The following is a 57,671-nucleotide window of genomic DNA, read 5'->3' as shown; positions in this document are numbered from 1 at the left end:
GCATCGGGGACATTAAAAGAGTATTGGCAAAAAACAACAACGATACCGGTGGTCGTATTGTCATTAAAAATGGCTACGAGTGGATGGTGCAGGCAAAGGCTTATATCACAAACCTTGATGATATCAGAGGACTCGTAGTCACAACAAAAGCAGGTACACCTGTAAAACTTGGAGATATTGCAAGAGTAGAACTCACCCCTGCACCGCGTCGTGGTCTGGCAGACTTAAACGGTGAAGGCGAAGTAGTTGGCGGTATTGTTATGGCACGTTATGGTGAAGATGTTTATAGCATGATTAAACGTGTGCAAAAGAAGATGAAAGAACTTAAAGTTGATGATGTGGATGTTGTCACTGTCTATGACCGTTCAGGTCTCATCGACAAAGCCGTAGATACTTTAAAAGATACGCTTATTGAAGAGAGTGTTATCGTGGTTATCATCATCGGGCTTTTTCTGATGCACTTTCGCTCTTCACTCATTGTTATCATTGTACTACCGCTCACAGTTGGCTTTACCTTTTTACTGATGAAACTCTTTGGTATCGGCTCAAACATCATGAGTCTTGGTGGTATTGCTATTGCTATCGGTGCGATGGTTGATGCCTCTATCGTTATGATAGAAAATGCCCATAAAATGCTACATAAATTTGAGCATAAAGAAGCAAGAGTGCCTACAGACAAAGAACGCATTGCCATCATACTCAAGTCATCCCAACTTGTAGGACGTCCAATCTTTTTTGCACTCGCACTCATTGTCGTCTCGTTTTTACCTATCTTTGCACTCAGTGGACAGGAGGGTCTTCTTTTTACGCCCCTTGCATTTACAAAAACATTTGCAATGGCTGCAGGGGCACTTTTAAGTATTACACTCGTACCTACTCTTATGGTATTTTTTGTTAAAGGAAGGATTCTACCTGAAAATAAAAATCCTCTCAACAGGTTTTTTATCTGGCTTTATCGTCCCATTATTGTATACGGACTCAAACTTAAATATCTGGTTATTGTACTTGTTTTACTCTCGCTTGGTTACATGTATCCGCTGTATAAAAGCCTCAAATGGGAATTTATGCCTATGCTTAATGAGCAGACATTTATGTATATGCCGGTAACTCCTTACGGTATAAGTATAGACCAGACAAAACAGCTTTTGCAAAAAACAGACAAAATCATCAAATCATTTCCAGAAGTTGAAAATGTTTTCGGAAAAGCAGGACGAGCAGGCAGTGCAACTGACCCTGCTCCTCTTGGTATGCTTGAGACTATCATCACACTCAAACCAAAATCAGAGTGGCCGAAGGGCATGACCTATGACAAACTGCGTGAAGAGATGGAAGCTGCTCTGCAGGTTCCGGGTCTGACAAATTCCTGGACCTATCCTATCCGTGGTCGTATCGACATGCTTTTAAGCGGTATACGAACACCTATTGGAATAAAACTCTACGGAATGGATGCGGCAGGTTTGCAAAAATTCGGAAAACTCATAGAAGAAAAACTGCGCCAATACGACAAAACACTCTCCGTTTTTGCCGACCAGGCAAGTGCAGGATACTACATCGACATTATTCCTGATGAAGAAAAGCTTGCACGATATAACATGACAAAAGATACTCTCTTAGAGTACACCTCTTTTGCCATAGGTGGTATGAAAGTCTCTACCATGTATAAAGGACTAGAGCGATACCCTATCTCACTGCGTTTAGAAGGAGATGAAAGAAGAGGTCTGGAGTCTATTAGAGATATACAAGTCAAAACAAAACTCGGGTTTGTCCCTCTTGGCTCACTAGCAAAAGTAGCCTACAGACAAAGTGCTTCTGTGATAAAAAGCGAAATGGCAGCTCCTGTTACTTTTATCTATATTACCCCAAAAGAGGGAATGAGCGCGACAGAGTACAAACTCGGCGCTCAGAAATTTATCGATGAGATTACATTTGATTCGGGTTATTATATAGAGTGGGCTGGACAGTCTGAGTATCTTGATTCTGCTATGAAACGTATCATCTGGATAGTTCCGGCTGTACTTGTTGCGATATTTTTACTCATCTTTATGGCACTGAAAAAACCAGCACCAACACTTATCGTCTTTTTCACCCTACCCTTTGCTCTTTTAGGCGGTCTTATCTACATAGATATGCTTAACTTTGCGATGAGTATTGCTGTCATTGTCGGATTTTTGGCACTGCTTGGCGTTGCTGCTGAGACTGCTATAGTTATGATAATCTACTTACAAGAGAGTGTGGATGAACTCAAACAAACAAGAGGAGATGCTTTTAATCTACAAGATCTTAATGCTGCTATATATGAGGGAGCTGTACAAAGGGTTCGTCCAAAACTCATGACCGTATTTGCCATCCTTGCAGGTCTAGCACCTATTATGTACACGCATGGAGTAGGAAGTGAAGTGATGCAACGTATTGCGGCACCTATGCTTGGTGGTGTAGTGAGTTCCGCTGTTTTATCTTTAGTAATCATTCCTATACTCTATGAAATTTATATGAAATGGGATATAGGAAAGAAGTAAAAGGAAGTAAAAAGAGAAGAGTTTTATCTCTCCTCAATTTTTATATCAGTAGCAACAATATACAAAGGAGCATTATGAACATGCAACATTGTATCGCCTTTGCCTAATGCAAAACCATATAAGTTTTTTTCTTTGATGAGTGTTATACCGCTAGACATATCTAAGTAAGAGAGTACACCATCTTCTAAAATTCTTGAAGCACTTATACCTGTAAATGTCAGGTCAATACTATTTACATCTTCTCCCTCATCATCTTGTACAACGATTGTAACAGTTTTTGAGTTTGGAAGTTGTTTGACTGAACGGAGTTGTTCATATTTAAAGTGATTATATTTTTCTAATAAATCATTTATCTCTTTCATTATTGTCCTTTTTGTTATTATTTTGATATAGTAGCGACAAAAGACTTTCTCAAGGCTTCGTTTCTTGAGTTAAGATTTAGAAATAATTTTCGAGTACAATAAGCCTACTAAAACAGGAGAAATACCATGCCAAAAAAAAACTTTCAAGTTCAAAATGTAAAATGTGGAGGTTGCGCCAATACGCTAACAAGCAAACTCCAAGATAAATTTGGAGACATTCAAGTAAATCTTGAAGTGATGCCACGTGAGATAACTTTAGATATTCAAGACCAAGATATTACTGAGCTTCGTCAAGCACTAAAAACCTTAGGCTATCCTATGGCTGATGAAAACCTTGGTTTTATGCAAAATACCACCGCACAAGCAAAAAGCTTTGTATCCTGCGCAGTAGGTAAATTTGAACTTGCAAAAGACGAAAAAGAGTAAGAAGTATTTCTAAAAGAGTAAACTAAATTTCGTTCCTTTGCCCAACTCAGATGTGACTGTAATATCTATAGCATATTCATCACATATCTGTTTAACGATGCTCAGACCTACACCAAACCCACCTGCTATATCTGACTCACGTTTATACATCTTAAAAATTTCATCAAGTTTTTTCTCTTCTATACCTACACCTTCATCTCCTATGATAAAAACGTGTTTATCTAGTTTTATCCTTATTGTTGTTTGTGGCATAGAGTATTTTATGGCATTTGAGAGTAGATTTGAAAAGAGAAGTTCAGCTCGTGATGGAACAATGTAAAAAGAAACATCTTCAAGCTCTGTTTGTATTTTTATATCTTTTGCTTGTGTAAGCTCACTGTAATAACTGACACTCCTTTCCAAAATATCTTTAAGATTCACATCCTCTGCTTCTTGCTGTTTTTGCTTAAAGTTCAAAAATGTCAGCGATTTATAAATGCTCTCAAGTTGTTTTGTACTTATAGAAATATTTGTAAGAATTTTTTTGTCATAAACTTCTTTCTTTATTGCTCGGCTTGCACTCATTTTTAAAGCCGTTATAGGCGTATTAAGTTCATGTGAGACATCCTGAATAAAGCTCTCAATCTGCTCCATCCTTTGATGTACTGGTTTCATGAAAAGTTTAGCGAGTATAAAAGAGATAATGCCAATAAAAACAAAACTTATACCCATAACCAAAAGTACTTCTTGTTGAAGTTCATCAAGCTTTTGAAAATATTCCTTTGTTTTAACCACAACATATTTTATATTTAGATGTTCTTGTGCTGCATCTGAGACAAGTACTTTATAGCCATCTTGTTCATAATATCCTTTTTCAATATTTACTGCTTCATTGACAGGAACCAAGCTATACTCAAAGCCTTCTTCATCCGGAAGATTTAGTGTTGTGCCTTTCATTTGCGCATTAATAATGAGTCCTGAGAGTTTATCGGCTATGTGGTTTAACTTGTAGTATGTTGTACTCTCCAAAGAGTTTTTTTGCGCATTGTAATACCAATATCCTGATAATAAAACAAACAAAAAAGAAGAAACAAGATAAAGCGCTACAAAAGAGTAAAAAGACTTTTTTTCCAACTCATTCAAACTTATACCCTTCCCCGCGAATATTGACAATACATTCCTTACCAATATGCTTTCGCAAATTTTTCACAATAGTACGAATAGCATCATCACTCGGCATATCTTCATACTCCCAAAAGTTTTGTAAAAGTTCATCAGAGCTTACCACACGATGACGGTTCTTATAAAAATAGTGCAGACAGTCACTCTCTTTATGTGTCAGTTTAATAGTTTTTTCTGCTGTTTTTAGCGTATGTGTTTTAGTATCAAATACCATTGCATCAGCTAATTTCACCAAACTCTCCAGCCCAAAATGCCTTTTAATATTTTCTATACGCTGCGCTAACTCTTCTAAGTCAAAAGGCTTTCTTATAAAATCATTTGCACCTGATTCAAAGGCAGATTTGAGGTACTTTGTATCATGAAACGCAGTGATGAAAATAGCCGGTGTCTCATCATGAAAATCTCGTAATTCTTTCAATAAAGAGATACCGTCCCCATCAGGTACATTAATGTCAAAAATATACAAATCAAACTTCTCTTCTTCTGCAAGTTGCAAGGCTTTTTTCATACTGTAAGTCTGCACAACCTCATAGTCATCTTCCAAAAAATCAACTAAAATGTTTGCCAGTGCCGTATCATCTTCAAGTAATAATATTTTCATTTTTCCCTTCACTTTGAATAAAAAATTCTTGTTCTAGCCCTTTTTGATATTTATGTATCATCTTTATCAGGTTTTCAACTTCTGGTAGTTTGCTTGTAAGATTTTTAAATTGATTGAATTGTTGCATATAGAGCTTGCTTGAGCCATATTTTTCTAAGAGAGTTTCAATACCTTGAGGAATAAACAGTTTTGTTTCTTTATTTCGTTTTCGTATCTCATTCTCATATATACTTATACCCGCCAAATCAAAATCTCCAAAATAAAGAACAGAGTTTGTTGTACTCTCGAGAAAGTCCAACATTTTTTTATTTCTATAGACAAAGAGTAACTCCTTGTCATCCTCAAAAAAATAACGTTGCTCTCTCCAGTAAACTAAATTATCAAAATTCTCTACACCAATAATAAGTGTATTTTCTTCTACTGTTGGAATGTTTTTTAAAAATAGTGTACTTTCATAAAATTCCGGTAAAGGCCTATTGTTTATATACGCATTACCTGCAATATAAAGACCATTCTGAGGAGCTATGCGTTTTCTTTTCGTATCACTTTTTGCATGAACTAACTCTGTACGTGTTTGTGCCTGCTCTATATTGTCTATTTTTTTGAAGTATGCTTTAAAAGCATCCTTGGCCACAATTTTTCTTCTACTCGCAGAGAGGAATCTAATGTTTATTAATCCTTCATCTTCTAGCTCTTTGCGTAGTTGTGAGGCAAGCTGTGAATAATTCACCTCCCCGTCTTCGTATAATTTTTTGAGTATTGAATAGTGCCTCATTTGGAAATAATCTCCCGTACGACGGCTTTTGCATTTTTATTTGAGATAAGAAAAACTCTTTTATATGTACCAATGAGTTTTTCATCAGGTGCACCATTTATAAAGTAAATATTATAACGATTGGCAAATTCTATCAGTTCTTTTAAATAACGCTGAGAAAGTATACCTATCTCATCAAGTATTACATGTATTGCCAACTCTTTTTTTGTTGTTTTTGTTTTAAAAATATAGAGCATTGCAATATAAATCATAGTTTTGACCAAAACATCAGTACCGTTTGAGCCAATATTATCAAGAGATGTTTGAAACTTACTGTCATTTCCATTTTCTATAACACGAAATTCCAACACAAAACTGTCTTCAAGTGTTAGTGTTTGAATATTTTCATACTCTATAGTATCACGCAGATTTTTTAAAAGTCGAAGCATCTCTTTAGAGTTGTCTGTATCATTAAATAATGAGACACCATAACCATGAGGGTTGTCATCATTCACAGCTTTTATCTGTTTCAATTTTTCTATGACACGATTGTTGCTTTGTAAATAACGCAAAGAGAGTTCATCAACAACACCGATTTGAATTTCACCAAAGAGTTTGCTTATCTTTTTTACTAGCGATTCTATTTTTTGAGAGTTATTCATCAGTGTATTATACTCATCAACAACACTTTTAACAATAAGCCCTAACTCACGTGTTTGCCACTCTTTAACAGACTTTATCTTCTCTTTAGTGTGATACTCTTCTAAAGCGTAAGCACTTTGCAGAGCATCCTCATAACGCTTGATCTGTAATGAAGTACCAAACAGATCTTGGAGTTTATTAAGTAGTTTTGCTATTCCTTTCTCTATTTCTCTATAATTAGCCAAAAGATTATAAATGGCGTCCAAAAGCGTATCAAGTATCTCATAATGATTATTTGGCTCATAACTCAACCCTATATTCTTGCACTCTTGCATCGCACTACTTGCTTCAAATTCTGCTACTCTTGCAAGGCTTGTTTCATATGCTTTTATCTTCTCTGCGTTTGCATCTATCTCTCTTTTGTATTTGTCAAGTTCCTCTGTTTTGAGATTTTTGTCAATTGTGTACTGCACTTGTAATTTTTTTTGTTCTTCTTGTAAAGATTTGAGTTTTTTTTCATTACTTTTTTGCTTATCAATATACTCTTCTTTATCCCCTTTATATCTGGCAATTATCTCAGCATAAGAATGCACTTTTCTCAGTTTCTCTTCTAAAGCATTTTTTTGCTTTTTAAGCTTCTCAAGAGCTGTAACATCTATATTTTTCTCTTGCAGGCGTTTTTTATAAAGTTCTTCCTGTTCAATTATTTGCTGTTGTTTTTGTTGTTCTAATTGTCTTAATTGCTCTTGTAGCTTTTGTTGTTCACTATCAAAATCTCTTTGAATATTATTATATTTTTTAGTATAAAAACTCTTTGTTACTGCATATTGTTTCTTTTTTTCTAGCTCAAATTGTTGCAAAAGTGTTTGATGCTCTTTTTTTTCTGATTTTTTTTGCAAAAGAGCCTCTTGTAACTGCGTAATGTTTTGTTTTTTCTCCTTTTCAAAAACATCATAAGCATGTTCTTTCTCTTCTAACAAACGACTCTGCTGTGTTGTTAATATCAATAAAGATTTATCCAGTGTTTTAATATCCTCTACGCTACTGCGTTTATCTCTATAGATCTGCTTTTGTATCTTTTTGAAATCTTGTTGCAGTTTCTCAATTTCTAAATCAAAAAACTTTTCACTCTTCTTTTTCTCCTTTTGCAACTCTGTCAATTGTACATTTAAAGAGTTCGCCGGTATTGTAAAATTTTCAAGATTTAATTCAAAAAATTGCATAGATTCATTTTGTATAAAATCAGCATCCATTTCACTTTGTAAAAAGTCTTCATTCACACAATAAAGATATTTGTCCAAATCAAGGTTCTTTTCCTGTAAAGCGTATAATAATGAACTTTTTTGTGGTGCTAAGAGTTGTTTAATTCGCTCTATTTTTTCATTAAACAGCTCTTTTTGTTGGTGCTTCTTTTCCAAAATGCGTGTTTCATTATATCCTGCAAGACTCTCTTCTTTTTCAAGTTTCGCATCCAATATTTCTAAATTATGCTTAGACTCACGCAATTTACTTTGTGTTGTTTCTATCTCTTTTTCAAGAGTATGTATATCTTTCTCTTTTGAAAAAATAAAATGATGTTTTTTTTCATTTTCAAGTTTATTCTGTAGCCCTTGTATATCTAACTCGAGCTTTTGTATATGCTCTTTTGTTTCGCTGCTTTTTTGTAAAAAATCTTTTTCTAACATTAGAAGAGTATCATTCTCCTCGTTTCTTAAATCTGTCTCTTTTTGATTCTTTTTTGTTAGAAGATCCGTTTCTTTTCTCTCTATGGTATTGACCTGCATACTGTAACTATTTTCTAATGATTTGAGTCTATTTTCATGTCCTACTTTGAGTTCAGAAGCAATTTTTGTGATAAATTCTTCTTGTGAGATAATCTCTTGCAATTCGTTATCTAAAACTGCTAAAGTATCATAAGCTGCTATTTTTTCTTCAATTTTTTCTTCTTGATAGTAAGCAAGTTTTTCTTTTGTTCTTTTTAATAATCCTTTATACTCACCAATAGCCTCATTTACTCGCGCAAGACGCTTGTTGTAAAGTCGTGTAAGTTCTTGTATCTCATCTTCTGTCACACTTTTTTTGTTTGAGAGTGTTTTATTTGTTTTTTGAAGTGTCTCCAACTCTTGCAAAGTTTTTATTTTTGAGAATGCCAATGTACCAAGGTTCTCTTCAAGCTGATAACGTACTTTCTCAAACCCTTTAACATTTTTTATCAGCTCTTCAATGAGTGGTATATTTTTTTCATAAGCAATAATATCTTCATAAGTCTGATTAAATGTTGCCAGTTGTTTTTGAATACGCTCTATATCGATCTCTTTTGCAGCATTTAAAGATGAGACTATTACTCTTTTTATCGCCTCAGAATCAACTTTATTATTAATAAAAATATTTGCTAATGTTTTCGTAAACCCTTCATACTCTTTTGCTTCAAACAAGGAGTAATAGCGTACTTTCCCCTGTTTTACATAAAGTGCTTGCCGATATTCACTCGCACTCATTGCATTACTTAAACTTCCACCCATTTCACGCAATCCATTCCAGAGTGCATGACGTTCTTTTGGATGATTACCTTGAATAAAAAGTTTTTTAATGTCTGGTTGCGTATCTAACAAACAAAAGCGAAACTGAATTTTTGTATTTTTATAAAGCGTAACCAATACGTACTTTTTCTCTTTTTTGTATACATAAACGATGTAAGAGTCTTCATAAGGAAAATAGTAATCTAAAAAAGAGATTTTTTTTGCACTGCTAATGCCCAATCCTTTTGCATTCGCCGTATAAAAGTAGAGTATTGCACGCAAGAGTGTCGTTTTACCTGCACCATTTGCACCGATAAAAAGATTATTTTTATCCACATCAACCTCAGCATAATCGTACTTTGCTGACTTAATTAATACTGTCTTTATAAAAGCGTCCACTTCTTACTCCTTTATCTCTATAGCATCATAAAAAGCCGTCAAATAAGTAAAACTGTTCAGCACTACATAGCTTTGCAGATATTCATCTTCACAGCCAATAAAGCCTCGTTTTTCGAGCTTTGATACTAAAGAGCGAAGCTTGGCATGTAGGGTATCTCCACTAATTGTTTTTATCTTTTTAAGACGTAAATCAAGTGTCAAATTCTCTTTTAATTTCTCCTCAATATCTGAAAGTAGAAAGTGAAAACCTACATCAAACATAGGACTATAATTATAGAAAAAATTCAAATAATCTATTAGTTCGTAGATTTGTTCAAGCCGTTTTTCTTTATTTTCTGAAGATGCAAAATAAGCATATCCATTGCCCAATACCAATTCTATATCTATATAACTAAAATACTCATGCAGTGTTTCAAAATGATGTTCCAAATAGGCAAAGAGAGCTTTTTCGCTTTTACTTGGGCTATTTTGTGAAAGAAATTTTCCCTCTTTAAGATACAAAAATAGTTTTGTTACTTTGGCTTTATCTAAATCTATTGTCATAATATACCTTTGCAAATTTTTGGGTTTTATAGATAAAAAAATCACTACTTATTCGATATTCATCTTCATAAAGCAGTATCATTTTACAGTAAATCTCTCCAAGTTCATCAATCTCTTTATTTTTAAGTTGATTATAATGCAGTAAAAATTCAATCAATGAACTTTGTGACGAACTAAAAGCAAAATGGATTTGGGCAACATTTAAGAATATCCCTTCTTTTGTAGCTGGAGTAAATTCTATAGCATCCGCCTGATGAGATTTTATACTTGCCTTATTAGAAATTTTATGAAGCAAGGTTGCAAAGGCGTTTGTGTGAATCACTTCCGGATCTAATCTACTACCAACCCGTAAAGGAGATAACATTATCTGAAACATTTCGCTTTTTTCCTCTATATCTGTTTTATTTTTAAGTTCAAAGTTGTCTTTTAACTCTTTAAGTTTTAAAATTTTTTCTACAAAAACATTTTGTTTTTGCACCTGATTTATATACTCGATTACATCTTGTGTAAGAGGGATAAGGCTTCTATGCAGTGCAATTTTGTTTTCTTGTATAAAAGTGATTAAAAGATTTAGTTCATGATTATAAAAGCTTTTCATCAAAGTACTATTTTTTTTCAAAAAACTCTCAAAAGCATACAGTATTTTTTCATACTCATCTAAGCGAGTTTTGGAAAAATGCAGTTCTTTTAATTTTAACTCAAAAGTATCAATACTTTTATAAACTCTATCAATACGGATACGAAGTTTGTCCAAATTTTGGAACAATATAGCATTGATTTTTTTCAACTCTCGACGAATTTTTGGTAATTCAATGGCTTGCTTCTCACGATACTCACTTGCTATCTCCAAAGAATGTTCTATCCTTTTTATAATTTCCCCAATAACAGAAATTTCAATTGTATCATTGTTCCCTATATACTCTCTCAAAAACTGCGTAACACGAGTATCTAAAGTTATTGTATCATCACTGAGTTCTATAATTTCAAAATTTTCTAAAACATCCAAACTTGTATCACTGCAATAATCTTCTATCTCATTCACATAAACAACTCTATCACTATGTTCAAAAAGATAAAAAATCAATTCCTGATGACGATTGAGTATGTGGAATAATTTTTCTATATTCATTACTTTACCTTAGTATAAAAATCCAAACAACCAAAGAGGAATTTTATTGCCGGATCCTATCTCGATATCATCCGCTACAACAAAACTCTCACCTATATCTTTAATTTGTCTGAAACTTTTTGTTTTCCCACCAACTTCAAAAGTATATCTCTCATCAACATTAAAGTCTCCTTTTTTCGGTATCGTTATATGATGTCCAACCTGCAACATACTTGCAAAGAATACTTCTCGGACTGTTCCTGTGTTATGACTCTCACAATAGGCATAATGTAAATTTGTGTTGTTGAGATATATTTTATCCGGTTTTGTAAATATATTATCTCCTTTTGTTTTTGCGCGTATGACATGAAGAACTTTTGCACGATTGAGGTATTCTAAAAATCTGTACAAGCCTTTGTAATTATCTTGCATGTTCATTTTTGTCATCAACTCTTTAAGATTTGGGGTATAAGGATGCGACAAACAGATAAGACGTACCAGTTTTTTTAAAGTATTGATACTGTCGTATTCTATTGGAAATATCGAAGGGATATCAACTTCTATTACAGTATTTATTGTCTCATTAAGTCTGATTAGATAATCATCTTTATCTTCAAAATAAAAAGGATAATATCCATATTTCACATACTCTTTAAACAACAATGTTACATTGAATTTTTCTAAAAGTTCATACGCTATATCTTGATGGTTTTGTAAAATCTGCTCTAATGAAAACGATGGCAAAGAGATACCTTTACTCAGTTCAACAAACTCTCTAAAACTCAATCCCTCTACTTCATAGATAATTGCTCTTCTACTGAGATCTGCTTTTGCATTGTCAAGTTTGAGTGCACAACTACCGCTAAAAATCACACATAAATCCAGAAGGTCATAGATTTTTTTTAACTCTTTCTCAAAATCTTTGTATTTATGAATCTCATCTATCACTAAAATTTCACCCTCTTCTTTAGAAAAAGCTTCGGCAACCTCATACAAGGAGGGAATGCTAATAATATCTGCACTGATATAGAGTTTTTTACTAAATGGCAAATCCAATGCTTTTAAATACTGAATCAAAAATGTAGTCTTACCTACACCGCGGGCACCAATAATACCTACAAGTTTTTTATCCAGATTAAGATGAAAGAAATATCGTTTATAACTAAAATCTACTTTTTTAAATAACTTTCTTTGATAGTCTCGTAGTTCTTCCAGCATTAGTGACCTCTATTTTTTACAGATTGTATCAAAATTAGACTTGTAAACCTATTTTTTACTATTATTATTAGATTTAAGAGTCTGTTTTACCTTTTAATATGCCCTCCATTTTTACATCACAAACCCACCACACAAAGAGTATATACTTCTCTCAGCAAAACACAAAAAGGACTTCATTATGAAAACTTTAACAAAAATCTTTTTCGCACTTCTCTTAGGTGCAACACTAGTACATGCCGCTGCGTTTAGCAAAGATGCAAAATTCAGAACAACTACTGTGCATATCACTGCAGACAAACCACTTACAACTGGATCAAATACAGTTGTAGTTACTATCAAAAAAAATGGTAAACTTATAGACGATGCAAACATAGCACTCAAAGCATTTATGCCTGCAATGCCTGGAATGCCTGCCATGAGTTCTAAAGCAAATGCAAAAAACCTTGGAAATGGAAAGTATAAAGCGACTCTTAACCTTGCAATGAGTGGAACTTGGCAGTTACATATATTTATAACACCAAAAGAGGGAAAAAGGTCTCGTGTAAAAACAACACTTAATTTTTAACTTATAAAAGGTAGCAATTATGAAAAATATATCAAGAAGAACTTTTGTCAAATGTCTTGTCGCCTCAAGCGCAATGCTTTATGGCATAAACCTCAATGCTTCGACTGATACAACTAAAAAACGCCAAAAAACAGAAGAACTCTCAGGCACTGTTTTTCATTTTGAAAACGCTTTTTTAGATACTTTAAAGCCTGGTAGTTTTGCAGCTCTGTCTTCTATTCATGAGTATCTTTTTGGTACTATTTACCCTTTTGCTGGAAAAATTAGAGATGCTAATATCTCTAAAGGTGACTTTCGTTTTGCACCTGTGAGTTACTTGAAAGTGTCCATAGAAAATATCCAAAAGATGCCACAAAATACCTATGATACAATAATAGAAAAGTATGTAGAGATGAATGTTGCTCACCCTTTTCGCGAGGGTAATGGACGAAGCATGTGAATATGGTTAGATCATATACTTAAACATGAGTTAAAAGTTGTCGTTGATTGGACAAAAGTAGACAAAGAAGACTATCTGCTTGCTATGCAAAGAAGTCCAATTAAAGATATAGAGATAAAGTATTTACTTCAAAATGCTCTGAGTGACGAGATAGATGACTTTACTCTTTATATGCGAGGTATTGACACAAGTTATTATTATGAGGGTTATATGCTCTACAAGATAGAAGAGATAGAAGATACCCAAAATATTTAACTCACAAAAGCACCAAGATGCTTTTTAATCACATCAGCCACACGAAAAGAGTTTGCATAGATCGTCCATGTATAAGGCACACTTCCGCCTGTCGGCATAAAAGAGGCATCTGTTACATATAAGTTTTCTAAGTCATGCGCCTTACAGTTTTTGTCTAGTACTGATGTTTTTGGATCATTGCCAAATCTGCAACCACCAGCTACAAGGTTTGGTGGCGGTGCTGAAGATATAGAGTAGTCTATCTCTTCACAGCCAAGTTTTTGCAAAACTTTTACTGCTTTTTTTGCTAAATGCTCACCTACTTCCAAATCTTTTAGATGTCCATAAAGATTGATAACGCCAACAGGTACACCATACTTATCTTTTACTTTCTCATCCACAGCAACAAAACATTTATCTGTTGGTAACCAGTCATTAAAGACTTCAAAAGTCAAAACCCGTGAAGTCGTCAGCATTTTTTGGACTTTTTTTGCCAAAGCCTCACCCCAAAGAAGATGTCCCTCTTCGTCATATACTTCTTTCATCACACGGGGAATAATGTTTTGATGTTCAAAAAGAAAGTCTATAGTTCCACCTTTTTGAGCTTTATCTTTCTCTGTATATTCGTACCAATCCTGCAAAGAACGGTTAAAAAAAACTCCAACTTCCATTAGCTCTGTTTGCTGCGTTTGAGTGAGCTTTTCAAAGACAAATCTTCCACTACCACTTCCTCCGCCTGAAAAGATAAGATTTTTTCCTACCTGTCCACTAGAGTTTGCCATACCCTTTGAAAAGTATTTGTTTTTAGAGTTCAGTAGCAGTCTTGAACTCTCTATCGCCTGTGCTGCTAAAACAAAGATTTTCGCTCTCACAGAGTGTCTAACACCATGTTTTGTGTAGTAGTAGACACGTGTTATCTTTTTCTCATCACTCTCAAGTTTATACACAAAAGCATCAGTAATGATTTTTGCAGAACATTTTTGTAAAAGCGCGGCTCTTGCACTTCCTTTTGCCCCACTTGCACAACCATAACTTCCACAAAAGTTTGAGTAGTAACAAGCATTTCTACTCAGGGCATTTTGAGAAAGCACCGCACGAGGGGTAGGAATGGATTTAAAATGCAGCTCTTTACATGCAGCGTCAAACCATTTTGTTACTGCGTTTGTTGCTAGCTCAGGATAAGGAAAGTCGGCACTTGAACGTGGTTCGAGGTGTTTGTGTTTTACTATTTTTCCACTCACACCTACAACTTTTTCTACCTTATCATAGTAGGGTTCTAGCTCTTCATAGCTTATCGCCCAGTCTATGACGTTGGCTCCCTCTATCGCACCGTAAACACTTTTGAGTTTAAAATCATTTGGTTTGAGACGATGAAAATAGCCACTCATAAGATTTGATGAACCACCGACCATGGAACCGTTCCAAAAGTTCCAGCCCGATTCTGCACCATCATAACGAGTAAATGTTCCATCATCATTATGTTCATTTATGATGTGTTTTTGCTCATCAAGCGGAGGGGTAAACATATCACGACGAGAAACTGCCAACTCATCTTTGTTGAAATCTTTTTCTGTGTAGTTTTTACCTTTTTCAAGAACAACAACCTCAAAACCGGCATTGGCAAGCTCGTATGCTATGGGTGAGCCACCTGCGCCACTTCCTATGATACATACATCAACCATTATAAAAAAGCCTTTTTAGGACGGGGTTCTCCCCCTGTAAAAGCAAGCCATTTCCAACCTGCTTCTTTATTGTTACCGCCATAGATAGGGTCACCAAGCATCGCTTCAAACATATAGCTCATTATATTATATATAAAGCTTTCTCCCCACTCAGTTTTTGCTACTGCGTTTAGCACTTCTTGACGCTCTTTGTGGGCGAGTTTGACATAACTTTTATGGTGTAATGCTATTGCCTCTTCGTTAAGCCATTTGACACCATTTTTTATAAATGTTTTATCTGCTTTGCTGATGCGAGAGTGATGAAGTATTATCTCCATATAAGGTGCTGTTTTTATATGAAGTTTATTTGCTTGTGGGAACAAGTCATTTTCTAAAATACGGATAGTTTCTATGGGTGTTGTTACGCCAAAAAGATTACACCCATCCATCAAAAAAACAGCGCTAGATAAAAAGCCTGCTTTGAGGAAATTTCTACGAGAAAAGGTCATCAAAAAATGAGCCTTTTTTCTTTGGTGTGTATGCTTTTACTCTTTCATCTACAAAATCAGGATCACCTTTTTCAAACTCTCTTTTAGAAACTCTTTGTATATGTTTTTTCGGTTTGTCATCTTTAACAAATCCATTATCTTGTGAGCGAGCCGCTCCATGAGGGACACACATAACATCCTCCTTTTTCTTTCTTAGTATCATTATACTCAACTTATGTGTATAGTTTGTGTACTCAGGCTCTTAGTACGGTAAATCAAAACTAAGATAACTTCAAAACTAAAGTCAAGCTGAGAATGACTTTTGTTTTGATTTGCCGTAGGCTCTTAGTCTACGATAGACTCTTCAAAATAATGTTCTACATTCATATAGGTCTTGCCTGTATGATCTTTAAAGATAAGGTTGTTTTTATTCATTTTAGAGATATGATCCACTGCCATAATTGCTAAAAGATTTTTTACACCGCCAAGGAGTTGTTTATGATACGAAGCAATGTTTCTAGCTTTTTTCTCTATCAAAAAAGAAGCACGTTTGGCTTTGTCTTGTGTCGCAAGTCCGACTGGGCAAGAACGTCCATGCGCACCAGAACATTCTCTTGCACGGATACATCCCGCACTCATCATAAAGGCTCTAGCAATGGCAACATAGTCAGCACCCAAACCAAAAAGAACGATGGCATCATCAGGAGTAAGCACTTTTTCACTCGCTATTAGTTTCACTTTTTCTCGTACCCCTACTTTTCTTAAATGACTATCTGCGATAAAAAGTGCTTTTGATATCGTCATCCCGACACTCATCATCATCTCTAGTGGAGCAGCGCCACTACCTCCATCGCCACCATCTACAGTGATAAAATCAGGATACGCAGTTGAACCCTCTTGAAGTCTTTGTTTTATAAGCTGGGCATACTCCTCAAACGCAGCTTCAGAGGAGATAACGATCTTCACACCCACTGGCTTTTGCGAAAGTTCTTTTAGTCTGCCCATAAAATCAAAAAGCTCTTCAAGGTTATGTGCAAATGGAAACTGGTTTGGAGAAAAGAGATCTTTATGGGGTTCAACACCACGGTAATACGCAATAGCTTCACTAACTTTAGAAGCTAAAAGTTTTCCACCGGTTTGTTTTGCACCTTGTGCCATTTTTATCTCTGTCATTTTTGCAAAACGCATTGTTTTTTGATAGCGCGTTTCACAAAACTTCCCTTCTTCATCACGTACACCATAGAGCCCGCTTCCCATTTGAAAGATAATATCAGGAATATCTGAGGGGACTTTATTTGGAAATGACTCCAAGGGTGCCTGCCAATTTACACGGTAGCACACAAGGGCATCTTTATCAAAAAGATAGGTTTCATCGTCGTTGGCGTGAATGACCATGTGTCGGTAAACTTTTTCAGCTACAGCAGGATTGATGATAAATTTTACAAGTTTATACACAGTTTTGGCAAACGCAGTTCCCCTTTTTACTTCTAAGTAACAGTTGTGTTTGGGATTGTATTTGTGTGTATATAAAAAGTTTGAGGTAAGACTTCCCTCCCCTGTATTTATGGGAAATTCTCCAAGATAAGCACCTTTTGAAAAGGCTCGTGTTCCCTCTGGAGAAATTGCTCCATCACTCATGGCGCTTCTACCAAAAACCGAACGTGTAGTAAAGGGCTGAGCAGAACTCTCCCCAAATGTCACACTAAAATCATCACTAACATCGCTAGTATTTAAAACACAATTAGCATTTTTGATTGATAAACTTGCACTTTTTTGAGGTTGTCCAGGTGAAAATGAGGCATACGCAGATTTTCTCTCTGCTGAGTCATAAACCCATTTAACTTTATCAAAAGATTCATAAAATTTTTCATCACCAAAGTATTGTCTCATCGGGTCACGCAGTGCATAAAAAACATAGCGCATACGCCCGATAAGTGGGTAATTGATAAGGAGTTGATTATCTCGTTGGATATACTTGTCATAGATAAATAAAACTATAGAAATCACAACAAATAAAAAGAATAATGCCTTAAGCATAAACATCAAAATAGGAAAATGCATCTCTCCTATTTCATGCGTAAAATTTAAGAGAGCTTCCATAGCTTAGTTTTTTTCACCAAAGATAAATCTATCAAGTGAAAACTTTCCTGCACCATGAGAAAAGAAAACTAACAAAAATGACATATAATAGAGTGGAATTTCAAAGCCGTTGTCCCCTGCTGAGAAGCCATTTCCAAGATGCACTGTCACAATCGCAACGATTATAATGACAATCAGAGGAAGAGAAATAAGTCTCGTAAAAAGCCCAAGAGTCAGCAAAACTACACCCGCGACTTCAGTACTTGCTGCCATATAAGCGTTAAGCGTTGGAAAAGGTATGCCCATAGAACCAAACCACTCAGCCACCGAATGAATGTCATTCCACTTCATCATCGCCGGCTCATAAAAACCATAGGCAACCAACAATCTTGCAAAAAGTAGACTCAGAGATTTTAGATACTCCCCCAAATGAGAAAATTCCAAATACATTTCTTTCAGTTTCATAATAAACTCCTTTTTTGTATAAGTACATTGTATCTCTTCTTTGTGTAGGGAGTGTGTAGAAGCTATTGTAATATTTAAATTTTTATCTTATTTAGGAGTTTTATTAAGTTATTTGAAAGTATATTTTAGAGAAGAGTAATGGTATTGGCAGCAATAAAGAGCTGCCAGACGAGAGTTTAAAATATTCCAGAAATTGAACGAGATAAAGCTTTTTCGAGCGCAGGTTTTGCTTCTGAAAAATCAAGATTCATTTTTTCAGCAGTTGAAATTATACGTGTACGATACGTTTTCCATTGTACCTTACCACCATGTGCATATTGTTCTGTGTTTGTTGCCAAGCCTTGTTTTAAATGAGCTTGTTGCGTTTGTGTCACTATTTCACCTTCAAGTGGTCTCTCACGAATTTGTAAATCTGTAACCATTACATATATAGTATCTTCAACTAAAGCATCACCAACAAAACCAAGTCCTGCCCCTAACAATGCATAACCAGCTGTTTGTCCACTATTTGCACCCATAGACTTTGCAGCAGCGCCAGTAGCCAATCCTCCAACTATTGCAGATCCATAGGCAGATTTTTTTAACGCTTCAGCTTCTCTCGCATTTGTTTTTGTAGCTTTTAAAACATTCCCTTGTAGCATATACGTAGCTTTCTTTGGATTATTTGTAATTACAAAGCCTTTTTTCTCAAAAATATTTCTAATATTCTGAGCAACGTTAAGTTCACGATCTGAAGTATTTCTCATATCAAAATATATAATTTTATCTTCTGGCGCTACAGGTTCTAAAAAGACTGTATCAGACATTTTTGTTTGAACATCTAAATTTCTCTTTGCAACTGCTGTTTTCATTGCACTACAGCCACTTAAACCTACTAACCCTACAATAGCTATTGAAGCTAATACTATTTTTGTAACTTGTTTCATTCTTTGGAAACTCCTCTTTTTTTGTTAAAGTTATTAGATTCTAACAAAAAAATACTGTCTCAATTATTAATCATATACCTGATTTCACAAGAACCTCTATAATATAAGTTTATGCTATACTTTTGTTATAATAGTTTTTTAGAAATTCGCGATAGGCTCAAAGATTAAATGAAAACTTTACTCATTTTTTTATTACTTACAACTATTGTATTTGCTTCAAAAATAGAACTTGAAGTTCTAGGCTCAGGTGGACCAGAAATTGACGGCAGAGCAAGCACTTCTTATCTACTTTGGATAGATAACAAAGCTAGACTCATTGTCGATATGGGAAGTGGTTCGATGCTGCGTTTCGAGCAAAGCAAAGCACGACTTGAAGACCTTGAAGCTGTTGTACTCACACACTTACACATTGATCATAGTGTGGATTTACCTGCATTTATTAAAGCTGGATACTTTTCTAAACGCAGTAGCTCACTCGATATCATCGCGCCTGATGAAAATGAGTATTTTCCTTCTACTACTGAATTTTTAGATGATTTATTTGGGAAAAAAGGTGCGTATCGGTACATGAGTGATGTGCTAAGCCCACAAAGTGACTCTTTTGAGATTATTCCCATAGATATTAAACGCAGTGAAAAAAGGGTTTATAAAGATTTTACTCTGCAGTTTATACGAGTGCATCACGGTATCGTTCCTGCTCTTGCTCTTCTTATTCAAGTCCAAGGCAAGCATATTTTCATAAGTGGCGACACCAACAATGCAGGTCTCAACTTAGAGCGACTCTCCTCCCATGTTGACTTGTTTGTAGCACATCATGCTATTGCTCAAGATGCAAAAGGATATGCAACATACTTGCATATGACACCGGCTATCATCGCCAAAGCTACAAACGCTCTCAATGCCAAAAAGCTTTTACTCACACATAGAATGAAGCGTACAATTGGGAATGAAAAACAGAGTACAGAGATAATCAAAAAAAGTTTTAAAGGAGAAGTTATCTTCGCTGAAGATAGAATGAAGGTGGAACTATAACAGAGCGATACGCTCTATTATAAAAAGAGGAATACTATTTACTTCCACATTTTCCTGCACCACATTTCATCGCTTTTTTTGCAGCTTTTTTCGCATCGCCGCATTTTCCTGCGCCACATTTTTTCGCTGCTTTTTTCGCATCGCCACATTTCATTGCTTTGTTAGCATTACCACATTTTTTCGCTGGTTTTTCCATTTTAGAACCACATTTACCTGCGCCACATTTCATGTCACTTGCGCTTGCTGAAACTGCACCTAAACCTGTAAAGAGAGCTGCTCCTAAAAGTAGAGCTGAAAGATTGAACTTATTCATTTTGAATCCTTTGTTGTTTTTAATTAGGGTTATTATACCAAACCTTTGTGTAATGTTTGTGTAGTTCTCGCATCAAAAAGAAAAAGGGTGTATCTTTATTGTATAATTTCATTTATTACACCATAAGGTTTCAAGCATGATTTCAGAAAATACAACATTCAAAGAACAATTTAAAATATTTTATAAAGAGCATAAATTTAAAAATATGGAAGATGCCATAGAAAAATTTGCTATCTTTGGCGGTGTAGGCTGGGGTGAGATAGATACGGCTCACTCTTCTTATGAACTCATAGAAAAGCTGATCCTTAGAGATTATCATTATATTCGTAATGATGTCAGTGACATTACCGGTGGGGCACCACTTTATCATGCCCTACTTACTGCCATTGCTATGGGTGATGGAAAAACACACTCAAGTTACAAACGAGCAAAACTTGACAAAGAGGTTGGAGATAAGGCTGTTGTAGAACTAGTTGAGCGAGGAATTATCCGTGTTGAGAAACCAAAAAAGGAGTTTACTTCTTGGGAAGATAATGAAAAACTCGATAACAAGCTTTACTTCACCACACCTTTTTTACGATTTTGGTTTGCCTTTATCTCCCCACTTTTTAAAGGCATTCGTGATGGTGACTACTCTGAAGTAAAAAAACGTTGGGAAAATCGAGAAGCAGAGTTTACTAACCTCATCTTTACACAACTCTCCCATGAACTACTGCAAGAAAACTTTAAAAAGAGTGATGATCCTATTGTACAGATATCGAGCTACTGGGACAAAACAGCAGAGTTTGACATCTTCGCAAAAACAAAATCAGGCAAGACTATCCTAGGAAGTACAAAATACACAAATGCAAAAATCAAAAAAAGTGAACTCACTCGTTTACAAGAACTTGCCAACAAGGCAGGTATACACGCAGATATTTTTGTCATTGTTGCAAAACAAGGTTTCTCAAACGAACTCAAAAACCTCAAAGGCGAAAACCTTCGACTTATAACGCTGAAAAACTTCGCAAAGCTTACTGAGTAAAGTAAGATTATGAGTAAAAAAGTTTTACTTCTTCATGGTTGGGGAGGAAGTGATTTTCCCCATTGGCAAAGCTGGCTTGCGGGTGAACTAGCACAGGATTATGGCTGTGTAAACTTTTTAAAATTTTCAAATTTTGATGAACCAAAGCTTGATGTCTGGATGCAAGAGCTCACAAGCGCACTTAATGATTTTGCTCCTGATATCGTCATCTGTCACTCTCTTGCAAATACTTTATGGTTTCATCTGTGTCAAACGCAGCAGCTAAACGCAGTAAAGAAGCTTTATCTCGTTGCACCACCAAGTTTAGAGTGCAAGGTTAGCGAGCTTAGTGAGTTTTTTCCCATACAAGCACCCAAAGACCTAAACGCAGTAAAAGCCATGCTTATTGTCTCAACAAATGACCCATATATGAGCATAGAAGAGGCAGAAATTTTACAAAAAGAACTCAATATAGAGATGAAAATAGTTCAAAATGCAGGACATATCAATGCCGAGAGTGGTTATGGCAAATGGGAGTGGATACTTAAAGAGCTAAAAAAAGAAGAAGCTCTTTAAGCGTATAAATCTAGTGAAGTAGAAGTTGCAACATTCGGTTTTACTTCACTTGTGAGGGACTCTTGAACTACTTGTGCTTTTTGAGCAGTCTCATTTGTAGCTTGCATCAAGGAAGATGTATCACTTGATGATTTGCTATTGTCTTTTTGAGAGTTTGGGTCAAGATGCCCTACTTGCACCGGACTTGGATAAGGTGACTGAAATGTATATTGCACAACATTCATAATAAATCTCCTTTTATAAATCTAAATTTATCTTATGCACTTTCATAAACTATAGCACAAAAAATGTAAAAATCTAACCAATAACATAGCGATTTCTTCCCGTTTCTTTTGCTGTATACAGAGCATTATCCACCCTTTTAAAGAGACTATCTTCTGTATCACCTTCAATATAAACCGTCAAGCCAAAGGATGCAGTGAGCTGTGGAACTGGATAAAAAGATGTTTTTGCTATCTCTTGTTGGAGTTTTTTTGTAAGCTTTTCAAGCTCTTTATCTCCCGCATGATTGGCAATGATGATAAACTCCTCTCCACCCCATCTCGCGACAAAATCATCCTCACGTACATGCTCTTTTAAGATAGAAGCAAATTTCTTCAAAACTTCATCCCCTACACTATGTCCGTAGTTATCATTTACAAGTTTAAAGAAGTCTATATCCATCATGATAAAACCAAACTTATCGCCATAGCGCTGTGCACTTTTTATCTTTTTTTCTAAGATATTTCTATACTCACTTCTATTATATAAAGAAGTTAAAGCATCATGTGTCGATATGTTTTCTAACTCTTTAGTCGTGACTTTGACTAAGTTTGTTAGCGCTTTTTTAAGTGGATCAAACTCACTTGTCGAACTTTTTCTTAATTTTTTTTCTTTTACTTCCTTGGACTCTGAGAGCATCATAAAGGTTGTTGTTACATTTAAAAGTTCGGCAATCTTTCCAGAATGAAAAAATTCCCCAAACGTAAAAAAACCAACTGTAGGAGCCAAAGACTCAAGCAGATTTATCTCATCTTTTAGTTTTTCTTGCAATAGTGCTTTTCTTGCTACACAAGAATAGACATAAACAACTTCAGCTGGAATATTTTTCAGTTCATCAAAATAAACATCTAAATTATCAGTCAACTCTTCAATATTTGCAAAACTAAAACGTACCCTATCCCCTTCACTAAATTTACCTGCAAAGGTTAAAGCATTATCTTCTGTCACCCCAATGGGATCTCTTGCAACAAGAACACCATCTTTATTCAAAACAAGAGGAAAAGGCATACATGATGCAGGTAGATTTTTTGCTACATCATCTCCAAGATATTTTCTATAAACATCCATAACAGGAACCCCATCAAGCTCATAAAGAGTAGTTCCATCTGCTTTAGTAACAAGCATCTCTTTGCCAATAGAAGTCCATTTCAAGATATATTCACTATTGACCAGCAAATTACTTCCACTAATTGTCGCAATTACACACCCATCATCAGAGAACTCTTCATCTGAAAAAACATACGTCTGCTTAAACTCTTTGTCAGTTGCACGTCCACCCGCGATGATAATTTCAGGCTTAATTTTGTAAATATCTTTTAACAAACGCTCAGCATCACTTTTGAGTCCATCACTAAAGATAATCATCGCTTTGGTATCATCAAAAATCAAATCTTCTTTAATGTCTTGAAGATTAAATGCTGTATCAAAGTTATAAAATTTGGACACGACTCTTGAACTCTCAAAAATGCTAAAAGAAATAACCGCACTCTCCTCTAGCATCTCACCATCTGAAATCTCTCCGCTTGTTGTTGTCCCAATGATATTTGCTTGTGGGAGCTTCTCTTTGAGCATACGAGAGATATTCATAAAATAATCAGGGCTTGTAACACCACTAAAAATTTGGATAAAAATAGTCTCTGCACTTTTAAGCGAATGTCTCACTATAAAAGTATCTAAAGAGTCTTCATCCTTAAATATAATATTAAAACTTTTCATACGTTCATTATAACTCTACTCTAAATAAATAATGCTTAAAGTGATTTTGTGTACACTTGCGTTATGATTCAACTAACAAATATTTCAAAATCTTTTACATCACAAGAACTTTTTAAAAACCTTAACTTCAAGCTCAATGCAGGCAACCGCCTTGGGCTTGTTGGTCGCAATGGAAGTGGAAAATCTACTCTTTTTAAAATCATTCTCAATGAAGAACACCCAGACAGCGGTGATGTTGTTATCCCGAAAAATTACCGTATTGGTACACTGAAACAACATCTTACCTTTAGTGAAAAAACACTAAAAGAAGAAGCAGCCCTTGCACTCAGTGAAGAGATGCAGTACGATACCTACAGAGTAGAAAAGATACTTTTTGGACTTGGCTTTAATGCTAAGGACTTAGAAAAAGACCCGCTCTCATTTTCTGGTGGCTATCAGATACGCATCAACCTTGCAAAGCTTTTAGTCACCGAACCAAATCTCTTGCTTCTTGATGAACCTACCAATTATCTTGACATTGTCTCACTTCGCTGGCTCAAAACATTTTTAAGAAGTTTTGATGGAGAAGTCATTCTCATCACCCATGATAGAAATTTTATGGATGGTGTTTGTACGCACACAGCAGGCATTGTAAGAAAAAATATTCGAGTCGTTGAGGGTAACACCAAAAAGTTTTACGAGCAACTCAAAGCTGAAGATGAACTCCATCAAAAACAAAAAGTAGCACAAGATAAAAAGGTCAAAGAGCTTGAAGAGTTCATCGCAAAAAACAAAGCTAGAGCTTCCACCGCAGCACTAGCACAATCAAAAGTAAAACAACTCGAGAAGATGGATAGGCTTGAGGATTTGGGAAATGAGTCTTCTCTTGCTTTTCATTTTAACTATAAAGAGACCCCTGCAAAAATTTTACTTGATGTGAAAGAGTTAAGTTTTGGCTATACGCCTGAGAAGACTCTCTTTGAAAATATCTCTTTTACTCTTGCAAAGGGTGAAACACTCGGCATCATCGGGAAAAATGGAAAAGGAAAATCGACACTTTTAAATACTATCGCCGGTGAACTCAAACAAAACAGTGGCGAAGTCAATTTTAATACTGCTACTGCGTTTGCACACTTTGGACAAACAAACATTTCACACCTCAGCCCAGACAACAGCATCATGGATGAGATTTACAATGCAAATGCAAAACTCAGTGAAGCCAATGTTCGCAGTATCTGCGGAGGAATGATGTTTAGCGGTGATAGAGCTGAGAAAAAGATATCGCTCCTCTCCGGTGGAGAAAAAAGCCGTGTTATGCTTGGTCAAATTATCGCAAGAGAAGTCAATCTTTTACTCCTTGATGAACCAACAAATCACCTTGATATGCAAAGCATAGAAGCACTTACCAACGCCATCAACAGCTTTGAGGGCTCAAGCATCATCGTAACCCACTCTGAAGAGTTACTGCGCCGTGTATGTGACCGACTGATTATCTTTGCAAAAGAGGGTGCAGAGTATTTTGATGGTACATATGATGAGTTCTTGGAAAAAATTGGCTGGGATGATGAAGAGCTTGAGGAAAAAGTGAAAACGGCTCCAAAATCAAACAACAAAGAAAACAAAAAACTCCGTGCAGAGCTTGTACGAGAACGCAACAAACTCGCTTCGCCTTTAAAGAAAAAAGTTGATAAGCTTGAAGAGAAGATCATGAACCTTGAAAACACGCTTTCACTCAAACATGAAGAACTCATAGAAGCTTCAAATAAAGGAGATAGTGCTACACTTATGGAGCTTTCAAAAACAGTCTCAGATATGGAGAATCAAGTTGAAGAGTTCTTTGAAGAGTTAGAAGTTGAGCAAACGCAGCTTGATGACATTATGCAAAAGTATGAAGAAAAAATCGAGGAGTTAGGATGAGTTTAGAGCTTTATTTTTTAAGAAGTAGTGAACAAAAGATAGTGAGTGATATGCTTTATCATGCACAAGGGCTCAAAGAAAATGCCATCTACAGTGATTTTTTCGGACTCTCAAACAAAGACTTAGGACTCTATGCCATGCAAGACAATGTCTTAGCCGGAGCTATCTGGAGCAGAAAACTAAACGCAGCACACAAGTCAAATGGCTTTGTAGATGAAGATACTCCAGTTGTCAACCTCGCAGTAAAACCTGAATTTAGAAATCAAGGCATAGCTACTGCCATGATAGAGCAGTTTTTACTTGAAGCTGGCTCACTCTATGAGAGTTTAAGTATCAGTGTTTTGGATGATCTCAAAAGTATAAAATTTTTAGAGAAGTTTGGTTTTGAAGTTGTGCTTGATAGCCAACATACAAGTTATGCGGATAAAAAGCCCAGCATCATTATGAAAAAAGCACTACAAAAAAAAGAGATTGTTCGTCCGACTGATGGGTATGATGCTCAAAAGTGGATGGATTAAAGAATCCACACACTAAATTTTTTGTTTTTAATTTTGCCATTTTTTAGTTTCTTATGTGCTTCATCAACAAGTGAGTTTTCTATCGCTACATAACTTTGTCTGTCATAAATATCTATCTTCCCAATGCTCGCACCTTGGAGTCCCGCCTCGCCTGTCAAAGCGCCGAGTATATCCCCTGCACGAACCTTGTCTTTTTTACCACCCTCTATAACAAGCGTCACGTACTGTGGCTTCATCTCAAAGCCCTGCTCTTTTTTCAGCGTAGCAGCATCTAAGAAATTACGACTTGTATCTTCTTCATACTCTTCTATCTTGTGCGCTTCTCTATCGCTGTAAAGTGTGATGGCTATACCTTCAGCCCCTGCACGTCCTGTTCTTCCTATGCGGTGTGTATACGTCTCCATACCATGAGGCAGATCATAATTTACCACTAAGCTCAACTCTTTGATGTCAAGCCCACGAGCCGCTACATCTGTTGCCACTAAAATAGGACACGATTTGTTAGCAAACTGTACAAGCACATCATTACGCTCATACTGTTCTAAATCGCCATGAATTGCCAAAGCATCTATCTTGTTTTGTACCAAAGACTCAGCAAGTTCTTTTGCTTCTAGTTTTGTATTTGTAAACACGATGACATTTTCAGGCTTGTAGCTTGAGAAAATCTTTATAAGCGTATCGACTTTATCATTTGTTTCATAAAAGTCTTGGACTATTTTATTTTGCACTTCTTTTGTTGTTGTTTTTACACTTACTGCATCATTTTGAATTCTTTTACTGATATCCAAGATCTCGTCATCATAGGTAGCAGAAAAAAGTAGCGTTTGTCTCCCTTTTGGAACAAAACCAAGCACATTTTCTATCTCCTCTATAAAGCCCATATCTAACATTCTATCGGCTTCATCAAAGACTAAAGTTTTTAAGTTAGAAAGCTCTAAGCTCTCTTTGTTTAAGTGCTTTAAAACACGTCCTGGTGTTCCAACTATGATATGCGCTTGATGCTCAAGTGAGCCTAACTGCTTCCCAAATGATTCACCACCGGTCAGCATAAGGATTTTGATATTGTGTTGAAATCTTGCAATGCGACGAAGCTCTTTTGCTACTTGATCAGCTAGTTCGCGGGTTGGACAAAGTATCAAAGACTGTACACGGAATTTTTTTACATCAAGGTGTGAGAGTACCCCAATACCAAAGGCAGCGGTCTTTCCACTGCCTGTTTTTGCTTGGGCGATAACATCGCGACCTTCAAGTATAAAAGGCAGCGCCTCTTCTTGGATAGGTGTCATCTCTGTATAGCCTAGAGAGTGAAGTGTTTGGAGCATTTCTTTTGTAAGTGGGAGTTTTGAGAAGTTCATAGTGTCAATTCTTTTTTAAAATTATACCCTTATTTTATTCTTGTCAGGCACTTACTCTTGCGGATTATTAAATTCATTAACCTTTTCGATAGCTTCCATGACAGCTCTGTCTATACTTCCTGGTGCCAATTTATACTTTTGTTCAAATTTGAAAATATCATACACTTCAATGTTTTCAATATCTCTCACTGTTTTATAAATATCGCCCAACAGACCGGCATCCTCCAAGAGTGCGTCTTTTACAGGATCTGAGACATTAATGCTCTTGAGTATATTTTCCAATGGCATAGAAAAAATGGTATCTATAAGAGAGAGAACCCCTACCAAATACGCCTCTCCAAGTTTGCTATTACCTGCCTCAGGGTTTATGTCTTTTAAAATGAGTTCCATAAGCTGTGTTCTGTTTTGAACCATCAACATCAAGGGCTCATGGTGCTTGTTTTTTGAAAGCGATTTAGAGTAAATCATCAGCATAAGCCATTTCGCTAAAGTGATACGACCCATTAAGGTAATAACATGATGAATAGAAGAAATTTTATTTCTAAAATGAAAAGCGCCAGAGTTGATAAACTGTAAAAGTTGTACAGTAATCTCTGGAGTTTTTTCAAACTCTGCTGTAATATCCGCAATGTCTGTATCTTGTATTAACAAATTGTAAAGATTAAGAACATTCATTTGTGCAGGTTCGTATTTAGCATTTTCTACGATTTTTGGTTTGGCAAAAAAGTAGCCTTGAAAACAGTCAAAACCTATCTTTTGTGCTACTTCATAAGTATCACTATCTTCAATTTTTGTGGCGATAAGTTCAATCCCTAGTTTTTTCATAGGTTGCAAGAGTGGAGCGACTTCAGTTTCCATACTCACATCAAAATCAATCTTAAAAAAATTAATCTCTTTGAACACTTCTCGATATTTTTCTAGACTTTGGGGAATAAGTTTTGTATCATTTATAGCAAGAAGATAGCCTTTAGCGTGAAGTTGTTGGATACGTTCAATGACTCTTTCATCAAGAACAACACTCTCCAAAATGTCAAAAACAAAAAAATCCTTAGGAATGGAGAAGATGATGTCATTGAGTAAAAATTTCTCATCAACTTTGATAAATGCCCGTTTATCTTCTAAGAGTGCTTTTGTTCCAAACTTATTTAAGATATTGCTAATCACTGTTGCACTTGCATAACGGTCACTCTCAATGTGACTCGCTTTGTTTACATCTCGATAGAGAATCTCATACGCACATATATCAGAGTTTCTATCTAAAATCGGCTGTCTTGCTAAATATACACTTTCCATCTTATTATTTCCCGTATAATTCTATTGTTTGTTGATTATATCACAAAGTAATTGTATCTTTCATCATTTGCTTAATGTATACATCATTATCGAAGCAGCTACACCTACATTAAAGCTTTTAATCCCCTCTTGCATCTCAATAGTTACAATTTCATCACATTCATCTAAAATCTCTTCTGCGATACCTCTTCCTTCATGCCCCATAATTAGCACCCATTTATTTACTGCGTTTAGCTCTCCTAGTGGCGTAGAACCTTCCCTCACTTCAGCGGCATATACTCTGTAGCCTTTTGATTTTAATGCTTTTATAGTCTCAAGGATATCATCATAAATATATGTTTTAAGTCTGTGCGCATACCCCATAGATACTCGTAATGCACGTCTGTTAAAAGGGTGTGGAGATGATTTTGCTAAGAAGTAGGTGCCTACACCTAAAGCCGCAGCACTTCTAGCAATCGAGCCAACATTTTCACTTGAAGTAATATTGTCTAGCATAATGATGTTGTCATCTGCTTCATCTAAGGTTATATCTTTTGGGCGTATGCCATGCATCATACAATGATGATGAATTTTATGCCCTACAATTTTACCCATTTGCTCTTTTGTTGTCAGGTAGACTTTTGCTATGTTTTTCGAGGCGACTAAGTCAAAAAACTCATCATAATACTCTTGTGTTGCAAGTATGCTCTTTACTTCTACATCACTCTCTAGAAGTAAGTTTACCACCTTAGGAGAGTCAGCTATAAAGCTTCTATCACTTCTAAACGCAGCTTCACGTAACTCTTTGTAAATTTGTAACTCTGGTATCTCTATATCATCTATTTTTATAATCATATGTTATTTTAGGATAAAATAGCTTATGAAGATACTTTTAATGGAAGATGATGCTGTTTTATCAACAATCTATTACTTATCCACTCTAAACCATCCTGCTATGGAGCTGCGTTTAGCCTTACAGGCTAGGACTTCATGGGGAAAATCTTCACTCATAAATACTACCAAAGTATTTGCTTTTGGTAAAACTCTGCTTATCTCTTTGCCTTCTTTATCATAAATGATTAGCTCGCCCCCATCATTACTATCCCACACTTCATTGAGATAATAAACAGTCGTCACAACACGATTTTTGGCTGATGCAAAGGCATCGAGATGCTTTTCATAAAAGTCTCCCACCTCATACACTGCAAAATGGGCTTCATAGTAGCTTAGTCCAAGGTATAGATGACGATTGAGATATGACTGCAGGCCTTGTGCAAAGCTCAGATAGGCAGTTGTTGTCTCTGTATCAGCATCAAGCCACTTGATTTTATCTCGTCGTCTATTTTCATCGCGTAAAGAACTACTAGAAATTCCCGCTTTTTTAAAGTTGTTGATTTGGTTTGAAGTTTCAAAGAGTTGTTTACAAAGTTGTGGATCTAGTGCATTTTCTATGACGATATAACCATCATTTACTAAAGCATCAGTAATTTTTTCATATAAGTTATCATACATAAAAGTATTGTAACCAGAAAGAAATTCCCAGTCAAGCTGGGCATTTCTCATTTGCGTCTAAACTGGTAAAACGCGAATTTTATCTGAAAGTTTTTCTTTTAATGTTGATTCAATCGCGTACAAGGTACCTGTTGCAGATGATGCACAGCCATCACATGCACCAAGATAACGAATGTAGATATCAATATAGTCATCATTTTTCTTAATGTCAATGATCTCCATGTTTCCGCCATCCATGATAAGAAATTGACGTACATTTTCATCTATAACTGCATCAACAGCTTTGATTTGTTGTACAAGTGTCATCTCTTCAAATTTACCACCACCAGCTGCCATAGCATCTGCTGCTGCTTTCATCTTTTCTTCATCCATCTCTTTACGAGTCTGCTCTAAAATGTCAACAAGGTACCATTCTCTATCTTCATGACCACCTGGTTTGATACAAGATTTACAAAAACCACCTGCTTTTGTATAGTCTGTAATCTCTTCAACAGTTTTAAGATCATTGAGTTTGATAACCTCTTGAATTGTTCCAAGTGAAACACGTGCACATTCACAAACAATGATCTCTTCTTCAAAACTTCCTTCATCAACCCCAAGGTAAAGTGAAGCAGCTTTTTTGATAACATCATAAGCCATTACAGAACAGTGCATTTTTTGTGGTGGAACAGCTGGTGTTTCAGGGTCATCACGAAGCGCTAATTCAACGTCAATATTTGTAATTTTAACAGCTTCTTGTACTGTTTTGCCTATACAAAGTTCAGTCATAACATCACTTGATGCGATAGCTGTACCACATCCAAAAGATTTAAACTTAGAGTTTACAATCTTATCTGTTTTAGGATCAATTTCCCAGTATAGTCTTACTGCATCTCCACAAGATTCTGCTCCAAAATCTGCAACGATAAGCTTGTTACCATGAGACTCAGCCTCTTCTGGTGTTATTTCCCCTTGATGCTGAGGATTATTCATTAATGTTGTTACTTTATTTGAGTAGGCGTCCCATAGAGACTCGCCTAGTATATCTGCTTTTGCCATACTTTCTTTCCTTTAAATTTATTTTATAAATTTTAAGGGAACCTTTTCATTTCCCTTATCTATTTTTAGTGTGCCATATGATGAGGAATGTGACATTCCCCAGCTTCTCCACCTGGAGTTGGTGCAACTTTCGCAAATGAACTTGAGATCATACGTAAACGAGCAACAGCCTCTTTAAAGTGACTGATAGTGTAATCAATCTCTTCATCAGTTGTAAATCTTGAAAGACTTAGTCTGATACCAGTGTGTGCTAGTTCATTATCAGCACCGATTGCAAGCATAACAGTGTTCGCTTCCAAGTCAGCAGATGCACAAGCAGAACCAGTTGATGCTCCGATTTGACCATTGTTTAAGTCCCAAAGCATACCCTCACCCTCAACGCCTCTAATAGAAATCAAGATAGTATTTGGTGTACGATTTTCTCTATCACCAACGACAAATGTGTCACTGAGTTTTAATAATTCATCTTCGAGTCTATCACGTTTTTCTCGGATAGAAGCCATCGTTTTTTCAAGGTCAGTAGTCGCAAGCTCAACAGCTTTTCCCATACCAACAATAAACGGAACGTTAAGTGTTCCAGAGCGACGACCACCCATTTGTTCACCACCATGAAGAAGTGGAGTAAGTGGTTGAGAGTCCTTAATATAAAGAGCACCTACACCTTTTGGTCCATGAAATTTGTGCGCTGAAAATGAGATAAAATCCACATGCACATCTTGTAAATCAACAGGAATTTTTCCTACTGCTTGTACGGCATCAGAGTGAAAAAGAACACCTTTTTCTTTACAAATCTCACCAATCTCTTTAATTGGGTTAATCATTCCAGTCTCATTACTTGCCCACATAATACTAACAAGTGCAGTTTTATCTGTAATAAAAGACTTTACAGTATGTGCTTCAACAACACCTTGATCGTTGACAGGAAGATAAGTAACTTTTACACCTTGATCTTCTAACCAACGACAAGTAGAAAGTACTGAGGGATGCTCTACTTCAGTTGTCACGATATGGTTCATCTTACCGTGTTTAATATAATCATTATACACTGATTGTAGTACCCAGTTGTTTGATTCTGTTGCACATGATGTGAAAACTATATCATCTTTATCACTAGCGTTAATACCTTTATAAACTTGATCTATTGCTTTACTAAGCGCAGGATGACTCGCTGTTCCAAATTTATGAAGTGAGTTAGGATTTCCATAAAGCTCACTAAAAAATGGTTGCATTACTTCTACTACTTGTGGGTCACACATCGTAGTAGCGTTATTATCTAAATAAACTTGCATATATTTACCTCTTCATTTGGGTTATATTTCTAAATAAGACTATTTTTGTCTTCTTTTACTTTTGACATCATATTAGCTTTGTCATTATGATTTGCTTAAGACTAACTGAGGTCATATTTACTTTAAGAATAAAAAAAGTAATCTCTATAGTTAATTTACGATATAATAATAACATAACTAAACTCTCACTGGAAATTCATGCTTGAAACAAAACGAAACAAGATAATAGCAACGACTCTTTTGTTTATCTTTATTACTATTGCAACGATACAGATTATCAAAAAGATAGAATCTAACAAACGAGAGTATTATCTTCATATACAAAGTCAACTTTTTGTTAAAGAGTATACAACTTGGCACAAATATCTAAAGATAATGTCTCAAGATATCTACACAATGTATACAAATAACACAAAACTTATGCAACTCTTAGATAAAGCATCATATAGCTCCGAGCAAGAGCAAAACATCATTCGTACAGAAGTTTATAATCAACTCAAAAAAAACTATAAACGTCTTGAGCATATGGGTATCTCTCAAGTTCATTTTCATTTGCCAAACAATGTAAGTTTTTTACGAATGTATGCCCCACAAGACTATGGCGATGATTTGTCTCAAACAAGAGAGGGTATTGTCCTCACAAACAAAACACTGCAAGCACAAGAAGGTTTTGAAGTCTGTCCTTATCTTCTTGGATATAGATTTATCTACCCTCTTTTTTATAAGAATAAGCATATTGGTAGTGTAGAGATTAGTTACTCTGACGCATCTATCATACAAAACCTTATTGAAAATTTTGTATATGACTCCCATGTCCTTGTATCTAAAGAGATTGCTATAAACACACCTCTAGCACAACAACATGGGATAGTCTACAAAAAAACATGGGAATCTGATGCATATTATATTGACGCTGCAACGCATCAAAAGATTAAAGACCAAAACTTTTATGATATGATCAATAAAATCCAACTCAAACAAAAACTACAAGAAAGTATACAAGAGGCCAAACCTTTTTCTCAAAATTTTGACTACAACTACCAACAAATTGTTGTAAACTTTTTACCAATTCCTGGATTTTATAGTAAAAATATTGCTTACTTAGTAACCTATACAAAGTCCACCTACCTCAGCCGTCTCGAGATAGAAAAGAACTATATAACACTACTTTTTTGTGTTGTTATCTTTTTTTTTTATATCTTTTCCCTTTATCTTATAATATCAAGAGAAAAACTCAAAGAACTTGCGCTTTTTGATCCCTTAACGCAACTCCCAAACAGAGCACTTTTCAAAGTTGAATTCCATAATGAACTCAATCGAGCACAGAGATACAAGCGTAAAGTTGCATTACTTTTTATTGATCTTGATGGATTTAAGGCTGTAAATGATACCTACGGACATCATGCAGGAGATCAAATTTTAGAGTTTGTTGCTAATGTTTTAAGTTCATCTATTCGTAGTATAGACATTGCTTCTAGATTTGCTGGTGATGAATTTGCTGTATTACTTTCAAACATTCATAATGATGCTGATGCTCTAAAAGTAGCCAACAACATCATGGAAAAAATAAACGAAGGAACTTCAATAAATCACAAAATCGTGAAAGTGGGTGCGAGTATAGGGATATCTCTCTATCCTGAGCATTCACAAAATAATGAAGAGCTCATTAGGTTTGCCGATAAGGCTATGTACGAAGCGAAAAAGCTGGGGAAAAACCGAGCTATTATCTATCAAAACAAGGAAAATAATTAATGTGTAATTTTAACAATCAAAGTGACGAGACAAAAGCAACTATTCATCTTTTTATGAGTAAAGCTGCCAAAAGCATCGGAGGAGTCAACTATTTACTTGCTCTCATTGAAGCCATGCGTGCTAAGAAACCAAACCCTCTTATGCAAAAAAATATGCAGATAGCGTCTAACAACTCTATCATTCAATGGAATAAAGTTGTTTTTAAAGACAAAGTTGATCTTATTGAAAAAATTCTTGTAGCCCATAGAGAAGCACAAGAAAAAGATTTTAATATTTTAAATGTTGAAAGTAAAAAAGAGAAAAAAAATATTATCAACATGGCAAGAACAGTGTCGCCTCTAAAGTTTATAGTAAAACCACAAAACCCAAATGATGGAGAAGGTTTTAGCTTTGGAGTCTTTGATACACTTGAAGATGATACACTCATTTTTAATCCCATCTTCATTGCAATGTTTTTCTGCTCTAGCGAGTTTACAAAAAAAGCACTAAAATACAAGATATAAAAAAAGGATTTTTTATATGACTATCAAAAATAAACTTATCTCTGTTATGGCTATCTCAGTAGTCTCTATTCTTGCAAATATTTTTATCGTTAATTATATGCTGAGTTCTAGCCACCTGATTGAATCAACCAAACTTAATGTATATAAGATAGATAATGATTTAAAAGGCTTGATGATAAGTGCAAGTGATTTTTTAGAATATAAACATCAAAAAAACATTGACAATTTTTCTTTACAATACACTACAACTATGAAAGATGCACAGTCACTCAAAAAGAAGCTACTCACTCTTGATATAGAACCAAGCGGAATCGATAAAATCATAAAAAACACACAGCTCTATAAAGAGAGCTTTTCAAAGATTGTGAAAATACAAAAAGAGATAGGTTTTACTCCAAAAGATGGTCTTAACAAAAAGCTAGCAAATGCCATTCGTCAAGCAGAACTTTTTGCCAAAAAATCTCAAAATGCTGATGTCTTTAGTATGGTTCTGACCTTAGGAAACTTGGAAAAAAGTTTCGAACTATCTCACAATAAAAAATATCTAAAAAAATTCAAACGTTCTTACAATGCACTTATCTATTATATAGACAGAAATATTGAAAATTCTAAACATATCAAAAGTGACCTACAAGCATATAAAAAGTATTTTACTGCTCTTGTCAAAGCAACTGAGTTAAAAGGTTTTGACTCGACCAAAGGGCTGCTTGGAGAAATGAATGCACTTGTAATACAAAATCAAAAACTCTTAAACAATATACATAAAACTTATGCCCCAATTCTTGAAGATAAAATTGCTTTTACTTCAACGCTTTCTTTAATCATGCAGCTTATTTTTGGAGCCGTAATTGTTATTTTATTACTCCTTATCATCAACTCTATAGTTGAGCCTATTAAAAAGCTCATAAACACAGCTAAAGAGCTTACTCAAGGAGATGGTGACCTTACCATCAGACTTGCCACAGATACAAAAGATGAGATAGCACAAGCAAACTACTATATCAACCAGTTTATAGAAAAAGTTCAAGAAGTTTTAAAAGTAGTTATAGACTCATCTAAACAAAACCTCAACGCTTCAACTTATCTTGAGACAACAGCACATACCGTAGAAAAACGCTCAGAAGAAGAGAACAGTGAACTCAATGAGACAGTCAATGAAGGACGTGTGATGCGTGATGCTCTGAGTCATGCAATCGAAGAAGCACAAGAGGGAAAACAAAACCTCATTCAATCAAATGAGAACCTGAATGAAACAAAGAAAGACATCTTAACACTCGTTGATAAAGTACAAAACTCTTCAGAGCTACAAATGGAACTAGCACAAGGACTCAGCCAACTCTCACAAGATGCTTCACAAGTCAAAGATGTATTAACAGTCATTGCAGACATTGCAGACCAGACAAATCTTCTTGCGCTAAACGCAGCGATTGAGGCTGCTCGTGCAGGTGAGCATGGACGTGGTTTTGCCGTCGTTGCCGATGAAGTTAGAAAACTTGCAGAACGCACACAGAAATCTCTTTCAGAGATAAATGCCACTGTAAATGTCATCGTTCAGGCTATCGTTGAGAGTTCAGAGCAGATGAACAATAACTCTACTGAGATGGAAGAACTCGCAGCTATTTCTATGAGTGTAGGAGACAAAATAAACGCAACTTCAGAAATAATGACGCAATCAACACAAATGAGTGAAAACATTCTTGATGGTTATAGAGAAAATGCGGATAAAACAGACACAATTATACAAAAGATTCAACATGTCAGCCAAATTTCAAATGAAAACCTTCATAGTATAGATGATGTTGCAAAAGCAAGTGTGAAGATTCGTCAATCTACCCAAGAGTTAAACAAGCATCTCGAGGTCTTTAAAGTTTAAAAGGAAATTTTATTTTATTAAGACACTTTACATTGCTCGTACTTGGGCTTCTTGGTCTCTTCCTTTTTACCCTCCTTCTTGTTCTTAGCAAGCAAACGAATACGAAGGAGATACAAAGTTTGAGCAAACTTACAAAACTACCGGGTTTTGCTTCTTCTACTTCATTTTTAGAACATCGTATCCACTGCTATAGAGATAGCTCAAACCAACTCTATCCGAAGATGCAAGACCTCAAACAGATGGACTTTGTGTATGCGCAATAAATTCAACTTTTTACTTATCTTATTACGTAGCAACCCTAAAAAACATCTCGGGATTTTTATTCTCTCCTCTGTGCTTATCTGGCTTCTTGCAAGTGTGCTTTTTATCTCTTCATCAATACAAAAAGATATCTTTGCAACACTTGATGCACAAGCAGACATTACCCTGCAACGCTACAAAGATGGACTGCGTTTAGATACCCCACAAAGTTGGCTAGATGAAGCGCTTGCCATTCAAGGAGTAGAAAAAGCACAGGGACGCATTTATGGCATACATTATTATGAACCAAAAGAAGAACATTTCACCATAGTCGGCATAGATTTTTATGATGAACAGATAGAACAAGAACTTCAAACACTTCTCAAAAGTATTGATATAGAAAAATTTCTCTCACGAAAAAATATGATTATTGGCTCAGGTGTTAAAGAATTTTTTGACACATATGCCTACACAAACTCTTACACTTTTAGACCACCAGATAGAAGCAAAGAAAAGGTCTATATTTATGATACACTCCCCAAAGAGACAAATCTTATCGGCAGTGATGTTATCTTGATGGATAGTGATGAAGCCCGTAAAATTCTTGGCATTCCTGAGGGATATGTCAGTGATATTATCCTTAAAGTTCCCAACAAAAAAGAGCGCCAAATGGTCTATGAAAAGCTTCTTATATCCCACTTTGACAGCAGAATCATTACAAAAGAAGATATCGCAAAACATTATAAAAATCTTTTTAACTATAAAGGTGGTGTTTTCCTTATCCTTTACCTTATCGCACTCAGTACATTTTTACTCATACTCTACCAAAGATACTCCATGATAAAGACAGAAGATGCCAAAGAAGTAGCCATATTACGCTCACTTGGATGGCAGATAAAAGAGATCATTTGGTTTAAACTTTTAGAGAACTTTATAATCGTATTTTTTGCTTATCTTACGGGAGTGACAGCCGCTTTAATCTATGTTTATTATTTGAGTGCGCCTCTACTAAAGTATATCTTTGTCGGCTATCAAAACCTCAACAACAAGGCATCTTTTTCTCCAAGTATTAGTACAAATGACTTGAGTCTGCTTTTTATTCTCTTTGTTACGCCTTTTTTACTCGCCATAGTCATACCGGTGTGGAAGCTTGCCATCACCGAAGCAAATGAGGTTATGAAATGATACAAATACAAAACCTCAACAAAGATTTTAAAGAAAAAAATGGCGAAATTTTTCATGCCTTGAAAAATATTACTCTTAGTGTTGCGCAAGGTGAATTTGTTCTACTCAAAGGTGTGAGTGGTAGTGGAAAAAGCACCCTCTTACATATTTTAGCTTCACAACTCAAACCAACAAGCGGAAGCGTAGAAGTCGCTGGTGAAAACATTGCTTCATATTCAGATTATCACGCTTCGCTCTATCGACGTGATATCACAGCCTATATTACCCAGTCCTTTCATCTTTTTAATGCACTCACTGTCGAAGAAAATCTTCTCCCAGCCCTTGTCATTAAAGATCTAAACGCAGTGCAGATAAACGCAGCCCAACAAAAAGCTATGGAGCTTGCTAATATTGCCCATAAAGCAAAACAAAAAGTCTCAAACCTCTCAGGAGGAGAAAAACAAAGAGCCATCATCGCTAGAGCCATCGTAAGTGATGCCCAAATCATCCTTTGTGATGAACCAACAGCAAATTTAGACAAAGAAAACTCTCTACTTTTTATCGAGATACTTACAAAATTAAAAGCAAAAGGCAAAACTATCATTATCGCTACGCATGACCCAATTTTTGACACATGCAAGATCATCGATAAAAGCTTGAGTATTAAAGAAGGTACTCTTGAGTAGTATCTTTCTCTCTGCTCATGTCACTATCACGCTCTTTATCGCCTTATTGGTACTTATAGCCCTCACCATAGCTGCGTTTAACACAGTCCAAATTCTCAAACAATATAGACCCAACGCAGTAAGTCAAATGCAGTATGAACTAGAAAAAAGGTCTTATCTTATTACAACACTCATACAGCTCTCACTTCTTATAAATATCTTTCTTTTAGGCTTTTTTATTTATACGCTTAATGATTTAGCCTCTCTCATCCCTGGTGCTATGTGTGCTGCAGGCGTTGTAGGAGCAAACCCATTTGGAAATCCACTCCTTATACTCAAAATTATTATCATTCTCTGCTCTTTGCTCTGGCTTTCACTCAACCATCAAGATTACTACTCTAAACAGCATCCCTACTTCAAGAAAAAACTCTACTTTTTTCTTTTTATTTATTTTTTAATACTTCTAAACGCCATTGTAGAAATAAACTTTTTTGCCAATCTCTCAACACTTACACCAGTGCTTTGCTGTTCAAATATTTACGCAAAAACAACAACTGCAATGCCCTTTCATTTGACTACAGGTGTTTTAGTCACTCTATTTTATGCAATGTTTTTTCTTTTATTATTTTTGTTACACTTGAAAAAAAGAGTACTCATCACTGCGTTTAGCATCCTCTTTTTGTATGTATCGTACCTGAGTATCACCTACTTTTTTAGTACCTATATTTATGAGCTTCCAACACATAAGTGTCCCTATTGTATCTTAGGATTTGACTACTACTATGTCGGGTATTTTATCTATGGCGCTCTACTTTTAGCAACTTTTTATGCCTTAAACACAGCCTTATTTAACTTTGAAGATAAAAGTTACAAGAGGGCTTCTTATTTGTATATGGTATTTGTTTTTCTTATTTCTATAAAATTTATTTATTATCTTTTAATAAATCACACACTTTTATAATCTCTATCAGTTTAAGATGTTACAATATTTTATCACAAAAGAGAGGGAATTTATGATAAAAAAATTAACAATAGCAACACTTGTTCTAGCAACATTCTTTACAAGTGTTGGGGCAAATGAAGATATGTCACAGTGGTTACGACCCCAAACAGCCCCACAACCTGCAAACAATAAACTAACGCCTGAGCGTATTGAACTAGGAAAACTCCTTTACTTTGACACAAGACTCTCTAAAAATGACAAAATTTCTTGTGCAACTTGTCATAGTCCAAGTCACGGATGGACAGATGAAGTCCCAGCTGCAAAAGCTGTTGGGTTTGAAGGGCGAGTAGGACCAAGAAACTCTCCTGTTGTATTAAACTCAGCTTATCAAAGACATCAGTTTTGGGATGGTCGTGCAAAATCTCTAGAAGAACAAGCACTCGGTCCAATCGAAGCAGATGTTGAGATGAATATGCCACTCAAAGAGCTTATACCAAAACTCAATAAAATTAAAGGCTACAGAGAGCTTTTTGAAAAAGCTTATCCAGGCGAAGGAATCACAAAAGATTCACTTGCAAAAGCCATTGCCTCATTTGAGAGAACAGTAGTCTCTACAGAATCTCCATTTGACAAATATGCAAAAGGTGATAAAAATGCCATTAACACTAAAGCTAAAAAAGGTTTTGAACTTTTTAAAGGCAAAGCACATTGTATAGATTGTCATGATGGCTTTAATTTTAGTGATGGAAGTTTTCAAAACATCGGTCTCAATAAAGGCGAACTCAAAGGCAAAGAACTTGGTCGTTACAATGTGAAAAAAAGAGCAGCTTGGTATGGTGTATTTAAAACACCAACACTTCGTGATGTTACAAAGTCAGCTCCTTACTTTCATGATGGAAGTGTCAAAACACTCAAAGAAGCAACAGTTATCTGTTCTCAAGGTGGACGCTATCAAGATGGTGTCAAAAACAAATCAGATGTAATGGTAGACAGACATTTAAGCGATGATGAAGTTGATGCAATTGTAGAATTTATGAAAGCACTCACTGGTCCGGACTTAGATATTAAAGTTCCAAAAAACTTTCCACAATAAAAACAACAAAGGATAATAAATATGAAAAAAATAGCACTAGCAACACTCTTAGTAGCCTCTCTCTTTGGAGCAGACCATGTGATAAATCAAAAAGGAAAAACTTTTATTCCTCATGAAGTAACAGTAAAAGTAGGTGATACACTTACTTTTTTAAACTCTGATCCTTTTGCTCATAATACCTACACAGATGATGAAGCAAATGAATTTGATATTGGTATGCAAGCATCAGGAACAAAAAAAACTGTAACTATCAAAGCACCAGGTCAATTTAGTGTAGAGTGTGCGATCCACCCAAATATGCTTTTAGAAGTTACAGCAAAATAAGCCTATGAAACTACTCCTCTTAGCGCTTTTAGCTACTTTCGCCTTTGCGGCACAGTCACAATATGCACTAGGGGAGACGATATATAAAACAACATGCATCTCCTGCCATGGCATAGATGGAAACTCTCAAAACGATATGAAACTTGTTGTAAAACCAAGAATCTTATCTAAAAGTATCCTAACAGAAACCCAAGCCTACAAAATCATCAAATATGGCGCACATGCATATGGTTCTCACGCAGATATCATGCCAACATTTAAATATGTTTATAGTGATATTCAGATAAAAGCAGTTGCTCATTATGTTTCTAAAACTTTTAATTCTCATAGAGATAAGAGAGTAGAAAACCTTTTAAAGGAATCTGCACAACTTGAGGAAAAAGATAGACAAGAGATGATGAAAGTCGGTAAAAAAATCTTTCAACGTAAGTGTGGCAAGTGTCATGGTGTATCAGGCAATGGTGAAAGTGACTATGTTGAGCAATCAAAATCAAACCAAAATTTTATCTACCCATATAATCTACAAAAAATCCTCTTAAGTGAAAAACAAATCTTTTTATATGCAAAATTTGGTGGTAAGTTTTGGGGAACAGCAAAAAATGATATGCCCTCATGGAAAAAAAGATATAACGACATACAGTTAAAATCCGTAGCACATTATGTAGCAACGCAAATTAAAAAAAACAATAAACAGAAGAAGTAAAAACTCTCTTTAAATCTCTTATGATATAATCTCCCGATTAAAATATATTATAAGAGGTTCACCATAATGGGTCAAACTATAACTGAAAAAATATTCTCACAACATATTGGTCGTGAAGTAAAAGCGGGTGAAATCATTCGCTGCGACATCGATATGGTTATCGGAAACGATATAACTACTCCTATTTCTATCAAAGCATTTGAAGATAGTGGTGCACAAAAACTTGCTAATCCTGATGGTTTTTCTATTGTTCTTGACCACTTTATTCCTGCAAAAGATATAGCTTCAGCTAACCAAGCAAGAATCTCTCGTGATTTTGCAAAAAAGCATGAGCTAAAAAACTATTTTGATGAACATGACATGGGAATTGAGCACGCTCTTTTACCTGAAAAAGGTCTTATTGTTCCAGGTGATGTCATCATCGGTGCGGATTCACACACTTGTACCCATGGTGCACTTGGAGCATTTTCAACGGGTATGGGTTCAACTGACCTTGCATTTGCTATGATTAGCGGAGGAAACTGGTTTAAAGTTCCCGAGTCTATCAAAGTGGTACTCTCAGGAAAACCAGAAAAATTCACAACAGGGAAAGATATTATCCTTGAAATTATTCGCCTAATCGGCGTGGATGGCGCACTTTATAAAACGCTAGAGTTTACAGGAAGTACGATTGAGCATCTTACAATGGATGACAGATTTTCTATGTGTAACATGGCCATCGAAGCAGGTGCAAAAAATGGCATCGTTGCCTATGATGAAATTACAGCAGAATTTTTAGCAGATAAAAATCTCGCTCGAGAACCTCGTATCCACTACTCTGACGAAGATGCTGAGTACGTTCAAGTATTAGAAATCGATGTTGCAAATCTTGATCCTGTTATTGCTTATCCATTTTTACCATCAAATGGGCATTCAGTCAATCAAGCAGTAAAAGATCATATCAAAGTAGATCAAGCCTTCATTGGAAGCTGTACAAACGGACGTTTAGCAGATTTAAAAGTGGCCGCTGAGATACTCAAAGGACACAAGGTACATCCAGATGTACGTCTCATTGTAACACCAGGAACACAAAAAATTCTTCGTGATGCAAATCACTTAGGGTATATCGATATCATCGTTGATGCTGGTGGGGTTGTTAGTAATCCTACTTGTGGTGCTTGTCTTGGTGGATACATGGGAATTTTAGGTGATGAAGAAGTAGCTATCAGTACGACAAACAGAAACTTTGTCGGTCGTATGGGAAGTCGCTCTTCTAAAGTGTATTTGGCAAATTCAGCAGTAGCTGCTGCTTCTGCTATTAGTGGTTATATTACAGACCCAAGATAATTAAACAAACAAAAGGAAAAACTACATGAAAAAACTTCTACTTATTCCAGCGCTTATGCTGACAACTGCGTCTTTTGCAAACGACTACAAATATGAACTTTCTCCAATGATAGGTTATAACTTTGCTGAGGGTAACTTAGATATCAAAAATGATGGTTATCTTACAGGTGGACTTGAACTACAATTTAACACGCCTACATCAAAAATCAGTCCTGAATTTTCTCTTTTTTATGCTAGACCAGATTACAAAGGTAATGGCGAAACAAACATAGTTCGTGGTGCTTTTAACGGTGTTTATGAATATGCAAAACAAGATTTTTTCACGCCATTTGCAAAACTTGGTCTTGGTATTGAAAACATAAGTGATGAAAACCGTGCAAACCAAACTGGTTTTTTTGTTGATGCTGGTGCTGGAGCGAAAGTTGATCTAACAGACAACTTAGCTTTAAAACTTGAAGCTATCTATATGGCAAAAGTAGCACACCAAAATGCGGGAAATGCAGACAGTAACCTTATGACACTTGTAGGATTAAGTTACTCTTTTGGAGCACAAGCACAAAAGAGTATCATCAAAGAAAAAATCATAGTTGAAGAGACTATTCAGGTAGCTCCAGTAGTTGTTGCTGAGCTTGATGATGACAATGATGGTGTTGTAAATTCTAAAGATGAGTGTGCAAATACTCCAGCAGATACGGAAGTAAACGCAGTAGGTTGTACACTTGTAAAAGATAGTGATAATGACGGTGTAATTGACAGCTTAGATACTTGTGCGAATACTCCAGCAAATACAAAAGTTGATGCGCATGGATGTAAAGAAGATATGGATAATGATGGTGTCTTAAATGCAAATGATATCTGCCCTAACACAGAAGTGGGTGAGGCTGTTAACAGTGATGGTTGTCCAAAAAGTATTACACTTAATGTAAGCTTTGAAAACAACTCATTTCATGTAAAAGAGAACTCTTTTGCAAACCTAGGTAAATATGCTAAATTTCTAAAAACATATACAAACTATAGTGCAAAAATAGTTGGTTTTACAGATAGCAGAGGAAGCGAAGCTTACAACCAAAAACTTTCTCAAAAAAGAGCAGATGAAGTGAAAAAACTTCTTATCCAAAGAGGTGTCAATCCTTCACAACTCTCTTCAGTTGGTATGGGTGAAGCAAATCCTGTAGCAGACAATGCAAGTGAAGAAGGTCGTGCAAAAAACAGAAGAATAGAAGCCGAGCTTACTAGAAACTAATATGTTTTCTATCCCCTGTGTCATCTTTGCAGGTGGCAAAAGCAGTCGCATGGGAGAAGATAAAGCACTTCTCCCCTTTGCAGACTTTGACACTCTAACACAATACCAGTACAACAGACTCTCCAAACTTTTTAGCAATGTTTACATCTCGTGTAAAGACAAATCAAAATTTCATTTTCCAGCTGCGTTTATAGAAGATGCAAAAGGGCTAGATATTTATGCACCAACACTAGGCTTTGTTACTGCGTTTAAAGAGCTCAAAGAAGAGCGTTTTTTTGCCCTGAGTGTTGACTCTCCTTTTGTAGGCGAAGATGAAATTCAAAAGCTACTCCTTTCGAATAACACAAATGTAAACGCAGTGATTGCACAAACACAAGAAGGCATGCAACCCTTATGCGGTATCTATTCTCGTACGCTTTTGCCTAAGTTTGAGAAAATGCTTGATGAGAACAACCACAAACTCGGTCTTTTACTCAAAAATACAAATACAACTTTTGTCTATTTTGATAATAAAAATGCCTTCGCAAATCTCAACCATCCAAACGAATATCAAGAAGCCCTCAAAATTATAAGTCATTGTTAACAGCTCTTTGCTATAATATAAAACAGTAATTTTTATATATAAAAAGAGAATTTATGAACCTAACACATTTAGATGAAAATCAACGCCCAAAAATGGTTGATGTAAGCGATAAAAGCAATACAACTAGAGTAGCAGTAGCAAGTGGTATAATACAAATGAGCCAAGATGCTTATGCCGCCATCGTAACTGAAAAGACAAAAAAAGGGCCCGTGTTACAAACTGCAGTTATTGCTGCAATTATGGGTACCAAAAAGACAAGTGATCTTATTCCAATGTGTCATCCACTCAACCTTACAGGGATTAACTGCGATGTCGAAGAGCTTGGTGAGCTCCCCGGATTTAAGCTCACAGTGACTGCGAAACTCACAGGACAAACAGGTGTAGAGATGGAAGCATTAACAGGGGCAAGTGTTGGGCTGTTGACGATTTATGACATGGTCAAAGCCATCGATAAAGGGATGATCATCAAAAATGTACAACTAGAATCAAAATCAGGAGGGAAAAGTGGAGACTTTAAACGATAAACTACAAGATAAAAAACTTGAGCTTGAGTATCCTTGTAACTGGTGCTATAAGGTTATTGCAAGTGAGAGGGAAGCTTTACAAAAAGCCATCAAAGATGTTTTGGATGAGAGGGAACACAAGCTTGCAGATTCAAATACTTCTAAAACCGGAAAATATGTTAGTATGAACTTAGATATGCTTGTATATAATGATGACGATAGGCAATTTATATTTGATGCACTCAAAAAACATCAAGATATTAAAATGGTACTTTAAGGAGAAAATCATGGAAGCAAAAGAGATTGAAGCAACACTAAAAAAAGTTTATAATCATAGATATAAAAGTATACAAAAGAGAGTTGAACACGCAGTGAGTGATGCAAATCTTGAGATTGAAAAACTTTCACAAGATGAACTAAAGACAATAACATCTACAATAGTGGAAGAAGAGACCAAAACTCTTGAATCAGAAATAGAAGATCTTCTTGCACAAAAAGAAGCGATAGAACGCAGTTTAGAGAAAAAAGCCGAAAAACTTCAAGAGATAAAATATGAAATCTTTAATGTTTTAGAAGAAAAACTTATCACAGATGAAAAAGCTTTAACCACGCTACATCAAATTAAACTGCAATCTATTGATCTTTATGAGATTCTTAGTGAAATGGTAGAATCAGCAATTATTACAGCACTTGAAAAAGATCAAGAGAGTGATGAACTGCATGATACTATCAAAGAAGTCATCAAAGAAGTTACTTACGAATCGATCAAAGAAGGTTCACTCAACACAATCAGAGTGAGAAAAATTCTTTCTACCATTCTTGCAACGGCTATAGATATAGCAGACGCAACACCAACCAAAGCAGATGACATTTTACGTCCAACACTCAAAGGTATGCGTAGTGGTCTTGTAAAATCAATAGACAGATTTAAACAACGCCTTGCTTTCATGCCAGTCGAAGCCAAACATATTCTTATTGAAGATTATGATACGATAGTGGAAGATTTAAATCAAACAGACACACTGTTTTCTCAAATTATAATCACGCAGGCTACAGATACTTCAAGTGTTCTACGTAAAGTACTTCTAGATATTCAAAAAGATATGCGCTACGACTTAGAAGAACTAGTACTGCTTTCTAAAGAAACAGCAGATATCATAAGAAATAAATTTTCTAATCTGGCAAAAACTGCAGTCAAAAAAGCAGATTCTGCTTTACAGTCACCACAAGCAAAAGAAGCAAAACGTATGGGAGTACAGGCTTGGGAAATTGCTCGAGACGCATTAGGAACAGCATTAAAATCAGCTAAAGATGCTATGGACAAAAAATAAATTAAAATTAGAGATTATTATATTTAAGAAGCTTATTACTTTAATCACAGTAATATAATTTCAAATTTTACATAACTCAAAGGATTCACTATGATGATTCACCCAGCCACTGCCCATTTTGCGATGGTACTTCCAATTGTAGCTTCAGTTTTTGGACTAGCGTATATGGTTAGCAAAAGCGAAAGCATGTCGAAAATTTCTTCAAGAGTAACACTTTTTGCTGCACTAGCCATGATTGCAGCGTGGTATACCGGAAATCAAGCTGGTCCACAGATTATTGATTATCTCAGTGAGGCAGGTAAACATGAGCTTCTTGAACATAAAGAGCTTGGTTTTTATCTTGCAATTGCCCTCAGTATCATAGCCATACTTAAAATCATTGGCTGTAAAATGAAAAGTTATGCACTCGAAGTTTTATCAATAGTTTTATTGCTTGGTGCTACTGCAACGACACTTTTACAAGGGAAACATGGGGGAGAGATAGTTTACAACTATGGTATGCCATTTAAAGCCTATATGATAGAAAGCACACTCAACGAAGCTGTTGCAACTGCTGAGGAAGAGGATGAAGATGAAGCAAAAGTAGAAATCTATGAAGATGCAATTGACACTATAACATCTCTCTCAGAAGAAGTAGATGCTATTTATGGAAATGAACCAAAAGAAGAAAACGAATCTGAGGATGAAGAATAATCGTGAGTGAAAAAAAAATAGATACAAATGCACGCCAAGCTATGCAAGAAGCTCTAGAAAAATATTTACAAGATAAGAACTCTGCAAAAGAGTTCTATCCATGCTCCCAAGAGATGAGTGCATGGTTAAAAGAAAAAGAGCAATCGTGAATATCCTCTGCACAGACCTTTTTCAAACGCAGCTACAAGAAATCCTTAGTACATTTGTAGAGGAAGACTATGCAGCAACTAAAAATTTCAAAATGTATCTTGATACTATCATCATTAATGCACCCACAAAAGCTAAAAAGTTCAAAAAATCCATCTATTTTGATGATGAAAACATTAAAGATATCACACATCAAGGGTTCATAATCCCTTTTTATTTCGATAAAGAAAATGATTGCTATCTTATGTTAGGCATAATCCAAGCATAAGAATAATTTATTTATAATTGTCAATAATCTTTTTTATTTTTCTATGCAATATTAAAAAAAATTATTTCTTATTACTGTTTCATTAAGTAACCATATTCTCTTTTTCTAAGCTTATTATCACATTTGTATCTCATTTTTATGTATAATGATACCTGCCTGAAAAATTTTATTAACCATAAAATGGCACAATACAAACGTAAAAATCTTTGAAATCCAAAGAAATGATTTTATTTAAAATAATAAACGACAATCTAAGTAAAGGAGAAAATATGGATATAAAAAAATCTCAGCAAGATTTAGAATCAGCATCTAATGATGAAGATTCCAACATTAATGGAAGAAGAGATTTTTTCAGAAAAACAGCAGCTTTATCTGTAACTGCCTTAGCTGGAACTTCACTTCTTTCTTCAGAAGCAAAAGCAGATGATCCCGCAATTATGGAACCCCAGAAATGGGGAACAGCGTGGGGGGATCCTGTTACTAAAAACTTGTATGGAATGCCTTCAAAATATGAGCATAATGTAACACGAAGATATACAAAACTTCTTGCTTCAGGTAACTATAGAGCATCAATTGCTGTAACACCTATACATGAATCAAGCGGTATTATTACACCTAATGGACTTTTCTTTAGTCGTTCACACGGTGGTGTAGCACATATCGACCCTAATGAACACAGACTAATGATTACAGGTTTAGTTGAAAAACCCATTGTGTTAACTATGAAACAACTCAAGCGTTACCCAAGTGTTACGCGTACTCACTTTATCGAGTGTCCTGCAAATGGTGGACAAGAGTGGAGAGGCCCTCAATATAACTCATTACAGTTTGCAAAAGGATTTATGTCTTGTGCAGAGTGGACTGGTGTATATGTAAAAACAATTCTTGAAGACTTAGGCTTAAAACCTGAAGCTAACTGGATGCTTGCAGAGGGTGGAGACTCATCAAAAATGGGAAGAACCATTCCTATTGATAAAGTTCTTGACGATGCAATGATTGTATGGGGACAAAATGGTGAAGCATTACGCCCAGAACAAGGCTATCCTGTACGTTTACTTGTTCCAGGTTGGGAAGGTAACTTATGTGTGAAATGGCTTCGTCGTTTAGACTTTGCTAGCGAGCCTTGGTACTGTAAAGAAGAAACTTCAAAATATACAGTTTTAAAGCCAACTGGAAAAGCTATACAACATTTCTATGCAAATGAAGTAAACTCTACTGTTACTTCTCCATCTCCAGAAATTGACTGGACAGATTTAGAAGATGGAGACATCGTTGAAATCGAAGGTCTTGCATGGTCAGGAATGGGTACAATCACTGGTGTAGATATATCATTTGATGGTGGAAACAATTATGTAGAAGCAAAACTTAAAGGTTTAGTACTTCCTAAATGTTGGACTCGTTGGAGCTACATGCATACATACAAAAAAGGTCAAGAGCTTATTTTAACTTCTCGTGCTATGGATGATGCTGGATATATTCAACCTACAATTGATGAAGAAACATTAAAAGTTGGAGTTGAAGCTGTTTACCATAGAAATGCAGTTGAAAGCTGGAAAGTTGAAAAAGATGGAAAAATCACCCACGTGCAGATTCGCTCTCAATTAGACCGTAAACCAAATGGTGAGCTAGTAATCGAAGGAAAGGTATAATATGTTTAAATTAAATAAAAATTTATTGATTTCAATCTCTGCAGCTGCAGCCTTATCTTTAGGATTAACAGCATGTATGGAAGATATTATGCCAAGTGCGAATGCAACGCCTTCTCTTGCTGCATCTATTGATGGTGGTGTAAAATACCCTGTAAAAGACGATAAAACTGGTCCATACTACGTAAACCCTCAAGTTGAAAAACAAGCAAAACATATTTTCAACGGTCGTATTCCTACTGAACATGAGTACGAAGAGTGGAATTCTGATGTTATGCCAGATGGTACAGGCTTACCTGAAGGTGAAGGTAGCGTTGAAGATGGAGAGGAAGTTTATGAATCAAAATGTGTAATGTGTCATGGTGACTTCGGTTCAGGTGGTGGTGGTTACCCATCATTATCTAAAGGAACTGCTTATGACTTACACGAAACATTAACAAATCAAAGAATTAAACCAGATATGGATGGTCCTGTTCGTGTATTTGGTACATACTGGCCACAAGCTAGTACACTTTGGTGGTACATAAAAGATGCAATGCCACATCCACAAACTGATAGTTTAAGTGATGATGAAGTATATTCACTTGTAGCATATATTCTTAATATCAATGAATTTGAGATTGATGGAGAAGAGGTAGATGATGAGTATGTACTTAATCGTGAAAAATTCTTAAAAATCAAAATGCCAAATGTAGATGGTTTTGAACCTAAGATTGATGGACCAGAAGGTCGTGCAAATGTACGTAAATACTTCTCAAATCCAGATAATTTTGGAGCAGTTAAAGTTAAAGCTTCTGAGCGTTGTATGACGAATTGTCAAGAACCAACTGCAAAAATTGTTTATATTCAAGGTGCAGGGATTAGTGATTTCCATCCACCAATGAGTGTTGCACGTGACTTACCAAAAGAAGAACCTTCAGCAGGCGGTTTTAATGCTGAAAAAGCCTATACAGAATCTTGTGCAATGTGTCATGGGGCTGAAGGTATGGGTGCTCCTGTAGTTGGCAACAAGGCTGAATGGGCTGCTTATACTGCCAAAGGTATGGATAAAGTATACACTAACGGTATTAAAGGTACAGATGCAGGAATGCCTCCAAAAGGTGGAACTGATTTATCAGATTCTAATTTCAAATCAATCGTTGACTATATGATCAATAAAAGTAAATAAAACAAAAGGAAATATCATGGAAAGAAGAAAATTTTTAAGTATGACTTTAGGTGCTTTAGCTTTAGCTGTTGTACCTGCAAGTGTTAGAGCAGAAGACTTTAGAAAAGCAAAGCCGGCTGTATGGACAGCTCACACAGTAGATGATGCCATTAAAGCAATGTATGGTTCAACTGCATTAACAATGGAGGGTGTACAACTTACTGCTCCTGATGTAGCAAGTAATGGCGGGGCTATTCCTGTTAACTTTTCAACAGACAAAGATGTAAAATCAATTGCAGTATTTCAAGATGCAAATCCTGAAGCTGCTGTAATGGTTGTTAGTACAACAAAATACAGTGTGAACAAATACGCAATCAAAATCAAGATGGCTAAATCTGGTACAATTACAATCGTTGCTCAAGGTAATGACGGTAAACTCTATGCTGCAAAGAAAACTTTAGATGTTGCACTTGGTGGATGTGAAGGTTAATCCCCTCTCATTTTTATAATTATAAAAAATAAACTATTAAGGAAATAAAATGGCTGGTATTAAAGTAAAAGCAAAACTAAAAGGTGACATTGTAAAAGTAAAAGCAATGGTTAAACATGAAATGATGACTTATAACATGGCTGAGAAAAAAACAGGAAGCAGAGATAATGCTAACTTCATAACGCATGTGAGTGCAACTTTAAATGGTGAAACTGTAATGGATATGTCAACTTCACAATTCTTATCTAAAAATCCAATTTTTAAATTTGAATTTAAAGGTATTGGTAAAAAAGGTGACAAATTACTAATGGTAGCAACTGACCTTAAAGGTAAAGTTTACAAAGGCAAAGGTAAAATTAAATAATTTTACCTTCTTCTTAGGAGCAAGTAATTTTTGCTCCTATCTCTCAATATCCTCCACATAAACAATAACTTCTTTAATATTAAAGTGCTAGAATACTAAGGAAACAGAATTAATTTTGGACACAATAAAAATGAAAAAAAAATTACAAGGTAAAGTTTTAAAGCTTTATATAACTAAAGATGATGAAGTCAAAACAAAAATTTCAAAAGAGCGTGTAACTGTAGATGCAAATGGCATAGTAGGAGATAAGTTTTATGCTAAAAATCCCAAAAGAGCAATTTTAATTACATCCTATGATAGTTACACTATAGCAAAAGAGAACAACATCAATATAGAAGGAGGTGTATTGGGAGAAAATATTCTAATAGATATCAATCCATACAGTTTGATACAGGGAGAAACAATAAAAATCGGAGAGACAATTTTTGAAATAACACAAAACTGTACACTCTGCAAAGGGCTAACTGCTATTAATGCAAAACTGCCAAAACTTTTGAAAGATGATCGAGGAGTATTTGCTAAGGTGATTGGCCCAACAGCTGAAATCAATATAGGTGACAATGTAGAAATACTACATTAGTCTCATACCCATTAAATATAAAAGGACTCAATTGAAAAAAATATATACTCTATTAGTACTTACATTTGCCCTAGTATTCAATACTGCATGTACTAGTAATATAGAAAAAACACCACCAATCACTCAAAAAATTCAAGATGTACAAGTTTATACAGGAAGTAATACAAATACTACAATTACGCCTAAAACTATTGAAAATGCATTTGAATCTGTTGGACTAAGTGTTCCAGGAAATAATGATATGAATAAGCCATTTCAAACGAGATTTGGTGCAACACATTATCCTAGTTATAACTTAGCTATGTTTATCAATAATGATTTAACTTTTAAACTCATTAAAAAATATCCATCCTTTGGGGCCCTTACTCCACTAACTATGTCAATATGGACACAAAACAAGCAAATAAGTATTGCAACTTTAACAATAAATGGCATGGCTAGAGTAACAGGCATTCCCCTAAATGATCCTGACTTAATTGAGTACGCTACCCTTATACAAACTGCACTTAAAAAATCAATTCCTAATGGAGAATTTAAAACTCTTCCTTTTGTCCCATCTCATCAAAATAAAGCGCTGCAAGTTACATTCACTTCTACAGTCAACTTAAATAAAGATGTTGGTATGGAAGAGTATATTGAAGACTTTGAAGCAGAATTTGAAGGCGAAATAGAATCTTTAGGTTTCTTAGTACCAAACTTTACAAATCTTCAAGAAGAAATCTTTAATCAGCACGATTATAATGAATATGATTTCTATCATACTTATTCTATTTGTAAATTTGATGTAATTTATCCAGTTTCTAAGCTGCATCCCGAAGCAGGAGCTTGGGCACCTTGTTCATTTTACTTTTACAAAAAGAAAAATGAAGACAAAATGCATATGGGATTTTTAAGTGTACAAAACTGGATAACAAGTTTAGGAATAAAAGATGAAGCATCGATTAAACCGCTTGAAGAAGCGCAAGAGATGCTTATTAATACAATAAAAGAGATTACAGAAGTAGATTAAAAATCATCATTTTCAAATTCTCTTTGTGATTGTTTTTCAAATTCTAACTCTTGTTCTTTTCTAAGCTGTTCTTTTGTAAGGACAGCTTCATGTAAAAACTGACCAAAAAATGTTTTAGATTCTGTCTTAGCAAGAAATAAGTAAACACCTGTAATTAAACTCAACACAGTAAGCATTGCTATAAACTTCTGTAGGGGATTAAACATTTGAATCGGTTCTTTTTGCTGTATCTCACAAACACCACCTGGGCAATATTTTGGGTCCTCTTTAGTTATTGCTTTATAAATAATACAGCCAACACAAATAGAAAGCGCACTCTCCAAAAACATCAAACTGATACATAAAACACACACAAGAACTTTAAAAAAAGTAATGTCCCAATTGAGTACAAACCAATAAACCATAGGAAAAGAGATAAACCATCCAATAGTCCAAGCAAACCGCTTTTGCAATCCACCTACATACTCTGGTTTTTGATTACTAACTAAAAATTTTCCCAAGAGTAAAGATGGAGAATAATTTGGGCTAATCACCCTTGCTAAAAAGTCAAACCATAAAAATGCTAAATATACTCTTGCAACTATGATATGATTAAAACCAATACCAACGAAGATTACAATGGTGCCAAGCATAGCCAATATACCAGCTGCAGCCCTTGCCTCTCTCTCGTTAATCACTCTTACATCATATCCGGGAACTTTTTCTCCATATTCCCATAAAAAACTTTTAAGATCCAAAATCTCTCCTCATGATATCTATTAATAAAACTTATGTATCTATTATTATAGTCACTGATTACTTATAGTAAGCTACAACTCCGTCCATTTTTGAACCCATATTTAAAAGTAGCATATCTGCTATCACTAATGCAGCCATTGCTTCACATACTACGGTTCCACGAATCGCTACACAAGGATCATGTCTTCCCTTAAGAGAGAAATCAACCTCTTCGTTTTCTGTCGTTACTGTATGCTGCTCTTTAAATATAGAAGGAGTAGGTTTAAAATAGACATTCAACACTATATCTTCTCCATTACTAATGCCGCCAAGTATTCCACCCGAATGATTTGACTCAAAGCCTTCAGCGCGTATCTGGTCATTATTTTTTGAACCACTACTTCTCGCACTGAGAACACCATCACCTATCTCTACAGCTTTTACTGCGTTTAGACCCATCATAGCATCTGCTAGTACGCCATCTAACTTATAGTATAGTGGCTGACCAAGTCCAACAGGTACACCTTTAATCAGTACACGTGAAACTCCACCTACAGAATCATGTTCTTTTTTTGCTTTTAAGATAGCCTCTTTTTGTGCCTCTTCTTTATCTGGATCAAGTGCATAAATCAGACTACTGTTTACCCTAGTATAATCAAATGCAGTAGCTTGAATACCTGCTACCTCACTGATACCACTTAACACTTCAATATTAAGCTGTTTTAGTAATAATTTAGCCACAGCACCCGCTGCAACACGAGCAGCTGTTTCTCGTGCAGAGCTTCTTCCTCCCCCACGATAATCACGGATACCATATTTATGAAAATAGGTAAAATCAGCATGTCCAGGACGAAATACATCTTTAATATTCGTATAATCTTTTGACTTTTGATTTGTGTTGTATATAATCATTGCGATAGGAGTTCCCGTACTCTTACCTTCAAATACGCCACTGAGTATCTCTACTTTGTCTGCCTCTTTTCTCGCAGTCTCAAACTCACTTTTCCCCGGTTTTCTACGATCAAGCTCACTTTGAATATATGCCTCATCTATCTCAAGACCAGCAGGAAGACCATCTAGCAAACAACCAAGTGCTTTTCCATGTGATTCACCAAAAGTTGAAAATCGTAATTTTATTCCAAAACTGTTCACTATTTTTCCTTATTTAACATTAAAACAGCCACACGCGCTGCTTCTTGTTGGGCAATTTTTTTACTTTTTCCACTTGCTCTTGCATACTCTTTATCTTCTATAAAAACAGCAACTTCAAACTCTTTTTTATGGTCTGGTCCACGAGAAGCCATTACTTTATACTCAGGTGTGATACCAAATCTAGCCTGTGTCAACTCCTGTAGCGTCGTTTTAAAATCACGAAAAAGCGAATCAAGGGAAATTTCTTCATGATTTTCTTCTATAAGTCTAATGGCGATTTGCTCAACGACTTTAAGCCCTGCTTCGAGATATATTGCACCCATTATTGCTTCAAATGCATTTGAGAGTAAAGATGATTTTTCTCGTCCACCATTATTGTCTTCTGCATTTGAGAGGAGTATATAATCACCAAGATTTAAAGCACGAGCCAGCTTATCAAAACCCGTTTCATTCACTAATGAAGCTCGGATTTTTGAGAGTTTTCCCTCATCTGAAGTTCTAAATTTAGTAAATAAATACTCACCAACAACGAGATCAAGTACTGCATCTCCTAAGAATTCTAAGCGCTCATTATCGTAGGGCTGCTTGTAACTTTTGTGTGTCAGCGCTTCGATAATGAGCTTTTTATCTTTAAATCTATATCCCAACTTCTCTTCTAGAGTCTTTATATTTTTATGCATTATATCCTCATTTTATTCTCTAAATGTGTTTTTAACTCCATCACTGAAAAGAGTTATTTTCTTCACGAAACTCTTTGGCATAATCTCTACTTAAACTATACTCAAGCACAGCTGTATCAATTACATGACATGAACTACAGCGATTAAATGCAAAAGGATATGAACCTTTACACTTACTGCAGATATACTCAAAACTTAATGTTGCATTTGAACTTCCATTAAGCTTGATTAAAACATCAAACTCAAATATTGAACTCTGCGTGCAGAGGCTAATATCACCTCTTGCACTATATAAATCTTTTAAGTATTGACTCTTTGAAATTATATCTAAATTCAAATTTTTTGACTCCAATCCATAGAGTATCTCACTTAATATCTCACACTTCTCAAGATCCAAATTTTTCCATGCTAACTGAGGGTCAATCCTAAAAATATACTCAAAAACCAAATGAGCTAAAACGCCTCTCTCTTTATACAAGGCTAAAAGTTTTTGCGCCTTTTCTTTGTCTTGAATCTTAGTATCATTCAGTAGAGATAAAGCATGAAGATATGTTTTATCAAGTTTTATATCTTCATCAAGTTCTTCAAGTGGTTCAAGCACATCTAAAGCAGACTTATAATCTCTCATATATTCATACACAAGAAGAAGATAATGTAAGGCTTGTGGTGTACGTGGACTATGTTTAAGTATTTCTAAAAATATCTGTCTCGAGCGTTCTAAAAAACCTGCTTTAAAATATGTTTTTCCAAGCAAGAACATAGTCTCTTTTGCTCGTGTTGTATTGGCAACATTTAAAATTTCATTATAAATTTCAATGCTCTTTTCATAATCTCCATTTTTCGAATATGAAGCAGCCAATAAAAGCCAAGATTTTTCGGAGAGTTCTCCACTTGAGATAAGTACTTTAAGTTCATTCTCAGTTGGTAATGCACGAAACTGTTCTAAAAATTTATCGAGATATCTAGAATCTTCTTTACGTTTATACCTTCCCCACCAGTATGAAAAAAAAGTAATTATAAAAATAATAGTAAAAAATATAATAATCGAAAAAAGAGGATCACGAAACCCAATGTAGAACATATCCATCAGTCGTATACCACCACACCATAATCATTCTTAAGATTGTAAAAAGTTGCTTCTGCGCTCAACTCTAAATCTTTTATCTTTCCTATTTGCACAAGTGAATTTTTTGTAACTTTTATACCATTTTCTCGAAAAAATTTTCTAATATTCACAAACTTGACATCCTCAACAAACTTATAATCAAACTCCTTGTGTAGGCGCATTCTATCAGATATGAACAAGTGTTCATTTATATGAAGTTTATCAGATGCATATTTAATTGGTAAATGCCCAGAGAGATCCGTCAAAATTTCTTGAACATATTCATGTTTTTTAGGAAGTCTGTCTTTTTGAATAAAAAGATATTTATTATTTAGCTTGAGTGTTGGAGTATTTTTCCAGTATTTGTAGGCAGGGTTAGAAATCCCCAGTTTTGCATAAACTTCTTTCCAAAGCCAAAAAGAGTTTAATGTATTAGGAAGAGATGACATTAAAAACTCCTTATAAACTATTTACTGAGATTATATACTCTTTTTTTAAATAGTTTTATTAAGTGCCTGACAAGAATAAATGATATATTTA

At 35.3% G+C, this 57,671-nt stretch carries 61 protein-coding genes and 1 pseudogene (1 of these 62 running past the window's edge); 34 read left to right on the top strand and 28 right to left on the bottom strand.

Going from position 1 to position 57,671, the window contains the following annotated elements; genetic code table 11:
- On the top strand, window positions 1–2,516 hold the 3' portion of the coding sequence (locus MV052_RS05295) for a CusA/CzcA family heavy metal efflux RND transporter (RefSeq protein WP_297441671.1). It extends 598 nt beyond the left edge of the window; 2,516 of the gene's 3,114 nt are visible here — the last part of the coding sequence; its start codon lies off the left edge, out of view; its stop codon occupies window positions 2,514–2,516.
- Between the two features lie 23 nt (window positions 2,517–2,539).
- On the opposite strand, the gene MV052_RS05290 is transcribed toward MV052_RS05295, so the two are convergent.
- Entirely contained in the window at window positions 2,540–2,878 is a 339-nt protein-coding gene (locus tag MV052_RS05290; protein WP_297441669.1) for a hypothetical protein, read from the bottom strand.
- A 126-nt stretch (window positions 2,879–3,004) separates the two neighbouring features.
- On the opposite strand from MV052_RS05290, the gene MV052_RS05285 reads away from it, so the two are divergent.
- Window positions 3,005–3,304, top strand: coding sequence for a heavy-metal-associated domain-containing protein (locus MV052_RS05285; RefSeq protein WP_297441667.1), 300 nt, complete (start codon window positions 3,005–3,007; stop codon window positions 3,302–3,304).
- 9 nt (window positions 3,305–3,313) lie between these two features.
- Here MV052_RS05285 and MV052_RS05280 read toward each other — a convergent pair whose 3' ends face one another.
- Genes MV052_RS05280 through MV052_RS05250 form a run of 7 tightly spaced genes read right to left on the bottom strand, consistent with a single transcriptional unit; the run spans window position 3,314 to window position 12,249 of the window.
- Complete coding sequence (locus MV052_RS05280; RefSeq protein WP_297441665.1) at window positions 3,314–4,426, bottom strand: HAMP domain-containing sensor histidine kinase; 1,113 nt, start codon at window positions 4,424–4,426, stop codon at window positions 3,314–3,316.
- Window positions 4,419–5,066, bottom strand: a complete 648-nt coding sequence (locus MV052_RS05275; RefSeq protein WP_297441663.1) for a response regulator transcription factor — start codon at window positions 5,064–5,066, stop codon at window positions 4,419–4,421. The genes MV052_RS05280 and MV052_RS05275 overlap by 8 nt, the downstream gene beginning before the upstream one ends.
- Complete coding sequence (locus tag MV052_RS05270; RefSeq protein ID WP_297441661.1) at window positions 5,047–5,796, bottom strand: hypothetical protein; 750 nt, start codon at window positions 5,794–5,796, stop codon at window positions 5,047–5,049. The genes MV052_RS05275 and MV052_RS05270 overlap by 20 nt, the downstream gene beginning before the upstream one ends.
- A 41-nt stretch (window positions 5,797–5,837) precedes the next feature.
- Window positions 5,838–9,380, bottom strand: a complete 3,543-nt coding sequence (locus MV052_RS05265) for an ATP-binding protein (protein WP_297441660.1) — start codon at window positions 9,378–9,380, stop codon at window positions 5,838–5,840.
- A 3-nt stretch (window positions 9,381–9,383) separates the two neighbouring features.
- Complete coding sequence (locus tag MV052_RS05260; protein ID WP_297441658.1) at window positions 9,384–9,923, bottom strand: hypothetical protein; 540 nt, start codon at window positions 9,921–9,923, stop codon at window positions 9,384–9,386.
- The gene (locus MV052_RS05255) at window positions 9,904–11,052 is read right to left on the bottom strand and encodes a hypothetical protein (RefSeq protein WP_297441656.1); all 1,149 of its coding nucleotides are present in this window, start codon (window positions 11,050–11,052) and stop codon (window positions 9,904–9,906) included. Before MV052_RS05255 ends, MV052_RS05260 begins: the two co-directional genes overlap by 20 nt.
- Window positions 11,053–11,061: 9 nt before the next feature.
- On the bottom strand, window positions 11,062–12,249 hold the full coding sequence (locus MV052_RS05250; RefSeq protein ID WP_297441653.1) for an AAA family ATPase: 1,188 nt from the start codon (window positions 12,247–12,249) through the stop codon (window positions 11,062–11,064).
- Window positions 12,250–12,427: 178 nt separating this feature from the next.
- Here MV052_RS05250 and MV052_RS05245 point away from each other — a divergent pair, with 178 nt between their 5' ends.
- Together MV052_RS05245 and fic are read left to right on the top strand one after the other, a co-directional pair.
- The gene (locus tag MV052_RS05245; protein ID WP_297441652.1) at window positions 12,428–12,814 is read left to right on the top strand and encodes a FixH family protein; all 387 of its coding nucleotides are present in this window, start codon (window positions 12,428–12,430) and stop codon (window positions 12,812–12,814) included.
- A gap of 175 nt (window positions 12,815–12,989) precedes the next feature.
- Window positions 12,990–13,508 (top strand): annotated as a pseudogene (gene fic, locus MV052_RS05240) (protein adenylyltransferase Fic); the annotation flags it as partial.
- On the opposite strand, the gene MV052_RS05235 reads toward fic, so the two are convergent.
- The 6 genes from MV052_RS05235 to MV052_RS05210 all read right to left on the bottom strand — a co-directional run bounded on the left by MV052_RS05235 (window position 13,505) and on the right by MV052_RS05210 (window position 19,106).
- The gene (locus MV052_RS05235) at window positions 13,505–15,169 is read right to left on the bottom strand and encodes a GMC family oxidoreductase (RefSeq protein ID WP_297441651.1); all 1,665 of its coding nucleotides are present in this window, start codon (window positions 15,167–15,169) and stop codon (window positions 13,505–13,507) included. The pseudogene fic and the gene MV052_RS05235 sit on opposite strands and share 4 nt — an antisense overlap.
- Entirely contained in the window at window positions 15,169–15,657 is a 489-nt protein-coding gene (locus MV052_RS05230) for a gluconate 2-dehydrogenase subunit 3 family protein (RefSeq protein ID WP_297441649.1), read from the bottom strand. The genes MV052_RS05235 and MV052_RS05230 overlap by 1 nt, the downstream gene beginning before the upstream one ends.
- Window positions 15,641–15,829, bottom strand: coding sequence for a hypothetical protein (locus MV052_RS05225; RefSeq protein ID WP_297441647.1), 189 nt, complete (start codon window positions 15,827–15,829; stop codon window positions 15,641–15,643). The genes MV052_RS05230 and MV052_RS05225 overlap by 17 nt, the downstream gene beginning before the upstream one ends.
- Before the next feature lie 152 nt (window positions 15,830–15,981).
- Window positions 15,982–17,736, bottom strand: coding sequence for an FMN-binding glutamate synthase family protein (locus tag MV052_RS05220; RefSeq protein ID WP_297441645.1), 1,755 nt, complete (start codon window positions 17,734–17,736; stop codon window positions 15,982–15,984).
- A 3-nt stretch (window positions 17,737–17,739) separates the two neighbouring features.
- Entirely contained in the window at window positions 17,740–18,180 is a 441-nt protein-coding gene (locus MV052_RS05215; protein WP_297441643.1) for a DoxX family protein, read from the bottom strand.
- Between the two features lie 176 nt (window positions 18,181–18,356).
- Window positions 18,357–19,106 (bottom strand): complement resistance protein TraT, encoded by a 750-nt coding sequence (locus tag MV052_RS05210; protein WP_297441641.1) that lies wholly within the window; start codon window positions 19,104–19,106, stop codon window positions 18,357–18,359.
- Window positions 19,107–19,274: 168 nt separating this feature from the next.
- Between MV052_RS05210 and MV052_RS05205 the strand changes: the two genes are divergently transcribed.
- Window positions 19,275–20,138, top strand: a complete 864-nt coding sequence (locus tag MV052_RS05205) for an MBL fold metallo-hydrolase (protein WP_297441639.1) — start codon at window positions 19,275–19,277, stop codon at window positions 20,136–20,138.
- 34 nt (window positions 20,139–20,172) lie between these two features.
- Here the strand turns inward: MV052_RS05205 and MV052_RS05200 are convergent, their stop codons facing one another.
- On the bottom strand, window positions 20,173–20,451 hold the full coding sequence (locus tag MV052_RS05200) for a hypothetical protein (protein WP_297441637.1): 279 nt from the start codon (window positions 20,449–20,451) through the stop codon (window positions 20,173–20,175).
- Window positions 20,452–20,587: 136 nt separating this feature from the next.
- On the opposite strand from MV052_RS05200, the gene MV052_RS05195 reads away from it, so the two are divergent.
- Window positions 20,588–21,475: a DUF234 domain-containing protein gene (locus tag MV052_RS05195; RefSeq protein ID WP_297441635.1), complete on the top strand. Its 888-nt coding sequence runs from the start codon at window positions 20,588–20,590 to the stop codon at window positions 21,473–21,475.
- A 9-nt stretch (window positions 21,476–21,484) separates the two neighbouring features.
- Window positions 21,485–22,030, top strand: a complete 546-nt coding sequence (locus MV052_RS05190; protein WP_297441633.1) for an alpha/beta hydrolase — start codon at window positions 21,485–21,487, stop codon at window positions 22,028–22,030.
- Here the strand turns inward: MV052_RS05190 and MV052_RS05185 are convergent.
- Together MV052_RS05185 and MV052_RS05180 are read right to left on the bottom strand one after the other, a co-directional pair.
- Window positions 22,027–22,254 (bottom strand): hypothetical protein, encoded by a 228-nt coding sequence (locus tag MV052_RS05185; protein ID WP_297441631.1) that lies wholly within the window; start codon window positions 22,252–22,254, stop codon window positions 22,027–22,029. The two genes, MV052_RS05190 and MV052_RS05185, sit on opposite strands and share 4 nt — an antisense overlap.
- Window positions 22,255–22,327: 73 nt before the next feature.
- Window positions 22,328–24,007, bottom strand: a complete 1,680-nt coding sequence (locus MV052_RS05180) for a GGDEF domain-containing protein (protein ID WP_297441630.1) — start codon at window positions 24,005–24,007, stop codon at window positions 22,328–22,330.
- 63 nt (window positions 24,008–24,070) lie between these two features.
- Here MV052_RS05180 and MV052_RS05175 point away from each other — a divergent pair, with 63 nt between their 5' ends.
- Both MV052_RS05175 and MV052_RS05170 read left to right on the top strand, forming a co-directional pair.
- A complete protein-coding gene (locus MV052_RS05175; protein WP_297441685.1) occupies window positions 24,071–25,903 on the top strand; it encodes an ABC-F family ATP-binding cassette domain-containing protein in 1,833 nt (610 codons plus the stop codon).
- Complete coding sequence (locus MV052_RS05170; RefSeq protein ID WP_297441629.1) at window positions 25,900–26,421, top strand: GNAT family N-acetyltransferase; 522 nt, start codon at window positions 25,900–25,902, stop codon at window positions 26,419–26,421. The genes MV052_RS05175 and MV052_RS05170 overlap by 4 nt, the downstream gene beginning before the upstream one ends.
- Here MV052_RS05170 and dbpA read toward each other — a convergent pair.
- From dbpA to MV052_RS05140, 6 genes are all read right to left on the bottom strand, one after another.
- Complete coding sequence (gene dbpA / locus MV052_RS05165; RefSeq protein ID WP_297441628.1) at window positions 26,418–27,776, bottom strand: ATP-dependent RNA helicase DbpA; 1,359 nt, start codon at window positions 27,774–27,776, stop codon at window positions 26,418–26,420. The two genes, MV052_RS05170 and dbpA, sit on opposite strands and share 4 nt — an antisense overlap.
- 51 nt (window positions 27,777–27,827) lie before the next feature.
- Window positions 27,828–29,069 (bottom strand): EAL domain-containing protein, encoded by a 1,242-nt coding sequence (locus MV052_RS05160; protein WP_297441627.1) that lies wholly within the window; start codon window positions 29,067–29,069, stop codon window positions 27,828–27,830.
- Window positions 29,070–29,132: 63 nt separating this feature from the next.
- A complete protein-coding gene (locus MV052_RS05155) occupies window positions 29,133–29,903 on the bottom strand; it encodes an RNA methyltransferase (protein WP_297441626.1) in 771 nt (256 codons plus the stop codon).
- A gap of 72 nt (window positions 29,904–29,975) precedes the next feature.
- Window positions 29,976–30,611, bottom strand: a complete 636-nt coding sequence (locus MV052_RS05150) for a 2OG-Fe(II) oxygenase (protein WP_297441625.1) — start codon at window positions 30,609–30,611, stop codon at window positions 29,976–29,978.
- Between the two features lie 6 nt (window positions 30,612–30,617).
- On the bottom strand, window positions 30,618–31,598 hold the full coding sequence (locus tag MV052_RS05145; protein WP_297441624.1) for an iron-sulfur cluster assembly scaffold protein: 981 nt from the start codon (window positions 31,596–31,598) through the stop codon (window positions 30,618–30,620).
- A gap of 65 nt (window positions 31,599–31,663) precedes the next feature.
- Window positions 31,664–32,887, bottom strand: coding sequence for a NifS family cysteine desulfurase (locus MV052_RS05140; protein WP_297441623.1), 1,224 nt, complete (start codon window positions 32,885–32,887; stop codon window positions 31,664–31,666).
- A 198-nt stretch (window positions 32,888–33,085) separates the two neighbouring features.
- On the opposite strand from MV052_RS05140, the gene MV052_RS05135 reads away from it, so the two are divergent.
- The 25 genes from MV052_RS05135 to MV052_RS05015 all read left to right on the top strand — a co-directional run bounded on the left by MV052_RS05135 (window position 33,086) and on the right by MV052_RS05015 (window position 53,477).
- Window positions 33,086–34,639, top strand: a complete 1,554-nt coding sequence (locus MV052_RS05135) for a diguanylate cyclase (protein WP_297441622.1) — start codon at window positions 33,086–33,088, stop codon at window positions 34,637–34,639.
- Window positions 34,639–35,142 carry a hypothetical protein gene (locus MV052_RS05130; protein WP_297441621.1) on the top strand — a complete coding sequence of 168 codons (504 nt, stop codon included), beginning with the start codon at window positions 34,639–34,641 and terminating at the stop codon, window positions 35,140–35,142. Before MV052_RS05135 ends, MV052_RS05130 begins: the two co-directional genes overlap by 1 nt.
- A gap of 16 nt (window positions 35,143–35,158) precedes the next feature.
- Window positions 35,159–37,015, top strand: a complete 1,857-nt coding sequence (locus tag MV052_RS05125) for a methyl-accepting chemotaxis protein (RefSeq protein ID WP_297441620.1) — start codon at window positions 35,159–35,161, stop codon at window positions 37,013–37,015.
- Between the two features lie 119 nt (window positions 37,016–37,134).
- A complete protein-coding gene (locus MV052_RS05120) occupies window positions 37,135–37,278 on the top strand; it encodes a hypothetical protein (protein WP_297441618.1) in 144 nt (47 codons plus the stop codon).
- A complete protein-coding gene (locus tag MV052_RS05115) occupies window positions 37,268–38,440 on the top strand; it encodes an FtsX-like permease family protein (protein ID WP_297441616.1) in 1,173 nt (390 codons plus the stop codon). The genes MV052_RS05120 and MV052_RS05115 overlap by 11 nt, the downstream gene beginning before the upstream one ends.
- Window positions 38,437–39,105 (top strand): ABC transporter ATP-binding protein, encoded by a 669-nt coding sequence (locus MV052_RS05110; RefSeq protein ID WP_297441614.1) that lies wholly within the window; start codon window positions 38,437–38,439, stop codon window positions 39,103–39,105. The genes MV052_RS05115 and MV052_RS05110 overlap by 4 nt, the downstream gene beginning before the upstream one ends.
- Window positions 39,098–40,045 (top strand): hypothetical protein, encoded by a 948-nt coding sequence (locus MV052_RS05105; protein WP_297441612.1) that lies wholly within the window; start codon window positions 39,098–39,100, stop codon window positions 40,043–40,045. The genes MV052_RS05110 and MV052_RS05105 overlap by 8 nt, the downstream gene beginning before the upstream one ends.
- Before the next feature lie 52 nt (window positions 40,046–40,097).
- Window positions 40,098–41,120 (top strand): cytochrome c peroxidase, encoded by a 1,023-nt coding sequence (locus tag MV052_RS05100; protein WP_297441610.1) that lies wholly within the window; start codon window positions 40,098–40,100, stop codon window positions 41,118–41,120.
- Window positions 41,121–41,141: 21 nt separating this feature from the next.
- Complete coding sequence (locus tag MV052_RS05095) at window positions 41,142–41,444, top strand: plastocyanin/azurin family copper-binding protein (protein WP_297441608.1); 303 nt, start codon at window positions 41,142–41,144, stop codon at window positions 41,442–41,444.
- Window positions 41,445–41,448: 4 nt separating this feature from the next.
- Complete coding sequence (locus tag MV052_RS05090; RefSeq protein WP_297441606.1) at window positions 41,449–42,147, top strand: c-type cytochrome; 699 nt, start codon at window positions 41,449–41,451, stop codon at window positions 42,145–42,147.
- A 66-nt stretch (window positions 42,148–42,213) separates the two neighbouring features.
- Window positions 42,214–43,473, top strand: a complete 1,260-nt coding sequence (leuC, locus tag MV052_RS05085; RefSeq protein WP_297441604.1) for a 3-isopropylmalate dehydratase large subunit — start codon at window positions 42,214–42,216, stop codon at window positions 43,471–43,473.
- A gap of 25 nt (window positions 43,474–43,498) precedes the next feature.
- On the top strand, window positions 43,499–44,716 hold the full coding sequence (locus tag MV052_RS05080) for an OmpA family protein (protein WP_297441602.1): 1,218 nt from the start codon (window positions 43,499–43,501) through the stop codon (window positions 44,714–44,716).
- A 1-nt stretch (window position 44,717) separates the two neighbouring features.
- Complete coding sequence (gene mobA, locus MV052_RS05075; protein ID WP_297441600.1) at window positions 44,718–45,299, top strand: molybdenum cofactor guanylyltransferase MobA; 582 nt, start codon at window positions 44,718–44,720, stop codon at window positions 45,297–45,299.
- Between the two features lie 53 nt (window positions 45,300–45,352).
- Entirely contained in the window at window positions 45,353–45,823 is a 471-nt protein-coding gene (gene moaC, locus MV052_RS05070) for a cyclic pyranopterin monophosphate synthase MoaC (RefSeq protein ID WP_297441598.1), read from the top strand.
- Window positions 45,804–46,079, top strand: coding sequence for a DUF493 domain-containing protein (locus MV052_RS05065; protein ID WP_297441597.1), 276 nt, complete (start codon window positions 45,804–45,806; stop codon window positions 46,077–46,079). The genes moaC and MV052_RS05065 overlap by 20 nt, the downstream gene beginning before the upstream one ends.
- A 10-nt stretch (window positions 46,080–46,089) precedes the next feature.
- Window positions 46,090–47,133 (top strand): DUF6781 family protein, encoded by a 1,044-nt coding sequence (locus MV052_RS05060; RefSeq protein ID WP_297441595.1) that lies wholly within the window; start codon window positions 46,090–46,092, stop codon window positions 47,131–47,133.
- 90 nt (window positions 47,134–47,223) lie between these two features.
- Complete coding sequence (locus MV052_RS05055; RefSeq protein WP_297441592.1) at window positions 47,224–47,826, top strand: DUF2231 domain-containing protein; 603 nt, start codon at window positions 47,224–47,226, stop codon at window positions 47,824–47,826.
- Window positions 47,827–47,828: 2 nt separating this feature from the next.
- Window positions 47,829–47,975: a hypothetical protein gene (locus MV052_RS05050; RefSeq protein WP_297441591.1), complete on the top strand. Its 147-nt coding sequence runs from the start codon at window positions 47,829–47,831 to the stop codon at window positions 47,973–47,975.
- A complete protein-coding gene (locus MV052_RS05045) occupies window positions 47,972–48,241 on the top strand; it encodes a hypothetical protein (RefSeq protein ID WP_297441589.1) in 270 nt (89 codons plus the stop codon). The genes MV052_RS05050 and MV052_RS05045 overlap by 4 nt, the downstream gene beginning before the upstream one ends.
- 269 nt (window positions 48,242–48,510) lie before the next feature.
- On the top strand, window positions 48,511–49,890 hold the full coding sequence (gene soxC / locus MV052_RS05040) for a sulfite dehydrogenase (protein ID WP_297441587.1): 1,380 nt from the start codon (window positions 48,511–48,513) through the stop codon (window positions 49,888–49,890).
- A gap of 1 nt (window position 49,891) precedes the next feature.
- A complete protein-coding gene (locus MV052_RS05035; RefSeq protein WP_297441585.1) occupies window positions 49,892–51,055 on the top strand; it encodes a c-type cytochrome in 1,164 nt (387 codons plus the stop codon).
- Window positions 51,056–51,071: 16 nt separating this feature from the next.
- On the top strand, window positions 51,072–51,524 hold the full coding sequence (locus MV052_RS05030) for a thiosulfate oxidation carrier protein SoxY (protein WP_297441583.1): 453 nt from the start codon (window positions 51,072–51,074) through the stop codon (window positions 51,522–51,524).
- Between the two features lie 49 nt (window positions 51,525–51,573).
- The gene (gene soxZ, locus MV052_RS05025) at window positions 51,574–51,888 is read left to right on the top strand and encodes a thiosulfate oxidation carrier complex protein SoxZ (RefSeq protein ID WP_297441581.1); all 315 of its coding nucleotides are present in this window, start codon (window positions 51,574–51,576) and stop codon (window positions 51,886–51,888) included.
- A 130-nt stretch (window positions 51,889–52,018) separates the two neighbouring features.
- Window positions 52,019–52,468 carry an MOSC domain-containing protein gene (locus MV052_RS05020; RefSeq protein ID WP_297441579.1) on the top strand — a complete coding sequence of 150 codons (450 nt, stop codon included), beginning with the start codon at window positions 52,019–52,021 and terminating at the stop codon, window positions 52,466–52,468.
- 31 nt (window positions 52,469–52,499) lie between these two features.
- Window positions 52,500–53,477, top strand: coding sequence for a hypothetical protein (locus MV052_RS05015; protein ID WP_297441577.1), 978 nt, complete (start codon window positions 52,500–52,502; stop codon window positions 53,475–53,477).
- Here the strand turns inward: MV052_RS05015 and MV052_RS05010 are convergent.
- From MV052_RS05010 to MV052_RS04990, 5 genes are read right to left on the bottom strand one after another with little or no spacing between them, the layout of a single operon-like run.
- Window positions 53,474–54,214: a DUF4395 domain-containing protein gene (locus MV052_RS05010; RefSeq protein WP_297441575.1), complete on the bottom strand. Its 741-nt coding sequence runs from the start codon at window positions 54,212–54,214 to the stop codon at window positions 53,474–53,476. The genes MV052_RS05015 and MV052_RS05010 overlap by 4 nt on opposite strands.
- A gap of 58 nt (window positions 54,215–54,272) precedes the next feature.
- Window positions 54,273–55,346, bottom strand: coding sequence for a chorismate synthase (gene aroC / locus MV052_RS05005; RefSeq protein WP_297441573.1), 1,074 nt, complete (start codon window positions 55,344–55,346; stop codon window positions 54,273–54,275).
- Entirely contained in the window at window positions 55,346–56,026 is a 681-nt protein-coding gene (gene rnc, locus MV052_RS05000; protein ID WP_297441571.1) for a ribonuclease III, read from the bottom strand. The genes aroC and rnc overlap by 1 nt, the downstream gene beginning before the upstream one ends.
- A gap of 40 nt (window positions 56,027–56,066) precedes the next feature.
- A complete protein-coding gene (locus tag MV052_RS04995; protein ID WP_297441569.1) occupies window positions 56,067–57,113 on the bottom strand; it encodes a hypothetical protein in 1,047 nt (348 codons plus the stop codon).
- Entirely contained in the window at window positions 57,113–57,580 is a 468-nt protein-coding gene (locus MV052_RS04990; protein ID WP_297441567.1) for a hypothetical protein, read from the bottom strand. The genes MV052_RS04995 and MV052_RS04990 overlap by 1 nt, the downstream gene beginning before the upstream one ends.
- Between the last annotated feature and the right edge of the window lie 91 nt (window positions 57,581–57,671).

Source organism: Sulfurimonas sp. (assembly GCF_026988655.1).
GTDB lineage: Bacteria > Campylobacterota > Campylobacteria > Campylobacterales > Sulfurimonadaceae > Sulfurimonas.
Note: the sequence above shows the minus strand (reverse complement) of the source record. Positions and strands in the feature narration are given on the sequence as shown.

Bases quoted from the DNA above. Each gene is read 5' to 3' on its own strand.
- mobA (WP_297441600.1), top strand. From the start codon at position 44,718: ATGTTTTCTATCCCCTGTGTCATCTTTGCAGGTGGCAAAAGCAGTCGC.
- MV052_RS05205 (WP_297441639.1), top strand. From the start codon at position 19,275: ATGAAAACTTTACTCATTTTTTTATTACTTACAACTATTGTATTTGCT.
- leuC (WP_297441604.1), top strand. From the start codon at position 42,214: ATGGGTCAAACTATAACTGAAAAAATATTCTCACAACATATTGGTCGT.
- soxC (WP_297441587.1), top strand. From the start codon at position 48,511: ATGGATATAAAAAAATCTCAGCAAGATTTAGAATCAGCATCTAATGAT.
- MV052_RS05020 (WP_297441579.1), top strand. From the start codon at position 52,019: ATGAAAAAAAAATTACAAGGTAAAGTTTTAAAGCTTTATATAACTAAA.
- MV052_RS05080 (WP_297441602.1), top strand. From the start codon at position 43,499: ATGAAAAAACTTCTACTTATTCCAGCGCTTATGCTGACAACTGCGTCT.
- moaC (WP_297441598.1), top strand. From the start codon at position 45,353: ATGAACCTAACACATTTAGATGAAAATCAACGCCCAAAAATGGTTGAT.
- MV052_RS05130 (WP_297441621.1), top strand. From the start codon at position 34,639: ATGTGTAATTTTAACAATCAAAGTGACGAGACAAAAGCAACTATTCAT.
- MV052_RS05190 (WP_297441633.1), top strand. From the start codon at position 21,485: ATGAGTAAAAAAGTTTTACTTCTTCATGGTTGGGGAGGAAGTGATTTT.
- MV052_RS05090 (WP_297441606.1), top strand. From the start codon at position 41,449: ATGAAACTACTCCTCTTAGCGCTTTTAGCTACTTTCGCCTTTGCGGCA.
- dbpA (WP_297441628.1), bottom strand. From the start codon at position 27,776: ATGAACTTCTCAAAACTCCCACTTACAAAAGAAATGCTCCAAACACTT.
- MV052_RS05230 (WP_297441649.1), bottom strand. From the start codon at position 15,657: ATGACCTTTTCTCGTAGAAATTTCCTCAAAGCAGGCTTTTTATCTAGC.
- MV052_RS05145 (WP_297441624.1), bottom strand. From the start codon at position 31,598: ATGGCAAAAGCAGATATACTAGGCGAGTCTCTATGGGACGCCTACTCA.
- MV052_RS05095 (WP_297441608.1), top strand. From the start codon at position 41,142: ATGAAAAAAATAGCACTAGCAACACTCTTAGTAGCCTCTCTCTTTGGA.
- MV052_RS05115 (WP_297441616.1), top strand. From the start codon at position 37,268: ATGCGCAATAAATTCAACTTTTTACTTATCTTATTACGTAGCAACCCT.
- MV052_RS05235 (WP_297441651.1), bottom strand. From the start codon at position 15,169: ATGGTTGATGTATGTATCATAGGAAGTGGCGCAGGTGGCTCACCCATA.
- soxZ (WP_297441581.1), top strand. From the start codon at position 51,574: ATGGCTGGTATTAAAGTAAAAGCAAAACTAAAAGGTGACATTGTAAAA.
- MV052_RS05210 (WP_297441641.1), bottom strand. From the start codon at position 19,106: ATGAAACAAGTTACAAAAATAGTATTAGCTTCAATAGCTATTGTAGGG.
- MV052_RS05185 (WP_297441631.1), bottom strand. From the start codon at position 22,254: ATGAATGTTGTGCAATATACATTTCAGTCACCTTATCCAAGTCCGGTG.
- MV052_RS05135 (WP_297441622.1), top strand. From the start codon at position 33,086: ATGCTTGAAACAAAACGAAACAAGATAATAGCAACGACTCTTTTGTTT.
- MV052_RS05290 (WP_297441669.1), bottom strand. From the start codon at position 2,878: ATGAAAGAGATAAATGATTTATTAGAAAAATATAATCACTTTAAATAT.
- MV052_RS05155 (WP_297441626.1), bottom strand. From the start codon at position 29,903: ATGATTATAAAAATAGATGATATAGAGATACCAGAGTTACAAATTTAC.
- rnc (WP_297441571.1), bottom strand. From the start codon at position 56,026: ATGCATAAAAATATAAAGACTCTAGAAGAGAAGTTGGGATATAGATTT.
- MV052_RS05260 (WP_297441658.1), bottom strand. From the start codon at position 9,923: ATGACAATAGATTTAGATAAAGCCAAAGTAACAAAACTATTTTTGTAT.
- MV052_RS05255 (WP_297441656.1), bottom strand. From the start codon at position 11,052: ATGAATATAGAAAAATTATTCCACATACTCAATCGTCATCAGGAATTG.
- MV052_RS05060 (WP_297441595.1), top strand. From the start codon at position 46,090: ATGGAAGCAAAAGAGATTGAAGCAACACTAAAAAAAGTTTATAATCAT.
- MV052_RS05220 (WP_297441645.1), bottom strand. From the start codon at position 17,736: ATGGAAGCTCTCTTAAATTTTACGCATGAAATAGGAGAGATGCATTTT.
- MV052_RS05035 (WP_297441585.1), top strand. From the start codon at position 49,892: ATGTTTAAATTAAATAAAAATTTATTGATTTCAATCTCTGCAGCTGCA.
- MV052_RS05225 (WP_297441647.1), bottom strand. From the start codon at position 15,829: ATGTGTGTCCCTCATGGAGCGGCTCGCTCACAAGATAATGGATTTGTT.
- MV052_RS04995 (WP_297441569.1), bottom strand. From the start codon at position 57,113: ATGGATATGTTCTACATTGGGTTTCGTGATCCTCTTTTTTCGATTATT.
- MV052_RS05030 (WP_297441583.1), top strand. From the start codon at position 51,072: ATGGAAAGAAGAAAATTTTTAAGTATGACTTTAGGTGCTTTAGCTTTA.
- MV052_RS05200 (WP_297441637.1), bottom strand. From the start codon at position 20,451: ATGAATAAGTTCAATCTTTCAGCTCTACTTTTAGGAGCAGCTCTCTTT.
- MV052_RS04990 (WP_297441567.1), bottom strand. From the start codon at position 57,580: ATGTCATCTCTTCCTAATACATTAAACTCTTTTTGGCTTTGGAAAGAA.
- MV052_RS05140 (WP_297441623.1), bottom strand. From the start codon at position 32,887: ATGCAAGTTTATTTAGATAATAACGCTACTACGATGTGTGACCCACAA.
- MV052_RS05285 (WP_297441667.1), top strand. From the start codon at position 3,005: ATGCCAAAAAAAAACTTTCAAGTTCAAAATGTAAAATGTGGAGGTTGC.
- MV052_RS05160 (WP_297441627.1), bottom strand. From the start codon at position 29,069: ATGGAAAGTGTATATTTAGCAAGACAGCCGATTTTAGATAGAAACTCT.
- MV052_RS05245 (WP_297441652.1), top strand. From the start codon at position 12,428: ATGAAAACTTTAACAAAAATCTTTTTCGCACTTCTCTTAGGTGCAACA.
- MV052_RS05055 (WP_297441592.1), top strand. From the start codon at position 47,224: ATGATGATTCACCCAGCCACTGCCCATTTTGCGATGGTACTTCCAATT.
- MV052_RS05195 (WP_297441635.1), top strand. From the start codon at position 20,588: ATGATTTCAGAAAATACAACATTCAAAGAACAATTTAAAATATTTTAT.
- MV052_RS05175 (WP_297441685.1), top strand. From the start codon at position 24,071: ATGATTCAACTAACAAATATTTCAAAATCTTTTACATCACAAGAACTT.
- MV052_RS05110 (WP_297441614.1), top strand. From the start codon at position 38,437: ATGATACAAATACAAAACCTCAACAAAGATTTTAAAGAAAAAAATGGC.
- MV052_RS05275 (WP_297441663.1), bottom strand. From the start codon at position 5,066: ATGAAAATATTATTACTTGAAGATGATACGGCACTGGCAAACATTTTA.
- MV052_RS05100 (WP_297441610.1), top strand. From the start codon at position 40,098: ATGATAAAAAAATTAACAATAGCAACACTTGTTCTAGCAACATTCTTT.
- MV052_RS05250 (WP_297441653.1), bottom strand. From the start codon at position 12,249: ATGCTGGAAGAACTACGAGACTATCAAAGAAAGTTATTTAAAAAAGTA.
- MV052_RS05150 (WP_297441625.1), bottom strand. From the start codon at position 30,611: ATGAGAAATGCCCAGCTTGACTGGGAATTTCTTTCTGGTTACAATACT.
- MV052_RS05125 (WP_297441620.1), top strand. From the start codon at position 35,159: ATGACTATCAAAAATAAACTTATCTCTGTTATGGCTATCTCAGTAGTC.
- MV052_RS05170 (WP_297441629.1), top strand. From the start codon at position 25,900: ATGAGTTTAGAGCTTTATTTTTTAAGAAGTAGTGAACAAAAGATAGTG.
- MV052_RS05180 (WP_297441630.1), bottom strand. From the start codon at position 24,007: ATGAAAAGTTTTAATATTATATTTAAGGATGAAGACTCTTTAGATACT.
- MV052_RS05215 (WP_297441643.1), bottom strand. From the start codon at position 18,180: ATGAAACTGAAAGAAATGTATTTGGAATTTTCTCATTTGGGGGAGTAT.